At 64.5% G+C, this 56,719-nt stretch carries 51 protein-coding genes, 1 other RNA gene and 1 pseudogene (2 of these 53 only partly in view); 20 read left to right on the plus strand and 33 right to left on the minus strand.

Features of this window, described 5'->3' with window-relative positions:
- Nucleotides 1–78, plus strand: the end of a protein-coding gene (locus IVB01_RS25470) for an ABC transporter ATP-binding protein (protein ID WP_247278547.1). 705 nt of this gene lie to the left of the window's left edge; the window shows 78 of its 783 coding nt (coding positions 706–783); the start codon falls outside the window, past its left edge; it ends in the stop codon at nt 76–78.
- A complete protein-coding gene (locus tag IVB01_RS25475; RefSeq protein ID WP_247278546.1) occupies nt 75–1,634 on the plus strand; it encodes a glycine betaine ABC transporter substrate-binding protein in 1,560 nt (519 codons plus the stop codon). Before IVB01_RS25470 ends, IVB01_RS25475 begins: the two co-directional genes overlap by 4 nt.
- Nucleotides 1,635–1,749: 115 nt before the next feature.
- Here the strand turns inward: IVB01_RS25475 and IVB01_RS25480 are convergent, their stop codons facing one another.
- Together IVB01_RS25480 and IVB01_RS25485 are read right to left on the minus strand one after the other, a co-directional pair.
- On the minus strand, nt 1,750–3,462 hold the full coding sequence (locus IVB01_RS25480; RefSeq protein WP_247278545.1) for a sulfatase-like hydrolase/transferase: 1,713 nt from the start codon (nt 3,460–3,462) through the stop codon (nt 1,750–1,752).
- 212 nt (nt 3,463–3,674) lie between these two features.
- A complete protein-coding gene (locus IVB01_RS25485; RefSeq protein ID WP_247278544.1) occupies nt 3,675–4,325 on the minus strand; it encodes a TetR/AcrR family transcriptional regulator in 651 nt (216 codons plus the stop codon).
- Nucleotides 4,326–4,430: 105 nt separating this feature from the next.
- On the opposite strand from IVB01_RS25485, the gene IVB01_RS25490 reads away from it, so the two are divergent.
- The gene (locus tag IVB01_RS25490; protein ID WP_247278543.1) at nt 4,431–5,051 is read left to right on the plus strand and encodes a hypothetical protein; all 621 of its coding nucleotides are present in this window, start codon (nt 4,431–4,433) and stop codon (nt 5,049–5,051) included.
- Nucleotides 5,052–5,063: 12 nt separating this feature from the next.
- Here IVB01_RS25490 and IVB01_RS25495 read toward each other — a convergent pair whose 3' ends face one another.
- From IVB01_RS25495 to miaA, 8 genes are all read right to left on the minus strand, one after another.
- Nucleotides 5,064–5,912: an SDR family oxidoreductase gene (locus IVB01_RS25495; RefSeq protein WP_247278542.1), complete on the minus strand. Its 849-nt coding sequence runs from the start codon at nt 5,910–5,912 to the stop codon at nt 5,064–5,066.
- Nucleotides 5,913–6,451: 539 nt separating this feature from the next.
- Complete coding sequence (gene ilvC, locus IVB01_RS25500; RefSeq protein WP_035700280.1) at nt 6,452–7,471, minus strand: ketol-acid reductoisomerase; 1,020 nt, start codon at nt 7,469–7,471, stop codon at nt 6,452–6,454.
- A gap of 134 nt (nt 7,472–7,605) precedes the next feature.
- On the minus strand, nt 7,606–8,208 hold the full coding sequence (locus IVB01_RS25505; protein WP_247278541.1) for a LysE family translocator: 603 nt from the start codon (nt 8,206–8,208) through the stop codon (nt 7,606–7,608).
- Between the two features lie 7 nt (nt 8,209–8,215).
- The gene (locus IVB01_RS25510; protein ID WP_247278540.1) at nt 8,216–9,106 is read right to left on the minus strand and encodes an EamA family transporter; all 891 of its coding nucleotides are present in this window, start codon (nt 9,104–9,106) and stop codon (nt 8,216–8,218) included.
- A 49-nt stretch (nt 9,107–9,155) separates the two neighbouring features.
- Nucleotides 9,156–9,851, minus strand: a complete 696-nt coding sequence (locus IVB01_RS25515; RefSeq protein WP_247278539.1) for a class I SAM-dependent methyltransferase — start codon at nt 9,849–9,851, stop codon at nt 9,156–9,158.
- 3 nt (nt 9,852–9,854) lie between these two features.
- Nucleotides 9,855–10,397, minus strand: coding sequence for an acetolactate synthase small subunit (gene ilvN, locus IVB01_RS25520; RefSeq protein WP_247278538.1), 543 nt, complete (start codon nt 10,395–10,397; stop codon nt 9,855–9,857).
- A gap of 144 nt (nt 10,398–10,541) precedes the next feature.
- Nucleotides 10,542–12,317, minus strand: coding sequence for an acetolactate synthase 3 large subunit (locus tag IVB01_RS25525; protein ID WP_247278537.1), 1,776 nt, complete (start codon nt 12,315–12,317; stop codon nt 10,542–10,544).
- 328 nt (nt 12,318–12,645) lie between these two features.
- A complete protein-coding gene (miaA, locus tag IVB01_RS25530) occupies nt 12,646–13,602 on the minus strand; it encodes a tRNA (adenosine(37)-N6)-dimethylallyltransferase MiaA (RefSeq protein ID WP_247278536.1) in 957 nt (318 codons plus the stop codon).
- A gap of 11 nt (nt 13,603–13,613) precedes the next feature.
- Here miaA and serB point away from each other — a divergent pair, with 11 nt between their 5' ends.
- Entirely contained in the window at nt 13,614–14,519 is a 906-nt protein-coding gene (gene serB / locus IVB01_RS25535; RefSeq protein ID WP_247278535.1) for a phosphoserine phosphatase SerB, read from the plus strand.
- 76 nt (nt 14,520–14,595) lie between these two features.
- Here serB and IVB01_RS25540 read toward each other — a convergent pair whose 3' ends face one another.
- The 10 genes from IVB01_RS25540 to IVB01_RS25585 all read right to left on the minus strand — a co-directional run bounded on the left by IVB01_RS25540 (nt 14,596) and on the right by IVB01_RS25585 (nt 24,061).
- The gene (locus IVB01_RS25540; protein ID WP_247278534.1) at nt 14,596–16,101 is read right to left on the minus strand and encodes a Do family serine endopeptidase; all 1,506 of its coding nucleotides are present in this window, start codon (nt 16,099–16,101) and stop codon (nt 14,596–14,598) included.
- Between the two features lie 143 nt (nt 16,102–16,244).
- Nucleotides 16,245–16,451, minus strand: coding sequence for a DUF2065 domain-containing protein (locus IVB01_RS25545; RefSeq protein ID WP_027560516.1), 207 nt, complete (start codon nt 16,449–16,451; stop codon nt 16,245–16,247).
- Nucleotides 16,452–16,520: 69 nt separating this feature from the next.
- Entirely contained in the window at nt 16,521–17,417 is an 897-nt protein-coding gene (locus IVB01_RS25550; protein WP_247278533.1) for a protease modulator HflC, read from the minus strand.
- Nucleotides 17,414–18,556, minus strand: a complete 1,143-nt coding sequence (gene hflK, locus IVB01_RS25555; RefSeq protein WP_247278532.1) for an FtsH protease activity modulator HflK — start codon at nt 18,554–18,556, stop codon at nt 17,414–17,416. The genes IVB01_RS25550 and hflK overlap by 4 nt, the downstream gene beginning before the upstream one ends.
- 153 nt (nt 18,557–18,709) lie before the next feature.
- Entirely contained in the window at nt 18,710–19,219 is a 510-nt protein-coding gene (locus tag IVB01_RS25560) for a dihydrofolate reductase (RefSeq protein WP_247278531.1), read from the minus strand.
- Nucleotides 19,219–19,704: a GNAT family N-acetyltransferase gene (locus IVB01_RS25565; RefSeq protein ID WP_247278530.1), complete on the minus strand. Its 486-nt coding sequence runs from the start codon at nt 19,702–19,704 to the stop codon at nt 19,219–19,221. Before IVB01_RS25565 ends, IVB01_RS25560 begins: the two co-directional genes overlap by 1 nt.
- Before the next feature lie 5 nt (nt 19,705–19,709).
- On the minus strand, nt 19,710–20,504 hold the full coding sequence (locus IVB01_RS25570) for a thymidylate synthase (RefSeq protein WP_247278529.1): 795 nt from the start codon (nt 20,502–20,504) through the stop codon (nt 19,710–19,712).
- A gap of 170 nt (nt 20,505–20,674) precedes the next feature.
- Nucleotides 20,675–21,655: a tripartite tricarboxylate transporter substrate binding protein BugD gene (locus IVB01_RS25575; protein WP_247278528.1), complete on the minus strand. Its 981-nt coding sequence runs from the start codon at nt 21,653–21,655 to the stop codon at nt 20,675–20,677.
- A gap of 122 nt (nt 21,656–21,777) precedes the next feature.
- On the minus strand, nt 21,778–23,295 hold the full coding sequence (locus IVB01_RS25580; RefSeq protein WP_247278527.1) for a tripartite tricarboxylate transporter permease: 1,518 nt from the start codon (nt 23,293–23,295) through the stop codon (nt 21,778–21,780).
- A 4-nt stretch (nt 23,296–23,299) separates the two neighbouring features.
- Nucleotides 23,300–24,061 carry a tripartite tricarboxylate transporter TctB family protein gene (locus tag IVB01_RS25585; protein ID WP_247278526.1) on the minus strand — a complete coding sequence of 254 codons (762 nt, stop codon included), beginning with the start codon at nt 24,059–24,061 and terminating at the stop codon, nt 23,300–23,302.
- Nucleotides 24,062–24,349: 288 nt separating this feature from the next.
- Between IVB01_RS25585 and ssrA the strand changes: the two genes are divergently transcribed.
- From ssrA to IVB01_RS25645, 12 genes are all read left to right on the plus strand, one after another.
- Nucleotides 24,350–24,717, plus strand: a transfer-messenger RNA (tmRNA) gene (gene ssrA / locus IVB01_RS25590).
- Nucleotides 24,718–24,833: 116 nt separating this feature from the next.
- Nucleotides 24,834–25,352, plus strand: coding sequence for a ClpXP protease specificity-enhancing factor SspB (locus IVB01_RS25595; RefSeq protein WP_247278525.1), 519 nt, complete (start codon nt 24,834–24,836; stop codon nt 25,350–25,352).
- Between the two features lie 103 nt (nt 25,353–25,455).
- Nucleotides 25,456–26,919, plus strand: a complete 1,464-nt coding sequence (gene fumC, locus IVB01_RS25600; protein ID WP_247278524.1) for a class II fumarate hydratase — start codon at nt 25,456–25,458, stop codon at nt 26,917–26,919.
- Nucleotides 26,920–27,007: 88 nt separating this feature from the next.
- On the plus strand, nt 27,008–27,184 hold the full coding sequence (locus tag IVB01_RS25605) for a hypothetical protein (RefSeq protein ID WP_247278523.1): 177 nt from the start codon (nt 27,008–27,010) through the stop codon (nt 27,182–27,184).
- 12 nt (nt 27,185–27,196) lie between these two features.
- Complete coding sequence (locus tag IVB01_RS25610) at nt 27,197–27,385, plus strand: DUF4169 family protein (RefSeq protein WP_247278522.1); 189 nt, start codon at nt 27,197–27,199, stop codon at nt 27,383–27,385.
- Nucleotides 27,382–27,633 (plus strand): ribbon-helix-helix domain-containing protein, encoded by a 252-nt coding sequence (locus IVB01_RS25615; protein WP_247278521.1) that lies wholly within the window; start codon nt 27,382–27,384, stop codon nt 27,631–27,633. The genes IVB01_RS25610 and IVB01_RS25615 overlap by 4 nt, the downstream gene beginning before the upstream one ends.
- Before the next feature lie 110 nt (nt 27,634–27,743).
- Nucleotides 27,744–28,019, plus strand: coding sequence for a FeoA family protein (locus IVB01_RS25620; RefSeq protein ID WP_247278520.1), 276 nt, complete (start codon nt 27,744–27,746; stop codon nt 28,017–28,019).
- Between the two features lie 23 nt (nt 28,020–28,042).
- Nucleotides 28,043–29,914, plus strand: coding sequence for a ferrous iron transporter B (locus IVB01_RS25625; RefSeq protein ID WP_247278519.1), 1,872 nt, complete (start codon nt 28,043–28,045; stop codon nt 29,912–29,914).
- A 222-nt stretch (nt 29,915–30,136) separates the two neighbouring features.
- Nucleotides 30,137–30,634: a GNAT family N-acetyltransferase gene (locus IVB01_RS25630; RefSeq protein ID WP_247278518.1), complete on the plus strand. Its 498-nt coding sequence runs from the start codon at nt 30,137–30,139 to the stop codon at nt 30,632–30,634.
- Between the two features lie 92 nt (nt 30,635–30,726).
- Nucleotides 30,727–30,963 carry a hypothetical protein gene (locus IVB01_RS25635; RefSeq protein WP_247494978.1) on the plus strand — a complete coding sequence of 79 codons (237 nt, stop codon included), beginning with the start codon at nt 30,727–30,729 and terminating at the stop codon, nt 30,961–30,963.
- Nucleotides 30,964–31,158: 195 nt separating this feature from the next.
- A complete protein-coding gene (locus IVB01_RS25640) occupies nt 31,159–32,673 on the plus strand; it encodes an ATPase domain-containing protein (RefSeq protein WP_247278516.1) in 1,515 nt (504 codons plus the stop codon).
- Nucleotides 32,670–34,376 carry a response regulator gene (locus tag IVB01_RS25645; protein ID WP_247278515.1) on the plus strand — a complete coding sequence of 569 codons (1,707 nt, stop codon included), beginning with the start codon at nt 32,670–32,672 and terminating at the stop codon, nt 34,374–34,376. The genes IVB01_RS25640 and IVB01_RS25645 overlap by 4 nt, the downstream gene beginning before the upstream one ends.
- A gap of 27 nt (nt 34,377–34,403) precedes the next feature.
- Here IVB01_RS25645 and IVB01_RS25650 read toward each other — a convergent pair whose 3' ends face one another.
- The 6 genes from IVB01_RS25650 to IVB01_RS25675 form a co-directional block, all read right to left on the minus strand.
- A complete protein-coding gene (locus IVB01_RS25650; protein WP_247278514.1) occupies nt 34,404–35,132 on the minus strand; it encodes a Crp/Fnr family transcriptional regulator in 729 nt (242 codons plus the stop codon).
- A gap of 158 nt (nt 35,133–35,290) precedes the next feature.
- Nucleotides 35,291–35,539 carry a hypothetical protein gene (locus IVB01_RS25655; RefSeq protein ID WP_247278513.1) on the minus strand — a complete coding sequence of 83 codons (249 nt, stop codon included), beginning with the start codon at nt 35,537–35,539 and terminating at the stop codon, nt 35,291–35,293.
- Between the two features lie 54 nt (nt 35,540–35,593).
- On the minus strand, nt 35,594–35,830 hold the full coding sequence (locus IVB01_RS25660) for a hypothetical protein (protein ID WP_247278512.1): 237 nt from the start codon (nt 35,828–35,830) through the stop codon (nt 35,594–35,596).
- A 12-nt stretch (nt 35,831–35,842) separates the two neighbouring features.
- On the minus strand, nt 35,843–36,961 hold the full coding sequence (locus tag IVB01_RS25665; RefSeq protein ID WP_247420273.1) for a DUF2336 domain-containing protein: 1,119 nt from the start codon (nt 36,959–36,961) through the stop codon (nt 35,843–35,845).
- 268 nt (nt 36,962–37,229) lie between these two features.
- The gene (locus IVB01_RS25670; RefSeq protein WP_247278510.1) at nt 37,230–40,853 is read right to left on the minus strand and encodes an AsmA-like C-terminal region-containing protein; all 3,624 of its coding nucleotides are present in this window, start codon (nt 40,851–40,853) and stop codon (nt 37,230–37,232) included.
- Nucleotides 40,854–41,133: 280 nt separating this feature from the next.
- Nucleotides 41,134–42,378 carry a cytochrome P450 gene (locus IVB01_RS25675; protein WP_247494979.1) on the minus strand — a complete coding sequence of 415 codons (1,245 nt, stop codon included), beginning with the start codon at nt 42,376–42,378 and terminating at the stop codon, nt 41,134–41,136.
- A 131-nt stretch (nt 42,379–42,509) separates the two neighbouring features.
- Here IVB01_RS25675 and IVB01_RS25680 point away from each other — a divergent pair, with 131 nt between their 5' ends.
- Nucleotides 42,510–43,121, plus strand: a complete 612-nt coding sequence (locus tag IVB01_RS25680) for a TetR/AcrR family transcriptional regulator (RefSeq protein ID WP_247278508.1) — start codon at nt 42,510–42,512, stop codon at nt 43,119–43,121.
- A gap of 100 nt (nt 43,122–43,221) precedes the next feature.
- Here the strand turns inward: IVB01_RS25680 and IVB01_RS25685 are convergent.
- The 4 genes and pseudogenes from IVB01_RS25685 to IVB01_RS25700 form a co-directional block, all read right to left on the minus strand.
- Nucleotides 43,222–44,513 (minus strand): annotated as a pseudogene (locus IVB01_RS25685) (MFS transporter).
- A gap of 224 nt (nt 44,514–44,737) precedes the next feature.
- On the minus strand, nt 44,738–45,715 hold the full coding sequence (locus IVB01_RS25690) for an NAD(P)-dependent oxidoreductase (protein WP_247278506.1): 978 nt from the start codon (nt 45,713–45,715) through the stop codon (nt 44,738–44,740).
- 12 nt (nt 45,716–45,727) lie between these two features.
- Nucleotides 45,728–47,581 (minus strand): TRAP transporter large permease subunit, encoded by a 1,854-nt coding sequence (locus IVB01_RS25695; RefSeq protein WP_247278505.1) that lies wholly within the window; start codon nt 47,579–47,581, stop codon nt 45,728–45,730.
- Nucleotides 47,582–47,603: 22 nt separating this feature from the next.
- The gene (locus tag IVB01_RS25700; protein ID WP_247278504.1) at nt 47,604–48,635 is read right to left on the minus strand and encodes a TRAP transporter substrate-binding protein; all 1,032 of its coding nucleotides are present in this window, start codon (nt 48,633–48,635) and stop codon (nt 47,604–47,606) included.
- Nucleotides 48,636–49,053: 418 nt separating this feature from the next.
- Between IVB01_RS25700 and IVB01_RS25705 the strand changes: the two genes are divergently transcribed.
- Complete coding sequence (locus IVB01_RS25705) at nt 49,054–50,532, plus strand: caspase family protein (protein ID WP_247278503.1); 1,479 nt, start codon at nt 49,054–49,056, stop codon at nt 50,530–50,532.
- 97 nt (nt 50,533–50,629) lie between these two features.
- On the opposite strand, the gene IVB01_RS25710 is transcribed toward IVB01_RS25705, so the two are convergent.
- Together IVB01_RS25710 and IVB01_RS25715 are read right to left on the minus strand one after the other, a co-directional pair.
- Nucleotides 50,630–51,928, minus strand: coding sequence for a Spy/CpxP family protein refolding chaperone (locus IVB01_RS25710; RefSeq protein WP_247278502.1), 1,299 nt, complete (start codon nt 51,926–51,928; stop codon nt 50,630–50,632).
- A gap of 102 nt (nt 51,929–52,030) precedes the next feature.
- Nucleotides 52,031–53,455 (minus strand): FAD-linked oxidase C-terminal domain-containing protein, encoded by a 1,425-nt coding sequence (locus tag IVB01_RS25715; protein WP_247278501.1) that lies wholly within the window; start codon nt 53,453–53,455, stop codon nt 52,031–52,033.
- An 85-nt stretch (nt 53,456–53,540) separates the two neighbouring features.
- On the opposite strand from IVB01_RS25715, the gene IVB01_RS25720 reads away from it, so the two are divergent.
- Nucleotides 53,541–54,047: a thioesterase family protein gene (locus IVB01_RS25720; RefSeq protein WP_247278500.1), complete on the plus strand. Its 507-nt coding sequence runs from the start codon at nt 53,541–53,543 to the stop codon at nt 54,045–54,047.
- 3 nt (nt 54,048–54,050) lie between these two features.
- Here the strand turns inward: IVB01_RS25720 and IVB01_RS25725 are convergent, their stop codons facing one another.
- The gene (locus tag IVB01_RS25725; RefSeq protein ID WP_008556598.1) at nt 54,051–54,224 is read right to left on the minus strand and encodes a DUF1328 domain-containing protein; all 174 of its coding nucleotides are present in this window, start codon (nt 54,222–54,224) and stop codon (nt 54,051–54,053) included.
- A gap of 235 nt (nt 54,225–54,459) precedes the next feature.
- Here IVB01_RS25725 and IVB01_RS25730 point away from each other — a divergent pair, with 235 nt between their 5' ends.
- On the plus strand, nt 54,460–56,719 hold the 5' portion of the coding sequence (locus IVB01_RS25730; RefSeq protein WP_247278499.1) for a UvrD-helicase domain-containing protein. The gene runs 311 nt beyond the window's last position; only the first 2,260 of its 2,571 coding nucleotides appear in the window; it begins with the start codon at nt 54,460–54,462; the stop codon falls past the right edge of the window.

Consider the following 56,719-nt stretch of genomic DNA (forward strand, 5'->3'; position numbering starts at 1 on the left):
GTGCTGGAATTGTTGCGCACGCCGCGGCGCCAGGTCGAGCGATTGAATGCGCGGCTGCCAACGAGCGGTGCGGCATGAGCCTCTTCACCGATCCGCGCTGGGGCGAGGCGCTGTCGCATTTGCCCGACTATCTCGGCAACCATGTGCGGGTGAGTCTCGCCGCGCTTGCGCTGGGCCTGATTGCGAGCCTGCCGTTGGCACTCCTCACACGCAACCACCCGGCGCCCCGGGGCATCCTGCTTGCGCTTGCCAGCATCGTGCAGACAGTCCCTGGACTTGCGCTTCTTGCGCTGTTCTATCCGCTCCTGCTGCTGCTGGCCTCCGTTACGCTCGCCTGGTTCGGCTTTTCCTTTTCCGCTTTCGGCTTCCTGCCGGCCGTGCTGGCGCTCGCGCTCTATTCGATGCTGCCGGTGCTGCGCAACGGCATCACCGGCCTCAACGGCATCGATCCCGCGTTGATCGAAGCCGCCAAAGGTGTCGGCATGACCGCGCGACAATCGCTGGTGATGGTCGAGCTGCCGCTGGCGCTGCCGGTGATGATGGCGGGGATCCGCACCGCCGCGGTATGGGTGATCGGCACCGCGACGCTATCGACACCGATCGGCCAGACCAGCCTCGGTAACTACATCTTCGCAGGGCTTCAGACCCAGAACTGGGTGTTCGTGCTGTTCGGCTGCCTGGCCTCGGCCCTGCTCGCGCTTGCCGTCGACCAACTGCTCGGCCTGCTCGAGACCGGCCTGCGCCAGCGCAGCCGCATGCGCACCGGGCTCGGCGCGATCGGGATCGCGGCACTGGTCGCCGCAACGCTGGTGCCGACGATGGGGCGTTCGTCCCAGAGCTACGTCATCGGCGCCAAGACTTTCACCGAGCAATATGTGTTGTCGGCCCTGCTCAGGGACCGCCTCCAGGCGGCTGACCTGTCGGCGACGGCGCGATCCGGCCTCGGCTCCAGCGTGATCTTCGAGGCACTGAAGGCCGGCGACATTGATCTCTATGTCGATTATTCCGGTACACTCTGGGCCAATCAGTTGCATCGCACCGACATTAAGCCGCGCGCGGAATTGCTCGCAGAGCTGAAGACAGCCCTCGCGAAAGAGAACATCACCTTGCTCGGCGAGCTCGGCTTCGAGAATGCGTATGCGCTGGTGATGCCGCGCAAGCGCGCCGAGGCGCTTGGCATCCGCAGCATCGCCGATCTCGCCGCGCACGCATCGACCATGTCGATCGCCGGCGACTACGAGTTCTTCTCGCGCCCCGAATGGGCCGCGCTGCAAAAGGCCTATGGGCTTTCGTTCCGCACCCAACGCCAGATGCAGCCGGACTTCATGTACGCGGCGGTCGCGAGCGGCGAGGTCGACGTGATCGCCGGCTACACCAGCGACGGCCTGATCGCGAAATACGATCTCGTCGCGCTCGATGATCCCAGGCACGCCATCCCGCCTTACGATGCGATCCTGCTGCTCGCGCCCATGCGAGCCGGTGACGAGCGGTTGCAGGCTGCGCTGAGGCCGCTGCTCGGCAGGATCGACATCGCGACGATGCGCGAAGCCAATCTGCGCGCGAGCGGCAACGATGCGAATTCATCGCCCGACGCAGTGGCGAAGTGGCTGTGGGAGAAGGTGAGCAATAGGTAGGCTGGCGCGACTGGTTCAGCGTCGTCATGGCTTTCGCCCATGGGCCTTCGCCAGGACGACGTTGGAGGGGCATGTGTGCTCCACCGGCGCTCTCCTCGCAAAGAGCTGAAAGACACTACAGCCCCCGGATCATCCCCGCGTTGATCAGCAGCCGGTTCAGCCGCCGCGCCTCGGCGCCATCCCTGCAGCCATAGAAGATGCCCTTGCAGCGGAGCATGATCTCCTTCTGCTCGGCGAAGGACGGATCGAGCGGGATGCCGGCGGCTTCCTGGATCACTAGCGGCAGATAGGGACCGTCGATCGTGTCCATCACGGCATCGCTCTTCACCGGCTCGAAATTGACGGCGTCGATCGCATAATAGGTTGCGTAGAGACGCGGATCGTAAGCGTCGAGCTTCTTGCCGAGGGCGCCCTCGTCGAGGCCGGGCTCAAGCAGGTTCGGCGCGAATTCCGGCTGGTGATCGCCGTAGCGCACGATCAGGAAAGGCTCGCCGGGAAAGTTCTTCTTCAGACCGGCGACGAAAGCTTTGTACTGCTCGGCGCTCATCACCTGGCGGCGCAGATATTCGTCGATGGACGGCAAGTTGCCCGGCGCGCGCCAGTTCGGCAGCAGATCAGGACGGAAGCGCGTCTCCCAGGGGAAATGATTGGCGCCGAGATAGATGAAGGTGAACAGCGGCTTGTTCGGCGGTTGTTGCCCCATCAGCTGAAGCGCCTTGTCGTAGAAGAAGGAGTCCGGCTCGACGTCCTTGGCGCCCAGATCCTCCGAATCGAGGAAACGTTCGATGCCGGTCGTCATCTGGAAGCTGCGCGCGCCCATGAAGCCGCCATGGGCGGGGTAAAGCGACAGGGTGTCGTAGCCGCAACGGCGCAGTGCCAATGGCAGGCCGCGTTCGACGCGGTTCGAGGCGATGCGCGTCACGAAATAGGCGAAGCGGCCGAACGAACGCGACGAGAGCCCCGCAAGCACGTTGTATTCGGTGAACCAGCTCGGCCCGCCATTGCTCTCGGCCAGGAACGTGCGCTGCTTGCCGTCCCAAGACGTGAAATGGTCGCCGTAACGCGGCGGCACCTTGATGCCCTGCGCGGCGCGGATGTCGAAGCTCGATTCATCATGGATCATGATGATATTAGGGCGGCGGCCCGCAGGATGGCAGGCGTCCACCAGCGGCACGTTGAGCCGCTCGTTGGTTGAGGCTGCGGATTCCATGAAACCGTACTGCACGAAGTCGGCGACCGCGGTGACGCCGGAGCGGAAGAATTTCGAGAGATAGCCGTCGTCGTAATAGCCGCGCCAGGCCTGGTCAGGATGATAAAGCGAATAGCCGACCAATGCGGCAACGCAGGCGAGCTTGCAGGCGAGCGCCGGCAGCCGGCGGATCCGGAACGGATCAAGCCACCACAGCGCATACATCAGCGGCAACGTGACGAGGCCGGCCAGGATCACCGACCAGCGCAGATTCGGGAAGATCGTGAACAGGAACGCAACGCTGTCGCGGTCGATCATCATCAGATCGATGAAGTTGACCGTCATCTGCACGACTTCGTGCTTGAGGCGCGACAGCAGCACCAGCACGACGACCATGGTCAGGGACAGCGCGCCCGACAGCGCCGGGCGCCGCAGCAGCGTGATCCAGAAGAAGTTGAGGATGCCCCAGGCCAGGGCGAAGGAGAGGCGCGAGCCGAAATCGGTCTCGGTCTCGTACATCAGCGCCAGCGCTGCGAAATGTGGCGCCGTGACCGCGAGCAGCCGCCAGATGCCGAGCGCGGCGACGCTCGCAAGCACGGCGGTGGTGGCAGAAGGACCTGGATTGGGCGCGGACGCCATCGACGACACGCAACTTTTGGTCCGGCGCGGTGATGCCAAGCCGCTTGGCCGGCATCGAGACAGCTGGCGGCGCCCGGCGCAGCCGGAAGCCTGCGCCGTGTCATAAAACTGTAACGGAACGGTCAACGTCAGGCAACGCGTCCGGCGATCCGACATCGCTTATTGTTGGCGAAAGACGGGTTGGGCCGCAGCCGGCAGGCAGCTGCTCAACGTCAGGGTTGGGCGATCCCCGCGATGAACAGGTCGATCACCCCCTCCGCCATCCGCTCGATCTGGCCGTCCTCGATGCCCCAGCGCGGAAAGTGGCCATCGAGATTCATCCGGGCAAAACCGTAGACCAACGCGCGACTGGCGATCTGGATGCGCTTCAGATCCGCCGACCTCAGCAGGCCCTGCTCGGCCGCATCAGTCAGCATCCGTTCCGACAGCGCGATCAGCTCGGTATTGTCGCGGGTCAGGTCCGCCGAGCTGCCATGGGCGAAGTAGCGCCCGGTGGAGATGATCTCGAAATGAGCCGGATTGCGCATGGCCCAGCGCAAGTAAGCGAGTCCAAAGGCGCGAAAACGCTCCAGTGGACCCTTGGGCGGCTCCTCGCCCAGCGCCGCCTCGATCTCAGCGCGGAAACGCCGCTGCGCCTCCTCGGCCACCGCCGCCATCAAGGCATCGCGGTTCGGAAAGTGCCGGAACGGCGCGCCCGGCGACACCGCGGCCCGGCGCGCCGCCTCGCGGACGGAGACCTCCGCACCTTCGGCCGCCAATTGCAGCGCAGCGTCAATCAGCACACGGCGAAGGTCGCCGTGGTGATACGGCCGGGCTTCGGGTGTTCGGCGGGCACGCGGTTTGGACGTCTGACGGGCGGGCATAGCGTCTTCTAGCATCACCCGAACGTGAATGTAAGCAGCGATTACACTATTGACGATTTTGTTGCTCTATATGTAATCATTGATTACATCCTTGAGGAGATCGCCATGTCACAACGTCAAAGCTGGCTCGAAGGCTGGCGGCAGCTTGCCGTCCTAACGCTCAGTCTGATCGCCCTGAGCCTGTGGATCGCCTCGATGCGGCTGTTCGAGGTTGAGGGCGTTCGTATGGTGATCCGCTTCACGGCGCGAAGTTCGCTGCTGCTGTTCTGCCTCGCCTTCAGTGCCGCGGCGCTGGCGCGGCTCTCGCCCAATGCCTGGACGCGCTGGCAGCACCGTAACCGCCGCTATCTCGGCTTGAGCTTCGCGGCCTCCCACGCCATCCACGCGGCGGCGATCGTCGCGTTCGCCAGGATGGATCCGGCCGGCTTTGCCCAGGCGACCTCCGCCGCCTCCTACATCTTTGGCGGCATCGGCTATGGCTTCATCATCGCGATGAGTGCGACCTCGTTCGACCGCACCGCCGCGCTGCTCGGATTGCGCACCTGGCGCATACTGCACGTTGCGGGCGGCTACTATCTCTGGTTCCAGTTCATGGTGTCGTTCGGCAAGCGCGTGCCGGCCATGCCGCTCTACGCCGCATTCCTCGTTCCGCTGCTGATCGTGCTGACGTTGCGCATGATAGCGATGGCCCGCCACCCGCGCAGGCAAACCGTCGCCGCGGGCTGAAAACGCCCAAACTCACTGCGGCAGCAATCCGAGCCGCTTGGCGATGATGCGGTCGAGCGTCCGTTTCGGTAGCACGGCCGCAATCAGGTGGCGGAGCGGGTCCGGCGTGATCTGGTAGCGCACCTTCGGGCTTGGCGCCGTCAGCGCCTCGAACACGATCTCGGCGATCCGCTCGGCGGGCAGGCCCTTGGCGCCGATGTCCATCATGAACGCCATCACCTTGTTCAGCGCCGGCAGATAGGGCGAGTTCTGGTAGACGGAAAGGTCGATCTCTTCGGCCTTGCTCCAGATCGGCGTCTTCACCGCGCCGGGGGCGACGATGATGACGTCGATGCCGAACAGCATCAGCTCGCGGCGCAGGCTCTCCGACAGGCCCTCGATGGCGTGCTTGGAGGTGCTGTAAGGCGCCGACAGCGGATTGCCGCTCTTGCCAGCGACCGAGCTGATCATCACGATCCGGCCCTTCGGCCCCTTCAGCAAGGGGTCTGCGCCGAGCAGCGGCCCGAACGCCTGCGTCGCGATGACAGGGCCAATGACGTTGACGTCCATCTGGCGGCGGAAATCATCGGCCGACAATTCGAGCACGGGACCGGCAACCGCGATGCCGGCATTGTTGACGAGACCGGCCAGCGTCTCGCCGCCCAACGCTCCGCGAACTTTTCGCCCGGCGGCGAGGACTGCTGCCTCGTCGGTGACGTCGAACAGCAGCGGGGCAAAGTTCGCACCGAACTCGCCTTGCAGCCGGTCGGCGTCGGCCTGCTTGCGGACACTGCCGAACACGCGATAGCCGCGCCCGATCAGGAATTTCGCAACGGCCCAGCCGATGCCCGTAGACGCCCCGGTAACGACGACAGATCGCATGGTCTTTCCACCTCGGGTTGCCGTGATCATGCAGGAGGAAGGTGCCTGTGTGCAAATGGCGCCCAGCGCGCAAGTCCGCGCAGCAGGTGTCGGTTGTTAAGATGAAGCGGCGCGCGAACGTTGCGACATGAGGTCGAAGGCACCTTGAAAAGGCGGATGAAGAGCCGAATCTTTCACTCTGACGACGCAGCCCTTTTCACGATCAGGGAGTTCTAGAAATTTTTGAAAAGGGACGCGAGATCAAGAATGTGGTTTAAGCGTCAGTTCTTGGCGTTCAAGCAGCGCATCAACTCGCGAAGAATTTGAATGAAGCAACTATGCTTCGCGCGAGAAGGAAGAGAAAGATCGCGTTTGCGATCTCGCTCGAACATAGTCGCGAAGGCTTAAAGATTTGTTTGGCGAGCGAAGCTTTCGCTCGCGTGTCCCGGACAAGGCGCAGCGCATAAGCAATGCGTCGCGGAGCCGGGATCCAGAGGCCGCTTGGCCCCGGATCAGCAGGGCATCACCAAGGTGCTGCGCTGCGTCCGGGGCACAACGGCTTAGTTCTTGCTCTTGTCGACCAGCGCACCCTTCTTGATCCAGGGCATCATGTCGCGCAGTTTCGCGCCGACCTCTTCGATCGGGTGTGCGGCGAGCTTGGCGCGGGTCGCCTTGAAGGAGGTCTGGTTGACCTTGTTCTCGAGCATCCAGTCGCGCGCGAACTTGCCGCCCTGGATGTCGGCGAGAACCTTCCGCATCTCCTTCTTGGTCTCGTCGGTAATGATGCGCGGACCGGTGACATACTCCCCGTACTCGGCGGTGTTGGAGATCGAGTAGTTCATGTTGGCGATGCCGCCTTCATAGATCAGGTCGACGATCAGCTTCACTTCGTGCAGGCACTCGAAATAGGCCATCTCCGGGGCGTAGCCGGCTTCGACCAGGGTCTCGTAGCCGCCCTTGATCAACTCGACCAGGCCGCCGCAGAGCACCACCTGCTCGCCGAACAGGTCGGTCTCGCACTCTTCCTTGAAGGTGGTCTCGATGATGCCGGCGCGGCCGCCGCCGATCGCGGAGGCATAGGACAGGCCGAGGTCATGGGCGTTGCCCGAGACGTCCTTGGCGATCGCAATCAGGCAGGGCACGCCGCCGCCGCGCTGGTACTCCGAGCGCACGGTGTGGCCGGGGCCCTTCGGCGCGATCATCAGCACGTCGAGGTCGGCGCGCGGATCGAGCAAATTGAAGTGGACGTTGAGGCCGTGCGCGAACACGAGGGCGGCGCCCTTCTTCATGTTGTCGTGCAGGTGCTCGCGATAGATGTCGCCCTGAAGCTCGTCCGGGGTCAGCATCATGACGAGGTCGGCCCATTTGGCGGCTTCGGCGACTTCCATCACCTTGAAGCCGGCGTTCTCCGCCTTCTTGGCCGAGGCCGACCCTTTGCGCAGCGCAATCGCTACCTCCTTGACGCCGGAGTCCTTCAGGTTCAGCGCATGGGCGTGGCCCTGGCTGCCATAGCCGACGATGGCGACCTTCTTGCCCTTGATCAGGTTCAGGTCGGCGTCGCGATCGTAATAAACACGCATAGTTCGTTTCCTCGTTCGGGGCCGGAAATCGGCCGATGGTCAGATATTTCGAAGGTGAATTGACGGATTTCGGGGGCTGTCTAGAGCATTTTAGGGCCGCTGGGAAACCCGTTTCTGCATGGAAATCTGCGGCATCATGCATCCATGAAGACGGGGTAGAGGGAAGCGAGCAGCAGGACGGCCATCAGCACATTGAAGGCACGGACCAGCCGCTCTGAGGTCAGGACCGGCCGCAATGCGGAGCCGAACAGAGCCCAGACCACGGTCGAGACCGTGCCTACGAGCAGGCTGATCAGGGTCTGGATTGCGATGTTGAGCGGGAATTGGGCGATCGCCGCGTAGGCGGTAATGGTGCCGATCACGATCACCCAGCCTTTGGCGTTGATCCATTGGAACATCGCCGCGCCCCAGAAGGTCATCGGGCCGCGGGCGGCGCCGTCGCCCGGCTTGGTCGGCCCGGACATGGCGATCGCGGCGGCGAGATAGATCAGGTAGGCGGCACCGGCATATTTCAAGATGGTCTGAAGGACCGGATAGGCCAGGAACACGGAGCCGAGCCCGAGGCCGACCGCGGCGACCATGAAGGCGAAGCCGATGACGATCCCGACGATGTGGGGGATGGTGCGCCGGAAGCCGTAGGTCAGGCCCGAGGACAGCAGCATGATGTTGTTCGGCCCAGGCGTGAAGTACATCACGACCATGAAGGTGAGGAAGGCATAGAACAGCGACTGGGACATGTTCGCCTCACGCGACTTTCGGCAGCGGCTCTTTGGGCGATGCCTTGGGCCGCTGCGCCAGCACCATCACCGCGATACCGCCGATCACGGTCAGCATGCCGGCGAGGCGCAGGGGTCCGAACCGCTCGCCGAACACGATGCTGGAGGCGGCCGATCCCACGAACGGCACCAGCAGCGCGAACGGCACCACCTGCGCCGCCGGATAATCGCGCAGCAATCGTCCCCACAGCCAGTAGGCGATGCTGGTGGAGACGGCGCCGATCACCAGCAGGCAGATCAGGCCTGTCAGAGACATGTGGATCAGCGACTGCCAGGTCGGCGTTGGCCCGTTGACGACCAGCGCGAGCGCGAACAGCGGCACCGCGGCAGTAAGGCACAGCCAGGCGAACAGGTCGAACATCGGCGCACCACGGGCGCCCCGCAGCAGCAGATTGCCGACCGCAAAGCAGACCGGCGCGATCATCAGCACCCCGAAGGCGCCGACGCTGAAATCGTAGCCGACGGTCCCGCAGATCATCAAAAGGCCGGCTGCTGCGATGACGATGCCGAGCGTCTGCATCGGCGTCGGGCGTTCGCCGAATGCGACAGCGGCGAAGCCGATCGTGAACAGCGCCTGGCTCTGCACGACCACGCTGGCCAGGCCGACCGGCACGCCGTGGGCGATGCCATAGGCCTGGCTCAGGAACTGGCCGAGGAACAGCGTGACGCTGATCGCGATCAGGAGCGGCCAGGCGACCTTCGGCTTGGGAATGAAAAGGCACGGTACTGCAGCAATGGTGAAGCGCATTGCCGTCATCAGCTCCGGCGAGAACTCGTCGAGCGCGATCCGGCTCGCCACGAAGGCAAGCCCCCAGATGATCGCCACCAGGACGGCGATGAGGATGTCGGCCGGCTTCATTGTTGTTCCCGGTCCTGCCCTGTCGTGCAGTCCCTGTTATTGTTCTGATCTAGCCTTGCTCGCCGGCTTTCGGTTTCCGCAGCAGATAGGTGCCGTGCATCGGGGCGTGATAGTCGGCCGAGACCAGCCTGAAGCCGACGTCGGTCAGCATCCGTTCCATCACCCAGCCGAAGGTGGAATATTCGTCGCGCATGTGCGCGACGACACCTTCACGCGAAAAGTCGTGGTTCTTGATCTGGAAGTCGGCCCATTGCTCGACGTCGCGCTCAATGGCGTCCGGCATTGAAGTGTAGACGATGTCGCGCAGGTAGAAGCTCGCGCCCGGCTTCAGCGCGCGATAGATCCGCGACATCGCCACCGCCTTCCAGAAGTCCGGCAGATGGTGCAGCGTGAACTCGCTGACGATCAAATCGTAGGATTCCGGATGGTAGGAGAAGCTCAGCAGGCCGGCCGATTGGGTGCGGACCGGCGCCTTGCGGTCACGTGCATAGATCTCGGCGAGCGCCAGCATCGCGGGCGAGATGTCGATAGCATCGACCTCGGCGCCCATTAGCGCCGCTTCGGTGGCCAGCACGCCGTTACCGCAGCCGATATCGGCGATGCGCCAGCCGCGCTGGACCCCGAGCATTTTCAGCGCGGCGCGCGCCCGCAGGTCGGCATCGTCATGGCTGTCATAGATCGACGCCACTGCGGGCTCGATCCCCATCCGGTTCCGCTCATTATAGTACCAGTCGCGCGCCAGCATGGTTCACATCCCTTCAGGCCCGCGACCAATCGCGGCAACGCCGGTGCGCGACACCTCGACGAGGCCGAGCGGGCGCATCAGGTCGATATACTGATTGATCTTGTCCGTATTGCCTGTGATCTCGAACACGAAGCTCTCGGTGGTGGCGTCGATCACGCGGGCGCGGAACGCATCCGCAAGCCTCAGCGCCTCGACCCGGTGCTCGCCCTGCCCGCGCACCTTCACCATCGCGAGCTCCCGCTCGATCGAGCGCTTGGTCTGCGTCATGTCGACGACGCGATAGACCGGAATCATGCGATCGAGCTGGTGCTTGATCTGCTCGATCACCATTGGCGTGCCCGTCGTGACGATGGTGATGCGCGAGAGGTGCTTCTGGCTCTCGGTCTCCGAGACCGTGAGGCTCTCGATGTTGTAGCCGCGGCCCGAGAACAGACCGATGACGCGCGCAAGCACGCCGGGCTCGTTCTGCACGAGCACGGCGAGCGTGTGCGTCTCGTTGGGATCGTGACGGTCCTCGATGAAGTAGGCGGATGCCGGCTGGTTCATTGTCGTCCCCTCAAATCCTTTTCGTCATGTCCGCGAAGGCGGGCCGCCAGTAATTGCCACGGCCTGAGATCCCTACACAGGGAGCGGCGTACTGGATCGGCCGCTCGAGCCGGGCGATGGCAGCGGAGCTTGTGACCATTGCGCTCACACCAGCGCCTTGCCGCCGGCGAATGCCTTTGCGGTGGCCGCGTCGTTGGCCTGCTCCGGCAACAGCATTTCGTTGTGCGCCTTGCCGGAGGGGATCATCGGGAAGCAGTTTTCGAGCGCAGCGACGCGGCAGTCGAACAGCACCGGGCGCTTGACCGCGATCATCTCGTTGATGGCGCCCTCGAGATCGCCAGGCTTGTGCACCTGGAGGCCAATGCCGCCATAGGCTTCGGCGAGCTTGACGAAATCCGGCAGCGCCTCCGAGTAGGAATGCGACAGGCGGTTGCCATGCAGCAGCTGCTGCCACTGCCGCACCATGCCCATGTACTGGTTGTTCAGGATGAAGATCTTGATCGGCAGCTCGTACTGCACGGCCGTCGACATCTCCTGCATCGTCATCTGCACCGAGGCATCGCCCGCGATGTCGATGACGAGGCTGTCCGGGTGGGCAACCTGCACGCCGATCGCGGCCGGCAGGCCGTAGCCCATGGTGCCGAGGCCGCCCGACGTCATCCAGCGATGCGGCTCCTCGAAGCCGTAGAACTGGGCGGCCCACATCTGGTGCTGGCCGACCTCGGTCGTGATGTAGGTATCCTTGCCGCGCGTCGCTTCGAACAGGCTCTGGATCGCATGCTGCGGCAGGATGACGTCGTTGCTCTTCTTGTAATACAGCGAATTACGGGCACGCCACTGCGCGATCTGCTGCCACCACGATTTGATGTCGGGCTTCTTCGCCTCTGCCTTGAACACCTGGAGGATGTCGCCGAGGATGTTGCCGCAATCGCCGATGATCGGCACGTCAACCCGGATGTTCTTGTTGATCGAGGATGGGTCGATGTCGATATGGATCTTCTTCGAGCCCGGCGAGAACGCATCGACGCGACCGGTGATGCGGTCGTCGAAGCGCGCGCCGACGCACAGCATGACGTCGCAATCATGCATGGTCATGTTAGCTTCATAAGTGCCGTGCATGCCGAGCATGCCGAGCCAGTTCTTGCCCGAAGCTGGATAGGCGCCGAGGCCCATCAGCGTGGAGGTGATCGGGAAACCAGTGACCTCGACCAGCTCGCGCAAGAGCTTGGTCGCCTCGGGACCGGAATTGATGACGCCACCGCCGCTGTAGATCACCGGACGCTTGGCGTTGGCGAGCAGCGCCACCGCCTTGCGGATCTGCGTGGCATCGCCCTTCACGCGCGGCGCATAGGAGCGGTGCACGTCGGACTTGCGCGGCGGATGATAGGTACCGGTCGCGAACTGCACGTCCTTGGGAACGTCGACCAGCACCGGACCCGGACGGCCGGAGGTCGCGACGTAGAAAGCCTCGTGCAGCACCTTGGCGAGATCGTTGACGTCGCGCACCAGCCAGTTGTGCTTGGTGCAGGGGCGCGTGATGCCGACGGTGTCGCATTCCTGGAAGGCGTCGTTGCCAATCAGATGCGTCGGCACCTGGCCGGAGATGCACACCAGCGGGATCGAATCCATCAGCGCGTCGGTCAGCGGCGTCACCATGTTCGTGGCGCCGGGACCGGAGGTCACCAGCGCGACGCCCGGCTTGCCGGTCGAGCGCGCATAGCCCTCGGCGGCATGGCCGGCGCCCTGCTCGTGGCGGACCAGGATGTGCTGGACCTCGCTCTGCTGGAAGATCTCGTCATAGATGGGAAGCACCGCGCCGCCGGGATAGCCAAAAATGTCGGTCACGCCATGATCGATGAGCGCGCGGACGATCATCGCGGCGCCGGTCATCTGGTTCGGATCGTGGCTCTTCTCGCTCATTGGCTTGCTCCGGATGCGCTGTTGTCAGCGGCTTCGTTCGTGTCGGGTTCGGGAAATAAAAAAGGCCCCGAAGAGGGCCCACGCACACCGCCTGTCTTGTGGATGGCAGCTAGCCACCCCCGGCGGTGTGCCTGGGTACGACGGCGATAAGGAGTTTGGTAATAATGTTACGCATGGCAGGCGCTCGGCTTCCCAAAGGTTGCGCGAAACATAGCGGCCAAAGCCCGGATGTCAAGGCAATGTGGCCGTTCCCGCGCGATTTTGGCAGTGTAGCGGTGTTCCCCGGGTTCGGCGAGCGGTAAATTCGGGAACCGGGTACAAAAGCTCGTCAGTTCGCATCCCGTGTCGCGTCCACGATCGCGGCGAGCCATCCCCTCGCCTCCTCCGGCTTCACCCATTCGAACTCAGGCAATTGATGCCGGAACCAGGTGAACTGGCGCTTGGCGTAGTGGCGGGTGTCGGCGCGGCCGATTGTGGCAGCTTCTTCCAGGCTGAGCTCGCCGCGCAGATGCCGGATCAGCGCCGGCACGCCGTGGGCCTTCGTGGCCGGCAACAGCGGATCGAGGTGTCTGGCGGCAAGCCGCTCGACCTCCCTGAGCGCGCCGGCGCTCAACATGGCATCGAAGCGCGCATCGATGCGGGCATAGAGTTCGTCGCGCGCGGGGGCGAGAAACACCGCGCGAAAATTGTCCTTCGGCAGCAACGGCGGCTGGCCTTCGCCGTGCCAGTCGAGCAGCGAACGGCCGGTCGCTTCGACTACTTCCAGCGCGCGCGCGATCCGGGTGCGGTCGCGCAGATTCAATCGTTCGGCCGCACGCGGATCGCGGTGCGCGAGTTCCGCGTGTAGCGCTTCGACGCCGTTCTGCTGCAGCCGCGCGCGCACATCCTCGCGCACCTCGGCAGGAATTGGCGGCACTACGGAGAGGCCCGCCGTCAGTGCCTTGAAATAGAGCCCGGTGCCGCCGACGAAGATCGGCAGGCGGCGTTCGGCCATCGCCGCTTCGAGCGCCTTCGCCGCGTCGCTCACCCAGGCACCGGCCGAGAAATTCACGGCCGCATCGACATGGCCATAGAGACGATGCGGCACGAGCGCCTCATCAGCCCCTGTCGGCCGTGCCGTGATGATGCGCAGATCGCGGTAAACCTGCATGGAATCGGCGTTGATGATGATGCCGCCGGTGGCGAGCGCAAGCTCGAGCGCCAGCGCCGACTTGCCGCTGGCGGTCGGGCCTGCGATAAGCACGGCCTTGCCAACACGCCTTCCGCTGACTTGCCCCTCGCTCACGAAAACCTCAAATGTCCCTCGTCGCCACGCTGATCTGCAATCCCGACAATCCTGCGCTCGACTCTACCATCGTCGACGGCGCCCGCGCTGTGCTGCCACAAGCAGCTCCCGCGCACTGGTTGTTCGAAGGGGTTGCGGTCGACATTCCCTTCGGCGCCGAAAGTAACCTCGAAGGCGACCGCCACGCCATCGAACAGCGGCTCCGCGAGCTTCGCGGCGACCTGCCCATCGACATCGTCGTGCAGCCAGTCGGCTTCCGGCGCAAGAAGCTTTTTCTCGCCGACATGGATTCCACCATGATCGGCCAGGAATGCATCGACGAACTCGCCGACTTGGTCGGGGTGAAGGCGCATGTGGCCGCCATCACCGAACGCGCGATGCGCGGCGAGATCGAGTTCGAGCCGGCGCTGCGCGAGCGCGTTGCGCTGCTCAAGGATCTGCCCGCCAGCGCGGTCGACGAAGTACTGGCCAAACGCATCACGCTGACCCCCGGCGGCCGTGAGCTGGTCGCGACCATGCGCGCGCACGGCGCCTACACCTGCCTCGTCTCGGGCGGCTTCACGCTGTTCACGAACGCGGTCGCCGCCAAGATCGGCTTCCAGGAAAACCGCGCCAACGAACTCGTCGTGCGCGACGGCAAGTTCACCGGCGAGGTGAAGGAACCGATCCTGGGCCGCGCCGCGAAACTCGCGACACTGTTGGATCTGATGGAATCGTTTGATCTCGACGACCTCGAGTCGATCGTGGTCGGTGACGGCGCCAATGACCTTGGGATGATCCAGGCGGCGGGGCTCGGTGTGGCGTATCACGCCAAGCCGGCGGTGGCCGCGGCCGCGGCAGCGCGGATTGATCACGGCGATCTCACCGCGCTGCTGTATGCGCAAGGGTATCGGCGCGAGGAGTTCGTGGAGGGGTAACGTTCTCTGCGTCATTCCGGGTGATGCGAAGCATCGAACCCGGAATGACAATGAATGGTAGGACGACCAGCCCTTCCTATTGCACGCTCAACGCCACGAAGCGCAGCTCGCCGTCGGCATTGGAGACGAGCAGCAGCACCGACTTCTTGCCGTCCTTCTTGAGCTGATCGACCCGCTTCTGGATGTCGGCGCCGCTCGACACCGCCTCCTGCGCCACCTCGACGATGACGTCACCGGCGGAGAGCCGCTTCTCGGCGGCGTCGGAATTGGCCTCGACATTGGTGACGACCACGCCCTTGACGGTGTCCTTGATCTTGTAGCGCGTGCGTAGATCCTTGCTCAGCGTTGCCAGATCGAGACCGAGCGCCTTCTGCGTCACCGGCTTCTCGGGTGCGGGCTCGTCGGTTTTCACCGCGGCCTGCACCTTCTCGGGATCCTGGAGCCGGCCGAGCGTGACCTTCTTGGCCTGTTCCTGGCCTTTGCGGATGATGATCACGTCGACCTCCTTGCCAACCGCCGTGTCGGCGACGACGCGGGACAGGTCCTTCGGATCCTTGACGTCCTTGCCATCGAATTTGACGACGACGTCACCAGGCTCGATGCCGGCGGGCTTCGCCGGACCCTTGTCGTCCACGCCGGCGACCAGCGCGCCGCGCGCCGGCTTGATGTTGAGGCTCTCGGCGATCTCGTCGGTGACGCTCTGGATGCGCACCCCTAACCAGCCGCGGCGCAGCTCGCCGAACTGCCGGAGCTGGTCGACGACGCCAACGACCGTCTTCGACGGCACGGCGAAGCCGATGCCAATGGAGCCGCCGGAGGGCGAGATGATCAGCGTGTTGACGCCGATGACGTCGCCGTCGAGGTTGAACAGCGGGCCGCCGGAATTGCCGCGGTTGATGGAGGCGTCGGTCTGGATATAGCTGTCATATGGCCCTGAGGAGATGTCGCGGTTCTTGGCCGAGACGATACCGGCCGTGACCGTGCCACCGAGACTGAAGGGGTTGCCGATCGCGACCACCCAGTCGCCGAGCCGGAGCTTGTCGGAGTCGCCGAACTTCACCGCGACCAGCGGCTTCGGAGGCTTGATCTTGAGCACGGCGAGGTCGGTCTTCTTGTCGACGCCGACCAGCTCGGCCTTGATCTTGGTGCCGTCGTTGAGGATGACATGGATCTCGTCGGCATCGGCAATGACATGGTTGTTGGTAACGACCACGCCTGCTGTGTCGATGATGAAGCCGGAGCCGAGCGAGTTGGTCTTGCGCGGCGGGTTGTTGTCGCCGCCCTTGCTGCCACCGCCGGGACCCCTGCGGTTCTTGAAGAAGTCGTCGAAGAACTCCTCGAACGGCGAACCTGGCGGCAGTTGCGGCATGGTATTGCTGCCGCCGCCCTTGGCCTCGACGGTCTGCGACGTAGAGATGTTGACGACCGCGTCGATCACCTTCTCGGCGACGTCGGCGATGCCGTCCGCTCCACGCGCATGGGCCGGCGTGCCGAACGCGCCGAAAGCACCGATGGCGAGCGCGGCCAGCCCAGTTCGCACCCAATGGCGCAAGCGGGACGGGGCAATGGTGGCAGCGGTCATTGTGATCTCCAGAGAATAGGGTTCGGCGCCAGCCTGCGCTCGAACGGGGGGACGGCGCAAGCGCAGAGCTTAACGGGTCTCAACACCCCGATAATACGGCGAAAAACCGGTCGATTGCCTTCACTTTGGCGTTGGCATGATGCTTAAACCGGGCGCCGCATCACCCAGATCAGGATCAGGCCGGCCACGGCCGAACCGATTCCGACAGCCCGCAGGATGTTGTCCGGCGTGGCGATAGCACTCTTCATGGCCTTGCGCATCCAGTTGGGACTGGCCGCGAACATCAAGCCTTCCAGCACGAACAGGATGCCTAGGCCGATGAGGAAGTCGGCAAACGCAATGGACCTCATCGGAATGGAACCTCCCGTTATGCTGTTCTTGTCTGGGCAAGGGCGGCCAAGCCGGCCGCCCTGTCTAGCTTACGGCTTCGCCGGCGTCTCGGTTGCCATCTTGCCGGACGGGTTACTGAAGTACCGGAAGAAATCCGAGTCTGGCCGCAGCAGGAAACGGGTATCGTTCGAACGCAGCCCGTTCTCATAGGCCGTCATCGACCGGTAGAAGGCGAAGAAATCGGCGTCCTTGCTGTAGGCTTCCGCAAACAGGCGGTTGCGCTCGGCATCGCCTGCACCGCGGGTCTGCTCAGCCTGCGAATTGGCCTCCGCGACGATGATGGTCGCCTCGCGATCGGCCTTGGACTTGATCTCCTGGGCCTTCTGGCCACCCTGTGCACGGAACTCAGCGGCCTCCCGCTCGCGCTCGGTCTTCATGCGCTGGTAGACCGCTTGGCTGTTCTGCTCCGGCAGGTCGGCACGGCGGATCCGGACGTCGACGACCTGAATGCCGTAGCCATCGGCCTCGCGGTCGAGCTGGTCGCGGATGCGCTGCATCAGCTTCTCGCGATCGTCGCGAACCACGTTGATGAAGGTGACCTCGCCGAGCACGCGGCGCAGCGCCGCGTTGAGGAGCGTGGTCAGCTGAATGTTGGCGGCCTGGATCGAGCCGACGCTCTGATAGAAGCGCAACGCATCCTTGATGCGGTAACGCGCGAAAGCGTCGACCACCAGCCGCTTCTGGTCGGAGGCGATCGCTTCCTGCGACGGGTTCTCCAGGTCGAGGATCCGCTTGTCGATGTTGATCACCGAATTCCACGGCGCCTTGAAATGCAGGCCGGGTGCGGTGACGACGTCGACGGGCTTGCCGAACTGGAGCACGATGGTCTGCTCGGTCTGCTGCACCGTGAACAGCGACATGTAGCCGACGATCACGACCAGCAGGAGTCCGAGCAGCGAGACGAAACCTGTAACCGGAGACCTCATCGGTTGCCTCCGCTCGACTGCGGACCGGTCGTAGGCTGCCGCTTGGGCGTCAACTCGGGAAGCGGCAGATAGGGCACGACACCCTGACCCGCAGGGCCGCCGTCATAGACCAGCTTCTCGGCGCCGCCGAGCACGCGCTCCATCGTCTCCAGATAAATCCGTTCACGCGTCACGTCGGGCGCCTTCTTGTATTCGTCGTACACTTTCAGGAAGCGCGCGCTCTGGCCCTTGGCCTCGGCGACCGCCTGCTCCTTGTAGCCTTCGGCGGCCTGCAGGATCTGCGCTGCACGTCCGCGCGCCTGCGGCACCACTTGGTTGGCGTAGGTCTGCGCTTCGTTTTGCAGCTGCTCCAGATTGGCGCGCGCCGCTTGCACGTCACGGAAGGCGTCGATCACCTGCGCCGGCGGATCGACCTTCTGCATCTGCACCTGGGTGATGAGAATGCCTGCGCCATAGCTGTCGAGAGTCTTCTGGATCAGTTCCTGCACCCCCTGCTCGATCGTATTGCGGGCACCGGTCAGGATCGGCTGGATCTGCGAACGGCCAATGACCTCACGCATCGCGCTCTCGGCGACCGCTTTCACGGTGCCTTCGGGGTTCTGGATGTTGAACAGAAAATCGCCCACGCCGCCGGCGTCGGGCTTGATGCGCCAGAGCACGGTGAAGTCGACGTCGACGATGTTCTCGTCACCGGTCAGCATCAGGCTCTCTTCCGGCACGTCGCGAATGGAGCGGCCGCGCCGCGCCGGATCCTCGATCACCGTCATGCCGATGGAAGTCGTGGAGACGCGCAGCGCCTTCGGCAGCAGCACGGTCTCGATCGGATAGGGCAGGTGGTAATTCAGGCCCGGATCGACGGTGCGGACATGCTTGCCGAAGCGCAGCACGACGCCGCGCTCTTCGGACTGCACGCGGAAGAAGCCCGACAGCAGCCAGAACGCGACGATGAGCAGGATGATCAGCGTGATGCCGACGCCGGAAAAATAGCCGCCCGGCATGATCTGCTGGAGGCGGTCCTGGCCGCGCCGCAGGAGGTCTTCCAGATCCGGCGGCCTCGGCCCGACCGGTTGCGGGCCGGAGCCCCATGGTCCCTTTGGACCCGAGCCCCATGGGCCACCGCCCTGATTCTTCCACGGCATTCGACGCTCTCCTCGGCAGGGTGGCATTGCCCCCGCCCGCTTTGTCCGGTCCGGCTTTATAGGGGACAGGCAGGTCCCTTACAACGCAGCCCTGACCGTCCTCCGAGCTATGCTCGGGCGCGAAAAAGTCAATGTAAACATTGGCGAATGCGGTTAATGGCCCGCCCGCCGACGATATGTCACATAGGAGAAGTCGGCGCTGTCGTCGGGGCCGGCAGGATGACGGATGCGCGCCACCTCGTCCCACTCGGCCTTGTCGATGTCGAAATACGTGTCGCCTTGGGGCCGCGCATGCACTTCGGTGATTTCGAGCCGATCGGCGCGATCGATCCATTGCCGAAAGATCTCGGCGCCGCCGATCACCGCGATCTCAGTGACCGAACGCCGCAGGGCGTCGCCCCGCGCAACCGCGTCCGCATCAGCCGCCGATGTCGTGACGATGGCTCCGATGGCGCGATAACCCGCATCGCGCGTGATCACGATGTTGGTGCGGTTCGGCAGCGGCCGGGGCAGGGATTCGAAGGTCTTGCGGCCCATGATCACGGGCTTGCCGATCGTGAGCGCCTTGAAGCGCGCCATGTCGGATTTCAGTCGCCACGGCATGGTGTTGCCCGCGCCGATGATTCCGTTCTCGGCGATCGCGACGACGAAGACGATCTCCATCAGGTCGCGCTCCCGGCAAGCCGTGTCAACGCTGGCCCGGTGACGCGACACAGCGTCCAGTCGTCCATCATGACGGCACCGAGCGATTTGTAGAACGCGATCGACGGCGCATTCCAGTCGAGCACCGCCCATTGCAGGCGCGACCAGCCGTTGTCGACGCATTCCTTCGCGAGATAGACCAGCAGCGCCTTGCCGAGGCCCCTGCCCCGATGCGACGGCCGCACATAGAGGTCTTCGAGATAGATGCCGTGGCGGCCGCTGAAAGTGGAGAAATTCGCAAACCACACCGCAAAACCGGCCGCCTCGCCGTTCCATTCGGCGATCGCGCAATGGAGCTGCGGCCGCTCGCCGAACAGCGCGTCCGCAATCATCGCCTCTGTTGCCTCGACCTCGTGCGAGAGCTTTTCGTATTCGGCGAGTTCGCGGATGAAAGCAAGAACGAGCCCGGCTTCGCCCGGGCGCACGCGGCGGATGTTGAGCGACATAGGCGCTAAACCGCGACTTCCGCCTTGATGTGCGGATGCGGATCGTAGCCGACGAGCTCGAAATCCTCGAAGCGGAACGAGAAGATGTCCTTCACGTCGGGGTTGATCCGCATCACCGGCAGCGCGCGGGGCGCGCGGGTGAGCTGGAGCTTCGCTTGCTCCAGATGGTTGGAATAGAGATGGGTATCGCCGAACGAATGCACGAAGTCGCCGGGCTTGAGGCCGGTGACCTGCGCGACCATCATCGTCAGCAGCGAATAGGAGGCAATGTTGAAGGGCACGCCGAGGAACACGTCGGCAGAGCGCTGATAGAGCTGGCAAGACAATTTGCCGTTGGCGACGTAGAACTGGAACAGGCAGTGGCACGGCGGCAGCGCCATCTTGTCGACCTCGGCCGGATTCCAGGCCGAGACGATCAGGCGGCGCGAGTCCGGATTGCGCTTGATCATGTCGACCACGTTCGCGATCTGGTCGATGCTGCGGCCATCAGGCGCGGGCCAGGAGCGCCACTGATGCCCGTAAACCGGGCCGAGATCGCCATTGGCATCGGCCCATTCGTCCCAGATGGTGACGCCGTTGTCGCGCAGATATTTGATGTTGGTATCGCCCTTCAGGAACCAGAGCAGCTCATGCACAATCGCCTTCAGCGGCAGCCGCTTGGTGGTCAGCATCGGGAAACCGGCGGACAGATTGAAGCGCATCTGGTGGCCGAACACCGACAGCGTACCGGTACCGGTCCGGTCGGTCTTCTCGGCGCCGTCTGAAAGAATCCGCTCGAGCAGGTCCTGATACTGGTGCATGTGTCGTGCGCCTTTGGGGAGGCTGGAAACTTAGCGGCCGCCTCCGCGCTGCGACAGCGGCGATTCGCTGTTCGCGCCGATTATACCCGGAAAAGTGAGCGTTCCCGGCGCAAACGACAAGCGGCGGAACCCAGCGTCCCGCCCCTCACCTATCAGCCTGATCCCGCTGGCTAAGTTGCCGGCTTGAGCACCGGGCTCCATTTCGCGATCTCGTTCTTGACGAGGGTCGCCAGCGCCTCCGGCGTACGGTCCTTGGGGCCGGGAATGACGCTGCCGAGCTCGAGCAGGCGCTTCCGGACGGTCTCGTCGTCGAGCGCCTTGATGGCCGCGGCGTTCAGGCTCGCAACGATTGCCGGCGAGGTTCCCTTCGGTGCGAACATCGCATTCCAGGCCTGGGCCTGGAATGCGGGTAGGCCGGCTTCCGCCGTCGTCGGCACGTTCGGCAGCGACGGATTGCGCTCCGCCGTCGCGATCGCATAGGCCTTGATGGTGCCGGCATTGATCTGCGGCACGGCGTTGACGATCTGGTCACACATGTAGTCGACCTGGCCGGCCACCAGCGCGTTCATCGCGGGGCCCGTGCCATTGAAGGGCACACCGACCGGCTTGATGTCGAGGATGGAGTGCAGAAGCTCGCACGAGACGTGCGAGACCGAGCCGACGCCGGCATGCGCGGCATTCACCTTCTCGGCGTTGGCCTTCACGTAGGCGACGAACTCCTTGAGGTCCTTCGGCGGAAAATCCTTGCGCGCCAGAATCAGGATCGGCGTGCCCGCGAGCAGCGCGACCGGCTCGAAGTCCTTTTCGGGATGATAGGCAAGCTTTGGATAAAGCGGCACGGAGGCGGCATGCGTGCCCATATGCCCGGTGATGAGCGTATAGCCGTCGTTGGCCGCACGCGCGGCGCGCGTTGTGGCGGTGGTGCCGCCGGCGCCCACTACATTCTCGATGATGATGCTCTGCCCCAGCGTCTGCGCCATGTGCGCGGTGACGATGCGCGCGACGACGTCGGTCGGTCCGCCGGCCGCGAACGGCACGATCATGGTGATGCTGCGCGTCGGATAGGTCTGTGCCTCAGCGGGTGCGGCAAGGACGCACAATGATGCGAACGCCGCGGCACATGCGCCCGCAAGCGCGCGAATGACAGTCATCTCGATCTCCCGGGAGACAAACAAAAATGCCGGCCACAAGGGCCGGCATTTTCATTCCACGAAGCCGTCATACAAGTCGATTCGACTTCCGAATGCGGCGCGCCGACGCAGGGCGCAACCTCTCAGTTCTCAGACTCGGTGAAAACCTCGTCGCGCTTGGCGCGCAACACCGGTAGCACCGTAAGAACGAGGAGGCCCGCCGCGACCGCCAGCAGCACCGCCGACAACGGACGCGTCAGGAACACGCTCCAGTCGCCGCGCGAGATCAGCAGCGCACGGCGCAGGTTCTCTTCCATCAGCGGCCCCAGCACCATGCCGAGCAGCAACGGCGCGGGCTCGAAATCGTGCTTGATCAGCCAGTAACCGACGAGGCCGAACACGCCTGCGAGGATGACGTCGACCGGTGCGTTGTTCACCGAATAGATGCCGATCGCACAGAAGATCACGATCGAGGGGAACATCAGCCGGTACGGCACGCGCAGCAGCCGCACCCAGATGCCGACCAGCGGGAGGTTGATGATGATCAGCATCAGATTGCCGATCCACATCGAGGCGATCATGCCCCAGACGAGATCCGGCTGCTTCTGCATCACCTGCGGGCCCGGCACGATGCCGTGGATGGTCATCGCGCCCACCATCAGTGCCATCACCGCGTTGGGCGGGATGCCGAGCGTCAGCAGCGGGATGAACGAGGTCTGCGCGGCGGCATTGTTGGCGCTCTCCGGCCCCGCCACGCCCTCGATCGCACCGCGGCCAAAGCGCGACGGATTCTTGGCAAGCTTCTTCTCGAGCGTATAGGCGCCAAACGACGCGATCGTCGCACCACCGCCGGGCAGGATACCGAGGATCGAGCCGAGCACGGTGCCGCGAAGGATGGCAGGCGTCGAGTCGATCAGATCCTTTCTGGTCGGCATCAGGCCGGTGATCTTCTGCTGCACGAGATCGCGGCTCATCTCGGCGCCGGCGTCGAGATTGCGGATGATCTCGGCAAAGCCGAATACGCCCATCGCCACCGTCGCAAAGCCGAGACCGTCGGCGAGCTCCGGGATGTTGAAGGCCATGCGCGAGGCGCCGGTCTCGATGTCCGAGCCGACCATCGAGAGCAACAGGCCGAACACGATCATCGCGATCGCCTTCAGCACCGAGCCCTTGGCCAGGACCACCGCGAAGATCAGGCCAAGCACCATTAGCGAGAAATATTCGGCCGGGCCGAACGCCAGCGCGAGCTTCGTAAGCGGCGCGCCGAGGACGGCAATCAAGACGGTCGCGACGCAGCCGGCGAAGAACGAGCCGATCGCGGCGATCGCCAACGCGGGGCCAGCGCGGCCCTGCTTGGCCATCTGATGGCCATCGATGGCGGTAACGACCGATGTCGCCTCACCGGGTATGTTGACCAGGATTGACGTGGTCGAGCCGCCGTACTGGGCGCCGTAATAAATGCCGGCGAGCATGATCAGCGCGCCGACCGGCGGCAGTCCGAAGGTGATCGGTAGCAGCATCGCGACGGTCGCGATGGTGCCGATGCCCGGGAGCACGCCCACCAGCGTCCCGACCAGAGCGCCGATCAGGCACATCAGAAGGTTGATCGGAGAGAGCGCGACGGCGAAGCCGTGAGCGAGGTTGGCAAAGATATCCATCACGCCCTCACTGGATCAGGAAACGCGGAAACATCGGCATCGGCAGCCCGAGCACGTACGGAAACAGGATTGCGCAACCGAACGTCAGGCAGGCGCCGACGATCGCAGCTTCGAGCCAGCGCGTCTCGTGCGAGCCCGTCGCCGCAATCATGAAGCTTACGAAGGCTGTGACCACGAGGCCGAGAGGCCGGATCGCCAGTGCGAAAAAGACGATCGCCGCCACCACGAACAGCGGCCCGCGCCAGGCGTAATGGGCGAGCGGGGCTCCCTCCGTCAGGAGCCCGGTCAGGGCGATACCGGCGGACAAGGCGACCAGCAGGCCGCCGAACATGCGCGGCGCGGTCCCTGCGCCGAAGGAGAAGCCCCGCATGCCCTGCAAATCACTCGATGCCCACAACGCGAACAGGGCCAGCGCCATCAGGACAACGCCGCCGACATAGTCCTGCGCCGATCGGATCGTCATGAACAGCGTGAGAATCGCCACCACGAACAGCGGATAGGAATAGATGAGCGCCAGCAGCACCTCGGACGAGGCCTTCTTGGCACCGCCACCGAACGATCCGAGGATGGCGCTGGGCGCGCCGGCAAGTAGCGCGGTCGCGTGGTTGGTGACGACCGTCGCCGGGCCGCGCCCGGCGCCCCAGCCGAAGATCGTCCCGATCGACCAGATCAATTCGAAAATCTGCGGCGCAAGCGCCAGCAGGCAAAAACCGAGCGCCACCTTTGTGTTTCGGGTGGCGGTCGCTGAGTGGCCCATCGTGTCGGCCATGGCTGTCTCCTCCGCGACCCGTAAGTCACGAGCACTGTTGTTCTAAATCGGCTGGAACTGGATCCCCCGCCCGGATCACTGCCTAGCGATTTTCATCACACAATGCCAGCAAAACCCAACAGGCTCCGGCGAGCAGGAGCCAGAGTGGATTGATGCGCGAACGGAGGTGAGCACCGCAACCGTCGCGCTGTTGGAGCGGCAGCGGGATACTTCAATGGCGATGAAAAGATTGCAAACCGACGACCATCCGGAACCCGCGGATGGAAACCGCTGGATCGCCGCTTGAAACCCCTGTTTTTCGAAACGTTTGCCCCCTATATTGGGGATGCCGGTTCGCCGGCTATGGAAATAAACGGTCGTCGCAATAAACCATTCGGACCCGGGGGCGGTACCCGGCGCCTCCACCAAAGCCCACCGACGGGCTGGCCCAAGAAGTGGGCTTTGGCGGGGGCGAAATAGGATCGACGAGGGCGTAAAGGGCGTACTTTTTCCCGGTATTGTTCCGCCGTTATCGGGCTACTGCAATAGTTGCCAACGACAACTTTGCTCCGGTTGCTCAGGCTGCGTAACGCAGTTTGAAAGACCACTCTAAAGTCCTAGCGGGTTAAGCTCCGCTAGGCGGGGTTCGGAGGCACCTGGCAACAGAAGCCTCCACTTTACTCTTTGATTTCTTCCCCGGCGGGGACTCCTGCTGACCCGTCAGGCGCGGTACTATTGCGGCTTGGCGAGTCGGGCCGGCAGGGCCCGGCTTCGGGGATGCAACAGGACCACCATGGCGACCGATCATATCCGATACGATGTGCTGGCCCGCGACGCGCTGCGCGGCGTGCTGCGCAAGGTGCTGACCGATGCGGCGACCCATGGCCTGCCGGGCGAGCACCATTTCTTCATCACCTTCGTGTCGAAGGCCGAGGGCGTGAAGCTGTCGCCGCGGTTGCTCGCGCAATATCCGGAAGAGATGACGATCATCCTCCAGCACCAGTTCTGGGACCTGACCGTGCTCGAGGACCGTTTCGAGGTTGGCCTGTCGTTCGGCGGCATTCCGGAGCGGCTGGTGGTGCCGTTCAGCGCCATCAAGAGCTTCCTCGATCCGTCCGTGAAATTCGGCCTCCAGTTCGACACCTCCGACCTCGCCGAGGTGGTGCCCGAGAGTTTGCCGGCAGCACCCGCACCGTCGGCCGTCGCGGTACCCGCGCCCGCCGCTGAGCCGAAGGAAAGCACGGACGCGCCGGCGGCCCCGAACCAGGGCGGCGCCGAAGTCGTACGGCTCGATCGTTTCCGCAAGAAATGATCTAGATTGGGCTCGCCCCGTCTCGCGCGGCCGGACTCCCTATATATCCGACTCCCTATATAGAAGGCATATCAAGGGGCCGCGCGGCATTCCGCACGGCGAAATGGATGTGCTCATGGCCAAGACTGCCCACTCAGAGACTGCCCGCTCAGAAACTGCTCGCTCGAAGACCGACCGCCCCGCCACCCGCACCGAGACCGATAGTTTTGGCCCCATCGAGGTCGCCGCCGACCGCTATTGGGGGGCGCAGACCGAACGCTCGCGCCAGAATTTTCGCATCGGCACGGATCGCATGCCGATCTCGCTGGTGCATGCGCTCGGCATCGTCAAGCTCGCCGCGGCACAGTCCAATCGCGAACTTGGCCTGCTCGACCAGCGCCGCGCCAACGCCATCATCCGCGCCGCGCGCGAGGTGATCGAGGGCAAGCTCGACGATCATTTCCCGCTGGTGGTGTGGCAGACCGGCTCCGGCACGCAGACCAATATGAACCTCAACGAGGTCATCGCAAACCGTGCCAACGAGCTGCTCGGCGGCGAGCTCGGTGCCAAGAAGCCGGTGCATCCCAACGACCACGTCAACATGAGTCAGTCGTCGAACGACTCTTTTCCCACCGCGATGCACATTGCCGCCGCAAGCCGCATCAATGCCGATCTCGTCCCTGCGCTCGATGAGCTGCTCCGCGCGCTGCGCAAGAAGGAGGAGGAGTTTTCCAAGATCGTGAAGATCGGCCGAACCCACACCCAGGATGCGACGCCGCTGACGCTCGGCCAGGAGTTTTCGGGCTATGCCGCGCAGGTCGAGAGCGGCATCGCCCGGCTCAAGATCGCGGTGAAGGAGCTCTATCCGCTGGCGCAGGGCGGCACCGCCGTCGGCACCGGCCTCAACTCCAAGCCGCGCTTTGCAAAGCTGTTCGCAAAGCACGTTGCCGGGATCACGAAGCTGCCCTTCACCAGCGCCGCCAACAAATTCGAGGCGCTGGCCTCGAACGATGCCTATGTGCTGGCGCACGGCGCCATCAATTCGGTGGCGACGGGCCTGTTCAAGATCGCCAACGACATCCGCCTGCTCGGATCCGGCCCGCGCTCGGGCCTGGGTGAGCTGATCCTGCCGGAGAACGAGCCGGGCTCCTCGATCATGCCGGGCAAGGTCAATCCGACGCAGTGCGAGGCGATGACCATGGTGTGCTGCCAGGTGTTCGGCAATCACACCGCGATCACGGTCGCCGGCAGCCAGGGCCATTTCGAGCTCAACGTCTACAAGCCGGTGTTGGCCTACAACATGCTGCACTCGATCCGCTTACTGGCGGACGCCGCGCGCTCCTTCACCGAACATTGCGTCAGCGGCATCCGCGCCGACGAGACGCGCATCAAGGAGCTGATGCAGCGCTCGCTGATGCTGGTGACGGCGCTCGCGCCGAAAATCGGCTACGACAATGCGGCCAAGGTGGCCAAGACCGCGCATGCCAACGGCACCACGCTGAAGGAAGAGGCGCTGCGGCTCGGCTTCGTTTCGGCCGATGAATTCGACCGCCTGGTCCGCCCTGAGAAGATGACCAGCCCGGGATAAATTCCGAATTCCGCTAGCCATCCGTAGTGATACGGACGCCAGACCCGCAGAAATATGCGGCTTTGGGGACGGGATTTGATTACCGTCAATGGCGCTGCGGGGCGGCGTGCTGCGCAGCCCTTCTGCCCTCGACGGGGGCGAAATTCATCGTTTGATGGCCGAGTGGCCGATTGACGAGGACGAGCGAATGGCAATCAAGTCTTTGGGGGCGCAATGCAGCGCCCGGTTTCTGAACGTTTCAACCTGCCTGAAGAGGATCGGGTGATGGAGACGCGGCATGGGGAACGTCATCAACCTGAATCGTTTCAGGAAGCGCGCCGAGCGGGAAGCCTCGGCGAAGCAGGCGGACGCCAACCGGGCGAAGTTCGGCCGCACGAAAGCGGAGCGGTCGGCGGAGGAGAAGCGGGCGGACCGGGCGAAGGAGCATCTGGATCAGCACCAGATCGATCGCGAGGAGCAGCCATGAAGTCGCCCGTCGTGAAACGGTCGATCGTCGTCGCCGGCCACAAGACCAGCGTCAGCCTGGAAGAGGCGTTCTGGAACGGCATGAAGGAGATCTCGGGCCTGCGCAACATGACGCTGTCCGAGTTGGTCGGCGAGATCGACAGTAACCGCCAGCAGGGTAATCTGTCGTCGGCGATCCGCCTGTTCGTCCTGGACTACTTCAAGAGCCGCGCCATGACCGTCCAGCCGGAAAAGGTCTCGGCCCAGTAGCTGCGGGGACTTTCCCGGGCGACCTGCTCTGCACTTTAAAATCACTCTAAGGTGCAGCTTCGGCGAGCAAGCGCGCTTGACCTCAATGCCCTGGGTTGAAAATACAGGGCATGACCGACACCAACGATACGCGTTCGCAGATGCCGCTGGGCCTGGCGCAGCGCGGCTATACCGGCGTCATCCAGCATCTGTCTGCCCGCGAGGCGGGCTCGGCGCTGTCGGACATCGAGCTCGAGAGCCGGCTGATCGAACTCGGCTTCGTCGAGGGCGCCCGGGTCGAGGTCCTGCATGAGGGGCTGGTCGGACGCGACCCGATCGCCGTGCGGGTCGACAATATCACCATCGCGGTCCGTCGTCGCGAAGCCATGGCCATCATCGTCGCTTAGATAGCGGCCGGATATTTGCTCCCATGGAATTACCCCTGCTGCATCTCGCCTTGGTCGGCACACCAAACAGCGGCAAGACCTCGCTGTTCAATGCCCTGACCGGCAGCCGGCAGAAGGTGGCGAACTATCCGGGCGTCACGGTCGAGCGCAAGGAAGGCTTTTTCGTCACGCCGCTCGGTCGCCAGGTCTCCGTGGTCGACCTGCCCGGCACCTACTCGCTGCGCGGCCGCAGCCCGGACGAGGAGATCACCCGCGACTTCGTGCTCGGCAAGGCCTCCGGCGAGACGATGCCCGATCTGGTGCTGTGCGTGGCCGACGCGACCAATCTGCGCCTGACCATCCGCCTGCTGCTCGAGCTCAAGCGCACGGGACGGCCGATGATCCTCGTGCTCAACATGTTCGACATCGCCACGCGCCGCGGCATCAATGTCGACGTGGAACGGCTCGCCAAGGAGCTCGACGTGCCCGTGGTCACCTCGATCGCGGTGCGCAAGGGCGGCACGGCCGATCTGTTGCAGCTGACCGACGAGATCTCGTCCAAGCTCGCCGCCGAGCTGCGCGAGAACAGCTGGCGCGCGCTCAGCGTCTCCGAGCTGCGCGCAACCCAGCGCGAGGCCGACCGCATCATCGCCGATTGCGTCAGCCTGCCTGCTAGTCCCGACACCTTGACCGCCCGGATCGACGCGATCGTGCTGCATCCCGTCGGCGGCCTCATCGTGCTCGCGCTGATCCTGTTCGTGATGTTCCAGGCGGTGTTCGCCTGGGCGCAGCCGCTGATGGAGCTGCTCAACTCCGGCTTCGATGCGCTGGGCGAGCTGGTCCACAACACCCTCCCCGCCGGCCTGCTCCAGAGCTTCCTTCAGAACGGTGTGATCTCGGGCGTCGGCAGCGTCATCGTGTTCCTGCCGCAGATCATCATCATATTCTTATTCATCCTGCTCCTGGAAGATTTCGGCTACATGGCGCGCGCCGCGTTCCTGATGGACCGCATCATGGGCGGCGCCGGCTTGCACGGCCGCGCCTTCATTCCGCTGTTGTCGAGCTTTGCCTGCGCCATTCCAGGCATCATGGCAACGCGCGTCATCGACAACAAGCGCGACCGGCTGACCACGATCCTGATCGCGCCGCTGATGACCTGCTCGGCGCGCATTCCGGTCTACACGCTGATCATCTCCGCCTTCATTCCGGCCAGGGACGTCTGGGGCTTCATCAACTTGCAAGGCCTCGTGATGTTCGGCCTCTATGCCACCGGCATCGCCAGCGCGCTGCTGGTCTCGTTCGTGATCAAGTTCTTCATGCTGCGCGACTATGCCCCGGCGCCGTTCATGCTGGAGCTGCCGGACTACAAAGTGCCGCAGCTAAAATCGATCGCGATCGGCATCTACACCCGAGCGAAGATGTTTTTGCAGCGCGCCGGCACCACGATCTTCTCGATGATGGTGCTGATCTGGTTCCTGGCTTCGTTCCCGCAGCCGCCTGCGGGCGCCACGGAGCCGGCGATCGATTTCAGCCTGGCTGCGATCATCGGCAAGGCGCTCGAGCCGCTGCTCGCGCCGGTCGGCTTCAACTGGCAGATCGCGGTCGCCCTGATCCCCGGCATGGCGGCGCGCGAGGTCGCGGTCGCAGCCCTCGGCACCGTCTATGCGATCGAGGGCGGCAAGGAGGCGGCCGAGCAGATCGGTCAGGTGCTGGCGACGAAATGGTCGCTCGCGACCGCCCTGTCGATGCTGGCCTGGTACATCTTCGCCCCGCAATGCGCCTCCACGCTGGCGGTGATCCGGCGCGAGACCGGAAGCTGGGCCTGGATGGCCGTGACCTTCACCTACATGCTGCTGCTGGCCTATGCGGCGAGCCTCGTCACCTACAATGTCGCGGTCGCGCTAGGGGCGGGCTAAAGCCCCTCCCAAGACAAAAGCTGCGAAAACAACCCCATGCACAGTAGACAGGGGTCATGAAATCAATGGCTTACGCGTGTGCGAAAGTCATCCGACCATAGACGGGATAACCGGCCGAAATTCGGAAAATCAGTTGACCCGTCGGGCAAAACACCGGCATGATGGCATCGTCACCTTCAACGCCATCAAGATCGCGGCCAGTCCGAAATCGCCATCGGCTTCATGGATCACTTCAGCACCGACAGACTGACCGCCGAGAGGTTGCACGAAAACCACCTCGCCGACCTCGTCGCACTCCATCTCGATCCCGATGTCTCGCGCTATATCGGCGGCGTACGCTCGGCCGAGACGACGACGAATTATCTCGCCACCAACATGGCGCATTGGGACGAGCATGGCTTCGGGCTGTGGACGCTGCGATCGAAAGACGGGGCGTTCGCCGGGCGGGCGGGAATCCGGCACATCCTCGTCGACGACGTCGCCGAGATCGAGATTGCCTACGCGTTCAAGCGCGATCTCTGGGGCCAGGGACTTGCGAGCGAGATCGCGAGCGCGCTGACGGACATTGGGCTGTCGCAGCTCGCGCTGCCATCCCTCATCGGCATCGTCTATGTCGCGAATGGCGCATCGCGCCGCGTGCTGGAGAAGTCGCACTATCTGCTCGAGCGGCGCACGAACCGTCACGGCGAGGACGTCGCGATCTACCGCAAACGGCGGTGAGAGACTGATCCGGGACGTCTCGCCATCTGCCGGTAGACTAGTCGGCTCGCGCAGCTGCGGAACGTATCGGGCTACCTCAGCATTCTCCCGCCATGCCCAGGTACTTCTTCCACGTCCACGACGTCGAACCGAGCTCCGATCGGCACGGCGAGGACCTGCCAGATGACGAAGCCGCCTGGCGCGAAGCCACGAGCTTTGCCGGGCAGCTCTTCAAGGACATCGACGGCAGGTTTCGGCCCGGCCAAGCATGGAGCCTGGAAGTGACCGATGAAGCCGGTAAGCCAATTTATCGGATCCAAATAACCTCAAAGGGCCAGATAAGCTCATAGGGGAACGGCGGCCTCAGGCCGACACGCGGCGGGCCCCCGATCACCTTCCGCTAAGAGCGCGGGCCGTCAGGCCCGGTGGAACCCGGCGGCGGCGCGAGAGTTCCTTACCGATCTTACAGTGCAAATGCGGCTGCTCGCCTCGGGGCCCTTGGGGCAAGCAGCTGCGCTCTAGTAAACAAGTGCAACGGGGGTTCAATGACCGGTACGTCGAGGCCTGTGTCGGACAGTCATCTCAAAGATCTGCCGAGAGTTTCGACGGGCAGCGACGGCTTGGATGACATCCTGGGCGGCGGCTTGGACGCCAACCGGATGTATCTTTATGAGGGACGGCCCGGCACCGGCAAGACCACCATCGCCCTCCAATTCCTTCTCAGGGGCGTGCGCGATGGCGAACGCGTGCTTTATATCTCGCTATCTGAAACGAGGCGGGAGCTGGAGCTTGTCGCGCATCGGCACGGCTGGTCTTTGCAAGGCGTGGACATCTTTGAACTGGTCCCGCCGGAGACAACGCTCGATCCCGAACGCGAGCTCACGGTGTTCCATCCCGCAGAGATGGAGCTGAGCGAAACCACCAATTTGATTTTCAAGGAGGTCGAACGCGTTGATCCCACTCGCGTGGTGCTCGACAGCCTGTCCGAACTGCGCCTGCTGGCTCAAAACCCGCTGCGATACAGACGCCAGGTTTTGGCTCTGAAGCATTATTTCACCAATCGAAATTGCACGGTGGTCCTCCTCGACGATCTCTCATCGTCCCAGGACGACCTGCAGCTTCATTCCATCGCACACGGCGTCGTTATGCTCGAACAGCTGGCAATCGAGTACGGGGCCGAGCGGCGACGGCTTCGCGTGATCAAGATGCGCGGCATAAAGTTTCGCGGCGGCTACCACGATTTCACGATCTCGGAGGGCGGCTTGCGGATATTCCCCAGGCTGGTCGCGGCCGAACATCACAAGCCCTTTTCCGGCGAGTTCACGCCCAGCGGCAGCGCCGAGCTCGACCAATTGCTGGGAGGCGGCCTCGAGCGCGGCACCAACGCACTTCTCATTGGCGCTGCCGGGGTCGGCAAATCGTCGCTAGCGCTGACCTATGCGATAGCGGCGGCGGAACGTGGCGAGCACGCCGTGTTCTTCGCCTTCGATGAAGGCCGGGGCACCGTGGAGGCGCGAGCCCGCACGCTCGGCCTGCCTCTCCAGGAGCACATTGACTCGGGGCGAATTCGGTTTCAGCAGATAGATCCCGCCGAATTGTCGCCCGGCGAGTTCACGGCGAGCCTGCGCCGGAGCGTCGAGGTCGACAATGCGCGCGTGGTGATCATCGACAGTCTGAACGGTTACTTGAATGCGATGCCGGATGAGCGGTTTCTCATCCTGCAGATGCATGAACTCCTGAGCTACCTGGCACAGCAGGGCGTGTTGACCATCCTTATCCTCGCTCAGCATGGACTGGTCGGCCCGATGGATACGCCGCTCGACATCAGCTATTTGAGCGATTCGGTCTTGATGCTGCGCTATTTCGAGTTCGGCGGACGAGTGCGGCGCGCCTTGTCTGTCGTCAAGAAGCGCAGCGGCAATCACGAGCATAGTATCCGCGAGTTTCGGCTCGGCAGCACCGGGATCAAACTGGGCCCACCCCTCAATGAATTCAGCGGCATCTTTTCCGGCAATCCGCGTTATACCGGCTCGGAACTCCCGGAAGGACTGGCGGAATGAGCGCCCGCCGGGACAACCGTGTTCTCGTATATGCGCCCATCGGCCGGGACGGACCGGCATCGGCCGAGCTTTTCCGCGGCGCGGATCTGGACGCGGTCAACTGCCGAAGCCTGCTCCAACTCGTCAGCGAGATGGCCGCTGGCGTGGGCACCGTGTTTCTGGCGGAGGAGGGATTGTTCGGGAAAGACACGGCGCCGCTGGCACAATGGATCGCGAACCAACCGCCATGGTCCGACCTCCCATTTGTCGTTCTCACCAGCCATCGAGAGCAGCCGGCGGTCGTCGCCTGGCGCCGCAGCATCGTCGAGCTTTTGCGTAACGTTTCGCTGCTCGAGCGGCCGGTGCAGCCGATTACGCTGACCAGCGCGGTGCAATCCGCGATGCGGGCACGGCGGCGTCAATACGAGATCCGGGCTCTGCTTGAGGCGCGCGAGCAGACGGCGCAGGAGCTCGAGAAGCTGGTGATCGAGCGGACGCGAGAGCTGAAGGAGGCCAACGAGCAGCTTCGCCTCGAAATGAACGAGCGCGCTCGCGTGGAGGAAACGTTACGCCAGGCCCAGAAAATCGAAGCCATCGGCCAGCTCACCGGCGGCGTGGCTCACGACTTCAACAATCTGCTGATGGTGATTTCCGGCGGGCTCGACATGCTCGACCGCCAGACAGATCCAAACCGGCGCCGGCGTCTGATGGACGGGATGATCCAGGCGGCGCAGCGCGGCGCCAGCCTGACGAAGCAGCTTCTGGCGTTTTCCCGCCGGCAGACGCTTCGGCCGGAGCCCGTCGACGTCGCCGCTCAGATTGGCGGCATGCGCGAACTGCTCGATCGCAGCCTGAGGGGCGATGTTCATGTCGAGTTCGATTTTCCGGATTCGCTGTGGCCGGTAGAGGTCGATCCCGGTGAGCTCGAGCTGGTCATTCTCAATCTGGCCGTCAACGCACGCGACGCCATGCCCAACGGCGGCACGATCGTCGTGCGCGGGGAAAATCTACCCGACCTGAAGGACCAAGAGATCTCCGGCGATTATGTGCGTCTCTCAGTTATCGACACCGGTATTGGGATGGCTCCGGGCGTCTTGTCCCGCGTCTTCGAGCCGTTCTTCACGACCAAGGACGTCGGAAAGGGCTCGGGCCTTGGGCTGGCGCAGGTTCATGGATTTGCGACGCAGTCGCGGGGCACGGTGCGCATCCAATCGGAGGTCGGCCGCGGCACCAGCATCGAGCTGTACCTGCCGAGATCGTTGGACGTTCCTTCCAGGGAGCGACACCTCATCGACCTCACCAGGGTGCGGCCGAAGAAGAAGAACCACGGTCGGATCCTGCTGGTCGAAGACGATGACGAGGTGGCTGCATTGGTCAGCGAGATGCTCGGCCAACTCGGCTATGACGTCACGCACGCCTCCAGCGCGGCGGCGGCGCTTGGCGCCTTGGCCGACGGGCGCTCCATCGATCTGATCTTTTCCGACATCATGATGCCGGGCGGTATGAACGGGGTCGAGCTCGCGCGAGAGATCAAGAAAAGACGCAGTGACGTACCCGTCTTGCTGACCAGTGGATACGCCGAAGCGGCCGTCCATGAAGCCGAAGCCGAGGACGTTCAGATCCTGGCAAAGCCCTATCATATCGACGAACTGGCCGCCGCCCTTCACGCGGTCAAGTCAAAGCTTCGGCTCGACACGGACTCAAGGCGCTCGAATTGCCGCTGAGCTGGGCGGAGGCACGCGAAAGCGAAATCAGACCGATGGGCGCTGATGCAGGTAGATCTTTTCGAACTGCCCTACCTCCTCCACCTTGGCCTTGTCGAGCAAGTGGAAGGTTCTGCGCTCGGTTGCGACGAGACCATCGTGACGAAGCTGCTGCAGGATCCGGTTGACGTGAACGACCGATAATCCAAGGCAGTCCGCCAGTTCGATTTGAGTAATTGGGAGCTCAAAGGACCCCTTTGTCGTGCGCCCGATCAGTTCAAGCCGCTCGTAAAGCTCTACCAACAAGTGCGCCATTCGAACACGCGCCGGCCTGCGTCCGACATTGACGATCCATTCCCTGAAAATTGCGGAGTCGATCAGCGTTTCGCGCCAGAGCGCAGCCGCTACGTTAGGTCGCCTTTGATTTAGCTCACGCAAGGTGTCGTGCTTGATGAAACCGAGGGTACATTCTGTGAGCGTCGTCAGGTCATGATCCATGACGTGCAAGTGCAGGCTCTGGAGGTCCGGGATTTCTCCCGGCATATGGAGCGAGAGAATTTGCCTCTGTCCATCCGGCGTAAGCTTGGAGCGGAATGCAAACCCATCAACGATCAGGCAGGATTCCGAGGGGCGGTCACCGTCACGCACGAAACGGTGCTGGGCCGCGACGCGCTTGCTATGGATAGAAAGTTGTTCAAGTGCCAGGACATCGTCCTGGTCGAGCCGATTGGCCTTACTGAGCTTTTGAACGAGCGCAGCCGTTAACGTTCCGGGCATCGCGCACCTCTCCGCGCTTGAGGACGTTTGAGCCGGAGAGGAACTCGCCGCTCCGGCCTATAAGGCGGGAGCACAAAACTCTCAGCCACCAGCGCCCAAGAGTCGCGGCCGGTGATCGGGGACAATCACAGGTTAAGGGGAAGGTTCCAACCGAGGGCCTAAGTTAGTTTCTGGGCTGATACCCGCTCGATCTCGAAGCGCAACGAAACCAGCAAAACCGGGCCGAAATCATCGCGAACTTCGATTGCCAGCGCCCGAAACGCCGAACCGGGCAGCACGTCCTTGGCGAAATCGGCCATCGCAGCCGAGACCATAGTTCTCACCTCCTCCAAGGAGGCGATATCGACGCCGATCTCGTCGGCGATGAAGGTCTCATTGTCCCGGGTGTCGAAGTAATAGCGTGGCATGCACGCAAACCGACTGCCAACGCGTCCGTTCCTCGGTCCCAGCCGTTTGTGCGCTCACCGGAAATACCCCAGCACCAGATCGATGTCCGAGCTGCCGGCCAGCGTGCCGTTCAGCTCGGCGTCGATGACGCGGCGGCAGGCTTCGATCGCGGCGTGGTCACCGAGGTCGTTGGCGGCTTCCAGCACGAGCCAGGCGGCCTCAACCGACGCCTTGTCCGGCGCACCGCCGAGATCGGCGGCCGGTGTCTTGTTGATCTTCTTGCGAACTGCGGTGCCGAATTGAGGCAACATTGCTGATACTCCTCAGTGTACCTGGAGCTCGGGCTGACGGCCCGCGTCGGCACCCGCGCTGTTCTTGCGCGACTGGTAGAACTTCAGGATGCTGCGCGAGGTCTCGATCTTGAGCCGGCCGTACTCGTGCTCATTGTCGTGGAGTTCGCGCGCCGTGATCAGATGATCCTTGGCGCCGAGGAACAGCAGCGACATGGTCGTGTCCCAGGAGAAGTCGAGTGCCTTGCACAGCACCAGGATCATCTCCCGATTGCGGTCCATCAGCGCACGCTCGATCACGTCGACCGGCAGCGCCGACAGCAGCGACAAGCCGATCTGCACTTCGTCGAAGCGGTGCTGGCGCGCATAGTTCGAGATCGAGTCCTGGTTGAGATTGCCCTGGCGGTATTGCGTCGTTACCACGCGCTTGGCGACGAAATAGCTGCGCGAGGACGGACCGAACTTGGACTGAAGATCGCCGGTGACCTCGGTCACCGAGCTCTGGATCTGCGTCATCATTTCGGGTCGTTCAGTCTCGAGCCGGCGGCGGACGTCTTCCGAGGCCTTGGAGATCAGCTGCTGGAAGATGTGGCGCGGCACGTCCTTGCGCAGGCCAAGCTGTTCGGCAAGGATCGAATCTCCCTCGGCGCGGCGCACCATGTGCAGCAGGCCTGAGCCGGAGAAGCGTGCGCCCTCGTTCTTCGCAACGGACGTCACCACCTCCTGGTTGCCGCGCTTGACCAGCACGTCGGTCACGGCCTCGCCGATCGACTTGCGCTGGGCGATCGCCAGCAGATGCGACTGGCTCTTGGTCATGGCGCTCTCGACCAGCATCTTCTCGTCGATACGATTGGACTCGCGCAGCACGGGACCTGCGACGTCGATCTCGTCGTCGAGCGCGAGCTTCTCGATGACATTGAAGGGAGCATGGTCGCACGCCGACATCACCTCCGAGAGCTGCACCCGCGCCGCGACTTCGATCTCGTCGGCAAGCCGCCCGATGACCTCGCCGAACATGCTGATCTCGTCGTCGCTGTAGCGGCCGGTGATCAGGATGTCGGTCGCATGCCACAATGCCTTCGCACGGCTTTCGTCGGTGCCGCGTGCGATCGCGTCGTCCAGATCCTGTAGAAGCGTTTTCGCCCCGTTCATCTCGATAACCCCCAGTTCTTGGCGAGCAGTTCTTGCCGAGCAGTTCTTGACGAGCAGCTTGGCGAGCTGTCCCGCCGCTCGTGGCAGGACACCGGATTCCTCAGGAACCGACGCTAGAGATCAAACGCGAGAATTCAGTAAAACCGGCAAATCAGTTTTGCCGACCAAAATTCATTCAAATGCGTGGGAATGGGTTTACCGGCGCGGAAGGTCTCGCTTCACCTCTTCGGAAGGGAAGGTGAAGACCGGACCTGCGGCTAGCACCGCCTCACGGATTCTGTGGCGTCAGCACCAGCGGCGGCTTCGGCTTGGGCTTGGCGGGCGGCGGGCCCGGAGCGGGCTTCACGTCGATCGGCGGCGGCAAAGGGGCAAGTTGCTGGCTTGCCAGCGGTGGGCTCGGCACAGCGGGGGCCGCGTGCGGAGCTTTCGGCGTCGGGGCAACCTTCGCCTTTACCGGTGCGCGCCGCGGATCCTGGCCAGGCAGGGGCACATTCGCAGGCGCCTGCTCCGGCGCGCCATCGGGAGAGACCAGGGTCGGCAGAGCGGCCGTGGCGGGCGGCGGCTCGCCGCGCTCGATCGCATCGAGCCGGCGCGTCTCGCGGTCGATGGTGCGCACCGCGAGCCAGGAAGACAGCGGCGCGAGATCGACGGTGCGATTGAGCTTGTCCGGAGGGCCTGCCGCGAACAGCTGGATCTCCGGCGGGGCGCCGGAGAGGCCGGTCATGATCGGCGTCAGGCTGGCGCGGATGTCGGCCTGGTCGGCGGGAATGTCGTAGCCGCCGGAGACGATGGCGCGGGCGTTCTTCGCTTCCAGCGGCGTCGCGCCGACGCGCAGGCGCCCATCGCGGATCGTGAACGGGATCTGCGCCGAAGCGACCGCGATCGGGCCTGCCGACAGCGCGGGCTCGACCAGCTGGCGCAGCCGGTTGTCGTCACTGACCTGGCCGCCGTCGCTGGCGCGGATTGCGATCTCGAAGGCGCGCGGATTGAGGCCGGCAATCTCGGCGGAGTCGAGCGTCACCGTGCCGTTGCCGGCGAGCGCGCCGGTGAGGGCCGCGACGCTGCGGCCCTGGCTGGTCAGCGCCATCTGCACCGAGGCGCGTCCCTTGGGCAGCGCGAGATTGCGGTAGCGCAGCGCCGCCGCATCGACATTGCCGAGTTCGATACGCGCGTTCAGGGCCAAGCCATTTGCGCTATTGCGCGCGTCGAGACTTGCCGACATCTCGCCGCCGCCGATGCCGCCCTTGAGCGCATCGAGCGCGAGCGACTGGCCGTCGCCGCGGATCGTGCCGGCGAAGGGGCGCAGCTCGATGCCACCGGGCAATGTGCCGCGCAATGCCTGGAAGGCGATGCGGCCGCGCCAGCCACCGATGAGCCCCGCACTCAACGGTTCGCCGGACTCATGTCCGGCGGCGCCGATTGCCATCGCGAGCGCCGGCGCAAGATCGAGCGTATCGAGGCCCACCTCGCCATCGACACTCTTGTCCTGATCGAGCGTCACCGTCAGATGGCCGCGCAGGTGCGAGCCGGCTGCGGTGCTGTCGAGATCATCGAAGGTCAGGCGATTGCCGGACAGGCTGACGCGCGAGGACAGGCTGACTTTCTGCGCTGGCTTGTCGGTCGCGCTGGTCCCGAACAGCGGCGCCAGATTGGCGTTGCGCACGCGCAGGCTCGCGCTGCCCTTTGATGCCGGCCAGTCAAAATTGCCTTGCGCATCCGCATCCAGCGCGCCCGAGAGCTTTGCGTTCACTTGCAGCGGCCGGCTCCAGGCGCCGGTCACCTTGCCTTCGAACTGCGAAGCGCCCTCGCCTGCGGCCACCACGCGATCGAGGCCGAGCAGCGCCAGCAGCGCGCCGGCCTGCGGCGCCGTTAGTTTCGTATCGAGTGTGAAGTCGCTGTTGCGCAGGCGCTCGATGTCGAAGCCGCTGACGGCGGCCACCGGCGTCTGCGCGGCCAGCGTCGCGGTCGCCTTGAGCTGCGGCGCGTCGAGATCGAACACAGCGCGGACGTTGCTGCGATCGGCATGCTCGGCATTCTTGTCGAGGCTGAGGTCGAGCTTCAGGCGCGTCGCGCCGGCCAATGCCGGCATGGCATCGAAGCGCGCCCGCACCGCGGGCGCAAACGGCTCGATCAGCGCCGTGAGCTCGTGCAGCGAATTGCCGGAGGATTTCAGCGCGAGCCTGCCGGTGACCTGGGTGCGATCGAAGCTGCCGCTCGCTTCGGTGGTCACGCCGCCAGCCTGTCCGAACCGCAAGTGCTCCAGCGATAGCGCCGCCGGGCCGTAGCCGAGCTTTGCCGCAAACGGCCGCAGCTCCTGTCCTGCGGAGATGGCGCGGCCGATATCGAGCGAGAGCTTTGCCTCCTCCGGCCATTCGCCCTGCGGCCCGGCAAGCGCGCGCACAAAACTTGCCGCGGCATCGAGGTCGAGACGATCGGCCTTGAGCTCGGCATCAATCCGGGAGCCCTTGCTGGCGCCGGTCTGGACGAAGGCGATGCGGCCCTCCACCGCACCGCCCTCGATCTCGGCCTTCAGCCTGTCGATGGCGAGATGGTTGGCGGCAATCGTCACGTCACCGGCAAGGCGCAGCGGCCGCGTGCTGCGCCGGTTGATCTCGCTGCGGCCCTGCAGCCAAGCCAGCAGCGTATCGGGATCGGACGATTCGACGCTGAGGCGGCCGCTGAAGCTGTCGGCGCCGGGAGTCGCGCCATTGAGCGAGAGCTGCGTCATGCCGGGAGCGCGCAGCTCGAGCCGCTGGAAGGTCCAGGATCGTCCGTCGGTCTGAAGCTCGGCCGTGATGTTCTGGAGCGGACGGCCGCCGAGCATGATCTGGTCGGAGTTGAATTCGATCTGCGCCGGGATCGGCGCCTGCGGGATCGCGGCCAGCCCTGCGCGCAGCGCCGGCAGGACACGCTGCGGATCGGCATCGTCCTTGGCAGCATCCTTGGCCGCCAGCTTGTCGGCATCGACCTGCCGCGCCGAGAGCACCGCGCGCAGCAGCGGCGAGGCGCCGAACTTGAGGTCGCCGACGCCGCCGAGCTTCAGTGCGGCGTCCTCAGTACCGAAGCTGACGTCGATCTGGTCGAACTTTGCGCCGGCCGGATCGGCCTTCAGCTTCGTCGTGAGCTTCCAGGGCGTCGGCCCTACCTCGCCCGCCTTCTTCGTCGCGGGCACGGCGAGCGTCAGTGCGCCGTCGAATTTCGGCAGGCGGTTGTCGAAGGCGAGCACGCCTTCGAGATCGGCGAGGATGGCGCGCTCGCCCGGATCGATGTTGAGGTGGAGGCGGGTGGCGTTGCCGTCGGCGCTTGGGCCGGAGGAGATGCGAAACGGATAGCGCACGCCGTTGGCGGAGAAACGGCCGTCGCCGCGCAGGGAGCCGGCGAGCGAGCGCACGTCACCGGAAAAGGCGATGTCGCTCAGCTCCAGCGTCGAGCGGCTGGCGGCATCGTGCAGGGCGATGCGGCCGGTGAGATTGAGCCGCTCGATAGCGAGCGACGCGAGATTGAAGGCACCGCTCGCAGTAGACGGCAAATCGACCCGCCCGCGCGCGTCCAGGCCGAGGTCGACCGCCATGCCGCCGACCGAAAGCTCGGTGGCGCGCCATTCGCCGCGCATGAGGGAGCCAAGACTGAACTCGACGTCGAGCTTGTCGGCGCGCAGGCGGCCGAGATCGTTGTTGCCGCCGAAGGTGACCGCGCGCAGCCGCAGCGTCGGCGCCGGCAACAGCCGCGCGTCGAGCTCGCCCGCCACCCGCACCGGCACGCCGATGATTCGGCTCGCCTCCGCCTCGAACTGGGGCCGAAACTGGTTCCAGTCGACGAAGTGAGGCCCGATCAGCGCGGCCAGCAGCGCAATGATGAAGGCAATCGCCAATCCGAGCAGCGTCGTCTGCACGGGTCTCCCCTCGGCCAAAACGGCGCCCGGACCAGACTTTGCCCTCGGAAGGCTTCAGGCGGGCCGGAACAGCCCCTTATATAGGGGGAAGTATGGCGAAGTCACAGCGACCGTTGCGCGCGGAGGTTAACGCCGGCGAGAGGCCCTCATGGCGAGGAGGCGCAAAGCGCCGTCCCGAACCATAGAGGTCCCGCTTCCGCCGGCGGCCATCCTTCGAGACGCCCGCTTCGCGGGCTCCTCGGGATGAGGACCTGCGCTCGCAGAACCAGGGCTGACGCCTTTACCAGCTTGCCGGCAACCGCTTCAGGCCGCGCAGCACGAAGGTCGGCCGCCATTCCGGGGTTTCGACATCGTCGATGCGCAAATCGGGCAGCCGCCGGAGCAGCGTCGCGATGGCGATCTCGGCCTCGATGCGCGCCAATTGGGCCCCCAGGCAGAAATGGATGCCGCCGCCGAATGACAGCGGCTTCACGTTCTGGCGGGTGACGTCCAACCGGTCGGGCCGGTCGGAATAGACCGCCGGATCGCGGTTGGCCGAGCCGAGCAGGCAGAGCACGGTCTCGCCCTTGGGGATCTTCACCCCGCCGAGATCGTCGATGTCCTCCAGCGCGACGCGCCCGGTCATCTGCACCGAGGAATCGTAGCGCAGGAATTCCTCGATCGCGCCCACCATCAGCTCGGGCCGCGCCTTCAAAAGCGCGAGCTGGTCCGGATTGCGGTGGAGCGCCAGCAGGCCGTTGCCGATCAGATTGACGGTGGTCTCGTGACCGGCGCCGAACAAGAGGATGATGTTGGCGGTCAATTCCTCGTTGGTGAGCTTGTTGCCGTCCTCCTCGGCCTGCACGAGCTGGGTGATGAGATCGTCGCCGGGACTGCGGCGGCGCAGCTCGAACAGCTGCTGGAAGTACATCTGGGCCATCAGGTTGCCGGCGTTGCCCTGCTTGATCTCTTCCGGCGACAGCGGCACCGGGTCGAGCAGCCGCCCGCCGTCGCGCGAGCTCTTGTAGAAGACCTCGCGGTGCTCCTCGGGGATACCGAGCATGTCGCAGATGATGGTGACAGGCAGGCGGAAGGCGAAATCCTCGATCAGGTCCATGTGGCCGCCGTCGATCACCGCATCGATGGTCTGGTCGACAATCTCCTGGATGCGCGGGCGCATGTCCTCGACGCGGCGGGCGGTGAAGGCCTTCACGACCAGGCCGCGCAGGCGGGTGTGGTCGGGCGGATCGGCTTGCAGCATCCAGTGGCTCATGCTGCGGAACACCGGCTCGTCCATGATCTTTTCGCTATAGCGGCGCTTGGTGCGCTCGACGAAATCCTTGCCGAAGCGCTTGTCGCGCAGCACCAGGCTGACATCGGCGTGTCGGCTGGTGACGAATTGGCCGAACGGCGTCACATGGATCGGATCGATCGTGCGCAGCCGATCATAATGCGGATAGGGATCGCGGATGAAGTCCGGCGACAGCGGGTTGAACAGCTGATCGCTGTTCGGGCCTTGATTCGCGCCTTGCACTTGCTCGTTCATGGTGACCTCAGATCGGTTGCCGCATGACACGAATACGCAAAGCTGTCCCACAGCCCGGCGTAACCATCCCTTTCGAATTATCAACTCGATACATTGTTGTATCGAATTGCATTCTGCCCTAAGCTGCCGGGATGTCAAGAGTGAGAACCAGGCCGACCAGGGACGATACGCGCGACAGATTGTTCGAGGCGGCCGCGCGCGTGTTCGAGCAAGACGGCATTGGCGGCGCCAGCATCGAGGCGATCGCGGCCGCGGCGGGTTTTACCCGCGGCGCGTTCTATTCCAACTTCAAGAGCAAGGACGAGCTGATCATCGCCATGCTCGAGGACCATGTCGAGCAGTCGATCCGGCGCAACATGGACATCCTCGCGCAGCACGACAATCTCGACGATTTCATCGCGGCGCTGAAGACGATGGACCGCAGCAAGCAGGATCCACTCGGCCGCTCGCCGCTGCTGCACATGGAGATGATCCTGTTCGTCGCGCGCGCCGAGAAGCGCCGCCCGGAACTTGCAAAACGCCTGCGCGCGCGGCGCAAGCTGGTCGCCGACATCGTCGAGGCGACGTTGAAGAGCAACGGGCGGAATGACAGTCTGAACCCGCCCTGGATGGCCTCCGTCGTGCTCGCACTGGAAGACGGCTTCCGCCTGCACCGGCTGATCGACCCCGAGACGACGCCGGCCGACAGCTTTTTGCGCGCGATCACGGATCTGCGGCGGAGGACCGGGTTGGCGTCGGAATAGGATGTCGCTTCGCAGGACCGTCGCGTTTCCACGTCCCACTAAGAGGCGGCATGCTTAACGTGCCGCCAGGGCGACGGCGGCAACGCGGTGCATGCGGAACCTACTGTGCAGCTTCGCTCTGGACCGCGTGCAGCCGGCCGGCCACCACCCGCACCTTGCGCGGCGCGGCCCGCCAGATCGACAGCGCCGACAATGCGCTCACGATCACGGCAATGCCGAAGGCGAGCGTGTAATCGCCGGCGCGATCGTAGAGAAAGCCGGTCACCCAGGGACCGGCGGCACCGCCCGCCAGCGCGGCCAGCATGATCGTGCCGAAGATGCTGCCCTGGTGCCGGCCCTGGAAGATCTCGAACACCACAGCGCCCATGATCGAGGTGAGGCCGTAGCCGAGCGCGCCTTGCGTGAACACCATGAGATAGACCAGCCACAATGATGGCTGGAACTTCAGCGCTATCAGCGCCGCGAAGCAGACGGCAAAACCCGCGCAGCTGATCGCCCACACCCATTCCCGCCCGATCCGGTCGGAGACATGGCCGAGCAGGATCTGGCCGGGAATGCCGAGCAGGCTGACGATGCCGAGCCCGCGACACCAGGGCTGAAGCCGATGTCGAGCAGGAATTTGGTCTGGTGCACCTGCACCGCGTACCAGATGTACAGGCCGCAGAAATAACCGAACGCGATCCACCAAAATCGTGCAGTTGCGACGGCACGCTTCAGCGTCCATTCGGTGCCGGCCCAGACCGGATCGACGACATTGGAGACGGGCTTTGCCGCTCCCGCGAGCCGGGCGGCATCGCCGTCCGGCTCAAGGCCGATGTCCTCGGGGCGCTTGCGCAGCAGCAGATTGATGGGCGCCAGAACGATCAGGACCAGCAGCCCCATCGCGGTGCAGGCGGTGCGCCAGCCGGTCTGTTCGATCATGTGCTGCACCCATGGCAGCAGCGTCACCGAGCCGATGCCGACGCCGGCGAACGCGATACCGATGGCGAAGCCGCGCTTGCGGATGAACCAGTTCGGCAGGAACAGCGACTGGCCGGAATAGCCGAGACAGACCGAGCCGGCGCCGACCATGACGCCGATGGTGACGTAGAGATGCCAGGGCGCGCTGGTGAGCGGCGCGAGCAGCAGGCCGCCGCCCATCAGCACGACGCCGAGCTCCATCACGGCGCGCGGGCCGGCGCGGTCCATGAGGCGGCCGATCAGCGGGCTGACCACGCCCGACACCACGAAGCCGAAGGAGAACGCCCCCGCGGTGACGCCACGCTCCCAGCCGAACTCGGAGATGATGGGAGGAAAGAACAATGAAAAGGCGGTGCGCGCGTTGACGCCAATGGCCATGGTGACGAAGGTCACGGCGACTACGACCCAGCCGTAGAAGAACGGAAACCGCATGTTTGTGTTTCATCCCTGGACGATCCTTCCGACCATCCGGAGATGCCCGGGTCAAGCGCTTTTCGTGCATGCCTCTTGAGCGGCAGCGCAATCGCATATGAGAGCGGCCCTGCGGCGATCGTCCATGATCTCGATCTCCAGCCGCTGCGGCGGCAGGCCCGAATCTGCGCGCACCGCCAAGATCATCTCGGCCGAAGGAGGGACGCTCAAGCGGTGGATCGTCTTTAAGGCCGCCGCGTCCAGTGGTCGGCATTGACGGCGCCTTGCGGGATCGCTCCCTTCACGATCGCTTCGACCTGACGCACCGTTTCCAGGGACTGATATTCGATTGCCTGCGGGGTCAGGCCGCCGACATGCGGCGTGGCGATCACGTTCGGCAGTTTCGCCAGCTCGGGCGTCGGCATCTGATCGGGCGCGCGGCCGACATCCATGGCCGCGCCGGCGATGCGATGCTCGATCAATGCCCGCGCCAGCGCCGCCTCGTCGACGAGATTGCCGCGCGAGAGATTGATGAAGACGGCATGCTTCTGCATGCGCGCCAGTGCCGCTTCCCCAATCAGGTTCTCGGTCTGCTCGTTGGCCACCGCGAGGCAGACGACGTAGTCCGACGCGGCGAGCAGCTCATCAAGACCGACCTGCCGGATCGCAGCATCACTGACGGTCGCGAAGGGATCGGCGACCAGCACCTCCATGCGCAGCACTTTTGCCACCTCGGCGAGATAGCGCCCGATGCTGCCATAGCCGATGATGCCGATCCGGCTGCCCGCGAGCTGGCGGCCCATCCGTGCTTCCGCCTTGCGGCCGGCCTGGTAGTCGGCGGTGGTTCGCGAGACGCCGCGGGAGAGATCGACCATGAAGCCGAGCGCGAGCTCGGCCACCGCCTGCACGAAGCCCGGGCCGGCACGGGTCACGAGCACGCCCGCCCTCGATGCCGCGTCGACATTGACGTTGCGGATGTCGACGGCGCAGCGGACGAATGCACACAGGCGCGGCAGCTGCGCAAAGATCTCGCCGCGCCCCTCCGTCATGCGATCGGCAACGATGATGTCAACGTCCTTGGCCGCACGCACGAGCCCGGCAGCGTCGAGCGGCTCGTCGCCATCGTGCAGCATCACCTCGGCGGTCGCGCGCAGGCCGTCCAGGCTGCGATCGCCGTAATAGTTCCGGCGCATCTCCGGCGTGTGAGCGAGCAGGACTTTCACGACGAGACTCCTTCAATAGCCGAACGCGCGCGGCAGCGCCGTCGAGAGCCACGGCACGAAGGCGATGACGAGCAGGCAGAGGAACAAGAGGCCGAGGTAGCCCATGATCGGCTTCACCGTCTGCTCGATCGGGACGTTACCGATCAGGCAGGCGCCATAGAGCCCGAGCCCGAGCGGCGGCGCGAACAGGCCGATCCCCATGGCGATGACAAGCACGACCCCGAAATGCAGGGGATCAATTCCGAGCTGCACGGCGACCGGCAGCAGCAGCGGTCCGAAGATGATGAGGGCGGCCGCGCCTTCCAGCACCGAGCCCATCACGATCAGCACGGCAATCGCCAAGAGGATGAACAACCAGACGCCTGAGGTCTTGGACAGGCCGAGCATGAAGTCGCCGACCGCATGCGGCACCTGCTGCAAGGTCAGCGTGAAGGCCAGCGATTGCGCGGCGGCGACGATGAACAGCACGAGACCCGCGCGCGTCGCCGCCTGCACGAAGCTGTGCGCGGCGGACTTGAAGCCGAGCTCGCGGAACACCACGCTGCCGACGACCAGCGCATAGGCGACGGCGAAAGCCGAGATCTCGGTCGCGGTGGCAAAGCCGGTCTTGAAGCCGAAGAAGATCATGAAGATCAGGCCGAACGAGGCGATCGCGCCGCTCCACAGGCCTGACACCGGCATCTGCGGCTCGACCTCCTCTATCTTGTCCGGCCGCTTGCCGAAGATGATGGACACCGCGATCAGCACCAGCGCCATCAGCGCCGACGGCAGGAGGCCTGCGACGAACAGGCCGCCGATCGACAGGTTCGCGACGAAGCCGAGGATGATCAAATTGATGCAGGGCGGAATGGTCTCAGCCATCACCGCGGACGCTGCAAGCAGCGCCACCGCGCCGCCCGGATTCTGCTTCGAGCGGCGCGCCGCCGGGATCAAGACGGAGCCGACCGCGGCGACGTCCGCCATCTTCGAGCCGGAGATGCCGGAGAACAGCACCATCGAGGCCACCATCACGACGTTCAATCCGCCGCGCATCCGCCCCACCGCGCGCTGCAACAGCTCGATCAGGCGCACCGACATGCCGTTGGCTTCCATGAGATAGCCGACGAGGATGAAGAAGGGGATCGCGAGCAACACGAAATTGTCGATGCCCCGCGCCATCTGCTGGGCGAAGATGACGCCGGGCAGCGCGCCCTCGACCCAGATGAAGATCAGCGCGGCGAGTGCCAGCGCAAACCCGATCGGCAATCCGCCGAACAGGGTGGCGAAGAAGCCGATCAGCATCAAGATGCCCGCCGACGGCACCGATGACGGCGAGAGATAATCCCAGGCAAGATAAAGGCCGGTGACGACCAGGATCGCAACGAGGCCCCTGACGATTTCAGGGAGCGGCCGCATGCAGAGATGGTTGATCGCGAACACCGTCATGAACAGCGCGCCGACACCCATCGGATAGAAGGTCAGCTCCAGTGGCAGGCCGGATCCGGTGGTCTGTCCCGCCGTCAGCGCACCCAGCTTGATGGCGTTGTAGGCGACATAGCCGGAGATCAGCACGACCAGGAGCGCGCTGGCGGCATCGACAAGCACCTGCAATCGCTGTGACAGCAGATCCCGGAAGAACGACACGCCGACATTCTCGCCGCGCGCGAGCGCGCTCGCCGCGCCGAAGAAGGCCGAGCCGACCATCAGTCCGCGCGCGACGTCGTCGGACCATTCGACCGGCGCGTTGAAGAAGAAGCGCAGCAGCACGGAGGCGCAGACCACCACGAGATCGACGGCCAAGAGAATGGCTGCGATCGCGTCGCTGAGGCGAAGCAGCATGGTGATGCTCCCGTGGCGTCCGCCCGAGAGAGGCACGGCGGCTGTCATCGCCAGCTCAGATTTGGCCATCTCAGGCTTGCGTCGCGCGGATGATATCGATGACGGCCTTGGATTCCGGCCGCGCCTTGATGAAGTTATCGGTCTGCGGCGCCACGCGTTTCCTGAACGCTTCGCGGTCGCATTCGGCCACCGTCACGCCCTTCTCCGTCAACGCCGCCAGCGCCTCCTTCTCGACCGCAAGCCCATGGGTGCGCGTGTCGGCCGCGGCCTTCTTCGCGGCATCGAGGAAGCCCTCGCGCAGCTTCGGATCCATGCGGTTGTAGGTCATGTCGCTGAAATAGATCGCGAGCGGCGAGAAATTGTGCTGCGTCAGCGCATAGAACTTCGCCGTTTCGAAGAACTTGCTGGCCAGGATGGTCGGCGGATCATGCTCCAGCCCATCCAGCACGCCGGCTTGCAACGCCGTGTAGATTTCGCCGAATGCCAGCGGCGTCGCCGCGGCACCCATCAGGCGCAGGCATTCGGTGATGACCGGGTTGGGCAGCGTTCTGATCTTCAGCCCCGCGAGATCTTCGGGCGTCTTGACCGGCTTCCTCGCCAGTACGCTGCGCGAGCCGAAATTATAGGCCCAGGCGATGATGCGGATGTTGCCACCCTTGAGCAGCGCATCCTCGATCGGCTTGGCGGCGCCGGCGTCGAACGCCTTGGTCTGCTGCGGAAAACTCGAGAAGAGAAAGCCGAGGTCGAAGGTGCCGACCAGCGGCACGAGATTGGCCGAGATCGACGAGCCCGACACCATGAGGTCGATGACGCCGAGCTTCACCGAATTGATGACGTCGATCTCCTGGCCGAGCTGGTTGTCTGGAAAGAAGGCGACCTCGATCTGCTCACCGAGGCCGTTCGCCTTCAGGCTCTTGACCAGATTGTCGTAATAGACGCGGCCGTTGGCGTATTTGGGATCGTTCGGCAGCGAGGACGAACATTTCAGTTTCAGCGTGGCAGCTTCGGCGCGGCCGACGATCGCGGGAGAGAGCACGAGGCCGGCGGTGACCGCCGCCGATGACTTGATGAACGCGCGACGGTTCACGGGCACGATGGTCATGGTGCGGCTTCTCCCCGATTATTCTTGTTCGCCGCGGTCGTTGCCGCAGCCTGTTACGCAGACTGTATGGCCAAAGCGACGAAGCAGGCAAGGCTAGCGCCAGTCGCGGCAGGGCGGCGCGCGATGACTGGCGGCAGCATGGGCGGATCGTGAAAACGCCGAGGTTATCCGGGATTATCGATGAGGATCGGCTTGCGGCCGATGTGTGAGGACGAGGGTTTCGCGGGGTGCCACGGATTGATCTAATTGGCGCATGGATCAATGCGCAATTCACATGGATTGCGCTCGAACGATGCTCCCCTCCCGGCAGGTCCCCTGCCCCATTTTGCCGCGGCCCGCTGCGTGATCCAGCGCACAGACGGCGTGATGGCGCAAACGTACAAAAGGTGACATCGTCGCGCCGATGGAGGTGACGCCCATGCGCCGTCCAGTCTTTTCCAATTTGCTTCTAGCATCCGGTTTTTTTGCGCTCGCACAGTTGATGATGCCGACCGGCGCCGCCGCCGAGGCACGGCTCGCGCTGGTGATCGGCCAATCCGCCTATCGCACCGTGCCGGAACTGCCCAACGCCGCCAACGACGCCAAGGGCATGACGGAGCTGCTCGGCAATGCCGGCTTCACCGTCACCACGGCGGCCAATCTGGCGCAGAGCGAGATGCGTGCGGCGATCTCGGATTTCGCCGGCAAGGTCAGCGCCAGCGGCGCCGACACCGTGGCTCTGGTGTTCTATGCCGGCCATGGCCTGCAAATCGACGGCGAGAACTATCTGGTGCCGGTCGATCTCGACCCCAAGCGCGAGGCCGACATTCCGCTCCAGGGCGTGCGGCTGAACGACCTGCTCAACACGCTCGGCGCGCTGCCGACGCGGGCGCGCATCTTCATGCTCGACGCCTGCCGCAACAATCCGTTCCCCGCGCTCAGCGGCGCCGGTCATGGGCTTGCGATCGTCGACACCAAGGCCGGCGCGCCCGGCTCCTTCATCTCCTATTCGACCTCGCCCGGCGCCGAAGCCGAGGACGGCAACGGCATCGACAGCCCCTATACCACCGCCGCACTGACCATCGCCAAGCAGCCCAATCTGCCGATCGAAGAGGTGTTCAAGCGCATCCGCGTCGCCGTGGCGCAATCGACCGCAGGGCGGCAGATCCCCTGGGAAAGCTCGTCGTTGACCACTGATTTCAAGTTCTTCGGCGAGAGCAGCGACCAGCCGCCTTCCCTTCCGGGCGCAAATTCGATGGCGCTCGCCAGCGCCACGCGCAGCGTCGAGGACTGGCGCAAGGATTTGCAGGGCAAGCCCGCCAAGGTCGCCTATGAGCTCGTGATCAGTGAGGATACGGTGCCGGCCTATCAGGCCTATATCGAGCTGTACGCACAGGACGCTCAGACGCCGCGCCTGCGCACGGTGCTGGAGCGGCGGCGGCAGATGCTGGCCTGGGAGCGCGCGGTCTCGATCAATACCCGCGCCTCGTTCGAAGCTTATCTTGCGAACTGGGACAACAGCGACTTAGCTGCGACCGCGCGCAGGCTGCTGCTTCGCGTCCAGAACCGCAATTATGGCCAGGCCGCTGCCGCCGCTGCGGCGCCGGCCCCGATCGCCGTCGCAATGGCGCCGACCTGCCCGTGCTCGACGCCGTCGCCGCCTGCAACGCCGGTCAATCCGAGCGTCGCGCCCATCATCAAGAAGCGCGTCGACGACACGCCGCCGAAGCGCAAGGTGGTCGAGACGCCGCCGAAGCGCCGGCCGCCGCCCGAAGAGGTCGTCTACGAGCGTGCGCCGCCCCCGGGGCCGCCGCCCGGCGCCGTGATGCAGGGCATCGGCATCGGTATCGGGATCGGCATGGGAATGGGCGGCGGCCGCGGCGGAGATCATTATCGCGGCGATTACCGCAGATACTGAGCCGGCCCGGCACAAACAGAGATCCGGCTCGCGCCGATAGCGCAAGCCGGATCTACTGCAACAGTACCGGACGATGCGGCGCACGGCGTCGTCGCGTTCAGGACATGCGGCGCGGGCCGATGGCCTCGAACTGCGCCTTCTGCTCGTCATTGAGCGTGGCGTAGAAATCATCGAGCGCTGCGCGCACCGACTTGATCCCATCCAGCATCACGCCGAGGCGCTGGCGGATTGCGGACATGCGTGCCGGCGGTGTCATCACGTCATTGGGCTCGCAGGCTGCCTTGAGCGATGCACTGATCTTGGCGCTGGTATCCTGGAGCACCTGGAGGGCCGCGCGCTGGGTATCGTTCGGACGAATCCTCTCCTCGATCGTGGCGCCAGGCCAATCGAACGCGGCGGACGCGCTGCAATTCTGCACCGACGATCCACTCGCATCGTTCGATGCGGTCGCGCGCCGCTGGTCGCCAGCCAGCGCATTGAAGCGCGCCTTCTGCTCGTCAGTCAGCGAACCATAGAACTTGTCGAGCGCAGGCTGGACCAGATCGACGGCCTTCTGCATGGCTTCGACACGCTGCTGCATCGCCGCGAGCCGGCCGGGCGCCGTCGCTGCGGCCTGCGTCGGACAGGATGTGCGGATCAGCGCTGCAGCGTCCATCGAGGCATTGCCGAGCGCATCGAGATCGGCGCCTTGCGCATCGCTCGGCTGCACCGCCGCCGCAATCTGGTCGATCGGCAGACCGACGATGGCACGCCGGTCGCTGCCGCAGAGCTGATCGAGCGGCGCGCTGCGCGCCCGCCGTCGTCCCTGCGGCTGCTGCGGCAGATAGGCCGACAACCGATCATAACCGTAGGGGCCGAAAATGCCGGCATAGATGTCCGGATAACCGTAGCCCCAGAAGCCGAGACCGTCGCCCCAGATTGTGTAGTCGTAGAGATCATTGTAGGCGAACGGCCAGAACAGCGGTCCGACCCAGCCATAGCCGCCACCCGCATGTTGCCACCATCCGCTGCTTGCGCCGCTCCAGCCGGCCAGTGCGGCCGCGGTCGCGATCTGCGCACGCGCCACTGGATTGCTGATCAGCCGGCCGTTCCGAAATGTGCTTGAGTTGAGCGCATTGCGGAAGTTCGCGGGCCGTATCGCCGCGTTGCGGATATGACCGAAATTGGGGCTGCCGCGCCGGGCGCCTGTTGCGAACCGCATCCCGCGATGATGCCCGCCGCCGTGCGCGTGCCCGCCGCCGTGGCCGCGGAAATGGCCGCCACCATGATGACCACCGCCGTGCCCGCCTCCGTGCCCGCCACCATGGCCACCGCCATGTCCGCCCTTCGCCAGCGCCGCGCCTGCCAGCATGCAGGCAAACGCCACCGCGGCAATTCCAATGACCGGTCGCATCATCACGCCCTCCCGCGCAAAGCCCTGCCGTTGAGGCATCGGAACTTGGCGGGAATGGAACCGGCAACGTTGCCAAAAGTTCCCGGTTCTTGGCTGCGCAGGGCCCTAGGCCTCCGGCACGATCTTGCCGGGATTGAAAATATTGAGCGGATCGAGCGCCTTTTTCAGCGCCCGCATCGCATCTAGCGCTTCGGGACCGAGCTCGGCCTTGAGATATTTCTGCTTGCCTTGGCCGATGCCGTGCTCGCCGGTGCAGGTGCCGTCCATCGCCTGCGCGCGCTCGACCAGGCGATGCATGAACTCCTCGCCGCGCGCCATCTCGTCGGGATCGTTGACGTCGCAGACCAGTGAGCAATGGAAGTTGCCGTCGCCGACATGGCCGACGATCGGCGACAGCAGGTTGAGCCGCTTGAGATCCTCCTCGGTCTCGCTGACGCAGTCGGCGAGGCGCGAGATCGGCACGCAGACGTCGGTCGCGACGACGCCGATGCTGTCGCCGGGCCGCAGCGCCTTCACCGACCAATAGGCATCGTGCCGCGCCTGCCACAGTTTGGTGCGGTCCTCCGGCTTTGTGGTCCAGGAGAACTCGCCGCCGCCGCACTCCTTCGCAATCTCGCCGAAGGCCTTGGACTGCTCGGCGACCTCGATTTCGCTGCCGTGGAATTCCATCAGCAAGAGCGGCGTCTCCGGCAGCGTCAGCTTCGAATAGGCATTGCAGGCCTTGACCTGCGCGGCATTGAGCAACTCGATGCGCGCCACGGGAATGCCGGTCTGGATCGCCAGGATCACGGCCTGACAGGCGCCGTGCACGGTTTCGAATGACACCGCACCCGCCGCGATCGTCTCGGGGATACCGCGCAGGCGAATGGTCAATTCCGAGATGATGCCGAGCGTGCCTTCGGCGCCGACAAACAGATGGGTGAGGTCGTAGCCGGCGGATGATTTCTTGGCGCGCGTGCCGGTCGTGATGATCTCGCCGTCGCCGCGCACCACCTTCAAGGCCAGCACGCTGTCGCGCATGGTGCCGTAGCGCACCGCATTGGTGCCTGAAGCGCGCGTCGAGGCCATGCCGCCGAGCGAAGCATCCGCGCCGGGGTCGATCGGGAAGAACAGGCCCTGGTCGCGCAGATGCTCGTTGAGCGCCTTGCGGGTGACGCCCGGCTGGATCACGCAGTCGAGGTCCTCGGCATGCACCGCGAGCACCTTGTTCATGTCGCGCAGGTCGATCGAGATGCCGCCGGCCGGTGCGTTGACCTGGCCCTCGAGCGAGGTGCCGGTGCCAAAGGGAATGACAGGGACGCGATTTTTGGCGCAGATCCGCACCACGTCCTGGATGTCGGCGGTCTCCTGCGCCATCACCACGCCGTCAGGCGGCTGGTTGGGAATCCACGTCGTGGTATGGCCGTGCTGTTCGCGAACGGCCTGCGAGGTGATGAGGCGGTTGCCGAAGCGTGCGGCAAGCTGTTCCAGCGCGCTTGTGAGGGCTTTCGGCTCCGGCCGCGGCGGATTATTGGTGATGGTCGTGCCCACGGAATTCCTCCCGACAGAAGGACCGTGGCAAAGGACATAAAATCGGTCAAGTCAAGGGACCGGACACATGGCTAGGGAAGGACATATGCCGGAGACTGCCGCCTCAGCGCCACAAGCCGAGCCGTTCCGCGCCTCGATCATGCAGATCGAGCCGCAATGGATCGACTACAACGGCCATCTCAACATGGCCTATTACAATGTGATGTTCGACCGCGCGATCGACCAGCTCTGGCTCGAGCTCGGGATCGGGCCAGCCTACATGAAGGAGCGAGGTGGCTCGACTTTCACCGCCGAATGCCATGTACGGTATCTGCGCGAGATCCACCTCGGCGATCCCGTGCAGATCTTCGTCTGGCTGCTGGAGGCCGACGACAAGCGGCTGCACACTTTTGAGGAGATGCGTCATGCTAGCGAAGGCTGGCTGTCGGCAACTTCCGAGAACATGTCGCTGCACATGGACATGAAGGCGCGGCGCGTTGCGCCATTTCCGCCCGATATCCAGGCGCGCATCGCCGCGGTCACAAAGGCGCACAGCACCCTGCCCCGCCCCGTGGGCATCGGCCGCAGCGTGGCGATGCCCTCGAAGCGGTAGCCGCTATATCCTGTTGCGGCCGCGCGCCAAGCCGACCACGGCCGAGACCAGGAACAGGACGACCGCGATGAAGAAGATGATCTTGGCGATCTCGATCGAGGCGCCGGCGATGCCGCCGAAGCCCAGGATACCCGCGATCAGTGCGATAACCAGAAACGTCACAACCCAGCCAAGCATGGTCAAACCCTCGTCTTGATGTCCGTCTTGCGTCCGGCGCTGACCGCGCCGCCTGCCCAGACAATCTCGACGCGAGAATGATGGTTCCGGCCGACGCAGGAGCGAAATTCGCTGCCTTCGCAGGAACAAATCGGCCCGCCGCGCACGTGGAAAACCCTGTCCATCGCCCCATATAGGGACTAATCCCTGTTAAGAAGGCTCCCTTCCACCACCCCGCGGTGCGATCGTGGGGCCAATGATTCGCATGACCGAGCCGAGCAAGATCACCAACGTTCCCGACCACCAGCCCGCAGCCGGCGGCATTGCCGCGCGTGCGCGGGCCTCCGTGGGTCCGAAATATCTGTCCGGGCTCAATCCGGAGCAGCGCGAGGCGGTCGAAACCCTGGACGGCCCGGTTCTGGTGCTGGCCGGTGCCGGCACCGGCAAGACGCGCGTCCTGACCACGCGCATCGCCCACATCCTGAGCCAGGGCCGCGCCCGCCCCGCCGAGATCCTGTCGGTGACCTTCACCAACAAGGCCGCGCGCGAGATGAAGCACCGGCTCGGCCAAATGCTGGGCCACGCGGTCGAGGGCATGCCGTGGCTCGGCACCTTCCACTCGATCGGCGGCCGCATCCTGCGCGTCCATGCCGAGCTGGCGCAGCTCAAGTCGAACTTCACCGTGCTCGACGTCGACGACCAGGTCCGGCTGCTCAAGCAGCTCCTGCAAGCCGAGAACATCGACGACAAGCGCTGGCCGGCGCGCATGCTCGCCGGGCTGATCGACGGTTGGAAGAACCGTGGCCTGATGCCGTCGCAGGTGCCCTCGGGCGAGGCCGCTGTCTTTGCCAACGGCAAAGGCGGCAAGCTCTATGCGAGCTACCAGGAGCGGCTGAAGATATTGAACGCCGCCGATTTCGGCGACCTGCTCTTGGAAAACATCCGCATCTTCCGCGAGCATCCGGACATCCTGCGGCAGTACCAGCAGCGCTTCAAATTCATCCTGGTCGACGAGTACCAAGACACCAACGTCGCGCAATATCTGTGGCTGCGGCTGCTGTCGCAGGCGCCGGCATCAACCAAAGCCGTCATTCCGGGGCGCGTCGAAGACGCGAACCCGGAATCTGGAGATGAGTCCTCAGCTCGAGATTCCGGGTCTGCGCCTTCGGCGCATCCCGGAATGACGGTGGCGGCTGCAGGCCCCACCAAAAACATCTGCTGCGTCGGCGACGACGACCAGTCGATCTATGGCTGGCGCGGCGCCGAGGTCGACAACATCCTGCGCTTCGAGCACGATTTTCCGGGCGCCAAGGTGATCCGCCTCGAGCGCAACTACCGCTCGACCGGCCACATCCTCGCCGCCGCCTCGCATTTGATCGCGCATAACGAAGGCCGACTCGGCAAGACGCTGCGCACCGAGGATCAGGACGGCGAAAAAGTCACGGTGACGGGCTCGTGGGATTCCGAAGAGGAAGCGCGCGGCATCGGCGAGGAGATCGAGCAGCTCCAGCGCCAGGGCGAGAAGCTGAACGAGATCGCAATCCTGGTGCGCGCCTCATACCAGATGCGCGAGTTCGAAGACCGCTTCGTCACGCTCGGCCTGCCCTATCGCGTCATCGGCGGGCCGCGCTTCTACGAGCGCGCCGAAATCCGCGACGCGCTGGCTTACTTGCGCGTCATCAATTCGCCGGCCGACGATCTCGCCTTCGAGCGCATCGTCAATACGCCCAAGCGCGGCCTTGGCGATGCCACCGTGCAGATGCTGCACGATCACGCCCGCAAGCGCCGCATCCCGCTGTTCGAAGCGGCCCGCGCGGTGGTCGAGACCGACGAGCTGAAGCCGAAGGCGCGCGGCTCGCTTCGTGATCTCATCACGCAGTTCGACCGCTGGCGCACCCAGCGCGAGGTCACCGCGCATACGGATCTTGCCCAGATCGTGCTCGACGAGAGCGGCTACACCGAGATGTGGCAGAAGGACCGTTCGGCCGATGCCGCGGGCCGGCTGGAGAACCTGAAAGAGCTGGTGCGCTCGATGGAGGAGTTCGAGAACCTGCAAGGATTCCTCGAGCATATCTCGCTGGTGATGGACCGCGACGGCGGCGCCGAGGACGACGCCGTGTCGCTGATGACGCTGCATTCGGCCAAAGGGCTCGAATTTGACAACGTCTTCCTGCCGGGCTGGGAGGAAGGCCTGTTCCCGAGCCAGCGCACGCTGGACGAACAGGGCCGCGCCGGCCTCGAGGAAGAACGCCGGCTCGGCCATGTCGGCCTGACCCGCGCCCGCCGCCGTGCCATGATCTATTTTGCAACCAACCGGCGCATCCATGGCACCTGGTCGACCACGATCCCGTCGCGCTTCCTCGACGAACTGCCGGCGGCCAATGTCGAGATTACAGAATCCAAGGGCGGCTCGGCCTGGGGCGGCACCGGCGGCTATGGCGCCTCGCGCTTCGACGACATGGAGGCGTTCGGCTCCAGCTATTCGACGCCGGGCTGGCAGCGGGCGCAGGCCAACC

It is taken from the genome of Bradyrhizobium sp. 164 (assembly GCF_023073715.1).
Classification (GTDB): Bacteria; Pseudomonadota; Alphaproteobacteria; order Rhizobiales; family Xanthobacteraceae; genus Bradyrhizobium.

Bases quoted from the DNA above. Each gene is read 5' to 3' on its own strand.
- IVB01_RS25475 (WP_247278546.1), top strand. From the start codon at position 75: ATGAGCCTCTTCACCGATCCGCGCTGGGGCGAGGCGCTGTCGCATTTG.
- IVB01_RS25480 (WP_247278545.1), bottom strand. From the start codon at position 3,462: ATGGCGTCCGCGCCCAATCCAGGTCCTTCTGCCACCACCGCCGTGCTT.
- IVB01_RS25485 (WP_247278544.1), bottom strand. From the start codon at position 4,325: ATGCCCGCCCGTCAGACGTCCAAACCGCGTGCCCGCCGAACACCCGAA.
- IVB01_RS25490 (WP_247278543.1), top strand. From the start codon at position 4,431: ATGTCACAACGTCAAAGCTGGCTCGAAGGCTGGCGGCAGCTTGCCGTC.
- IVB01_RS25495 (WP_247278542.1), bottom strand. From the start codon at position 5,912: ATGCGATCTGTCGTCGTTACCGGGGCGTCTACGGGCATCGGCTGGGCC.
- ilvC (WP_035700280.1), bottom strand. From the start codon at position 7,471: ATGCGTGTTTATTACGATCGCGACGCCGACCTGAACCTGATCAAGGGC.
- IVB01_RS25505 (WP_247278541.1), bottom strand. From the start codon at position 8,208: ATGTCCCAGTCGCTGTTCTATGCCTTCCTCACCTTCATGGTCGTGATG.
- IVB01_RS25510 (WP_247278540.1), bottom strand. From the start codon at position 9,106: ATGAAGCCGGCCGACATCCTCATCGCCGTCCTGGTGGCGATCATCTGG.
- IVB01_RS25515 (WP_247278539.1), bottom strand. From the start codon at position 9,851: ATGCTGGCGCGCGACTGGTACTATAATGAGCGGAACCGGATGGGGATC.
- ilvN (WP_247278538.1), bottom strand. From the start codon at position 10,397: ATGAACCAGCCGGCATCCGCCTACTTCATCGAGGACCGTCACGATCCC.
- IVB01_RS25525 (WP_247278537.1), bottom strand. From the start codon at position 12,317: ATGAGCGAGAAGAGCCACGATCCGAACCAGATGACCGGCGCCGCGATG.
- serB (WP_247278535.1), top strand. From the start codon at position 13,614: ATGTCCCTCGTCGCCACGCTGATCTGCAATCCCGACAATCCTGCGCTC.
- IVB01_RS25540 (WP_247278534.1), bottom strand. From the start codon at position 16,101: ATGACCGCTGCCACCATTGCCCCGTCCCGCTTGCGCCATTGGGTGCGA.
- IVB01_RS25545 (WP_027560516.1), bottom strand. From the start codon at position 16,451: ATGAGGTCCATTGCGTTTGCCGACTTCCTCATCGGCCTAGGCATCCTG.
- IVB01_RS25550 (WP_247278533.1), bottom strand. From the start codon at position 17,417: ATGAGGTCTCCGGTTACAGGTTTCGTCTCGCTGCTCGGACTCCTGCTG.
- hflK (WP_247278532.1), bottom strand. From the start codon at position 18,556: ATGCCGTGGAAGAATCAGGGCGGTGGCCCATGGGGCTCGGGTCCAAAG.
- IVB01_RS25560 (WP_247278531.1), bottom strand. From the start codon at position 19,219: ATGGAGATCGTCTTCGTCGTCGCGATCGCCGAGAACGGAATCATCGGC.
- IVB01_RS25565 (WP_247278530.1), bottom strand. From the start codon at position 19,704: ATGTCGCTCAACATCCGCCGCGTGCGCCCGGGCGAAGCCGGGCTCGTT.
- IVB01_RS25570 (WP_247278529.1), bottom strand. From the start codon at position 20,504: ATGCACCAGTATCAGGACCTGCTCGAGCGGATTCTTTCAGACGGCGCC.
- IVB01_RS25575 (WP_247278528.1), bottom strand. From the start codon at position 21,655: ATGACTGTCATTCGCGCGCTTGCGGGCGCATGTGCCGCGGCGTTCGCA.
- IVB01_RS25585 (WP_247278526.1), bottom strand. From the start codon at position 24,061: ATGGCCGACACGATGGGCCACTCAGCGACCGCCACCCGAAACACAAAG.
- IVB01_RS25595 (WP_247278525.1), top strand. From the start codon at position 24,834: ATGGCGACCGATCATATCCGATACGATGTGCTGGCCCGCGACGCGCTG.
- fumC (WP_247278524.1), top strand. From the start codon at position 25,456: ATGGATGTGCTCATGGCCAAGACTGCCCACTCAGAGACTGCCCGCTCA.
- IVB01_RS25605 (WP_247278523.1), top strand. From the start codon at position 27,008: ATGGCGCTGCGGGGCGGCGTGCTGCGCAGCCCTTCTGCCCTCGACGGG.
- IVB01_RS25610 (WP_247278522.1), top strand. From the start codon at position 27,197: ATGGGGAACGTCATCAACCTGAATCGTTTCAGGAAGCGCGCCGAGCGG.
- IVB01_RS25615 (WP_247278521.1), top strand. From the start codon at position 27,382: ATGAAGTCGCCCGTCGTGAAACGGTCGATCGTCGTCGCCGGCCACAAG.
- IVB01_RS25620 (WP_247278520.1), top strand. From the start codon at position 27,744: ATGACCGACACCAACGATACGCGTTCGCAGATGCCGCTGGGCCTGGCG.
- IVB01_RS25625 (WP_247278519.1), top strand. From the start codon at position 28,043: ATGGAATTACCCCTGCTGCATCTCGCCTTGGTCGGCACACCAAACAGC.
- IVB01_RS25630 (WP_247278518.1), top strand. From the start codon at position 30,137: ATGGATCACTTCAGCACCGACAGACTGACCGCCGAGAGGTTGCACGAA.
- IVB01_RS25635 (WP_247494978.1), top strand. From the start codon at position 30,727: ATGCCCAGGTACTTCTTCCACGTCCACGACGTCGAACCGAGCTCCGAT.
- IVB01_RS25640 (WP_247278516.1), top strand. From the start codon at position 31,159: ATGACCGGTACGTCGAGGCCTGTGTCGGACAGTCATCTCAAAGATCTG.
- IVB01_RS25645 (WP_247278515.1), top strand. From the start codon at position 32,670: ATGAGCGCCCGCCGGGACAACCGTGTTCTCGTATATGCGCCCATCGGC.
- IVB01_RS25650 (WP_247278514.1), bottom strand. From the start codon at position 35,132: ATGCCCGGAACGTTAACGGCTGCGCTCGTTCAAAAGCTCAGTAAGGCC.
- IVB01_RS25655 (WP_247278513.1), bottom strand. From the start codon at position 35,539: ATGCCACGCTATTACTTCGACACCCGGGACAATGAGACCTTCATCGCC.
- IVB01_RS25660 (WP_247278512.1), bottom strand. From the start codon at position 35,830: ATGTTGCCTCAATTCGGCACCGCAGTTCGCAAGAAGATCAACAAGACA.
- IVB01_RS25665 (WP_247420273.1), bottom strand. From the start codon at position 36,961: ATGAACGGGGCGAAAACGCTTCTACAGGATCTGGACGACGCGATCGCA.
- IVB01_RS25675 (WP_247494979.1), bottom strand. From the start codon at position 42,378: ATGAACGAGCAAGTGCAAGGCGCGAATCAAGGCCCGAACAGCGATCAG.
- IVB01_RS25680 (WP_247278508.1), top strand. From the start codon at position 42,510: ATGTCAAGAGTGAGAACCAGGCCGACCAGGGACGATACGCGCGACAGA.
- IVB01_RS25695 (WP_247278505.1), bottom strand. From the start codon at position 47,581: ATGACAGCCGCCGTGCCTCTCTCGGGCGGACGCCACGGGAGCATCACC.
- IVB01_RS25700 (WP_247278504.1), bottom strand. From the start codon at position 48,635: ATGACCATCGTGCCCGTGAACCGTCGCGCGTTCATCAAGTCATCGGCG.
- IVB01_RS25705 (WP_247278503.1), top strand. From the start codon at position 49,054: ATGCGCCGTCCAGTCTTTTCCAATTTGCTTCTAGCATCCGGTTTTTTT.
- IVB01_RS25710 (WP_247278502.1), bottom strand. From the start codon at position 51,928: ATGATGCGACCGGTCATTGGAATTGCCGCGGTGGCGTTTGCCTGCATG.
- IVB01_RS25720 (WP_247278500.1), top strand. From the start codon at position 53,541: ATGCCGGAGACTGCCGCCTCAGCGCCACAAGCCGAGCCGTTCCGCGCC.
- IVB01_RS25725 (WP_008556598.1), bottom strand. From the start codon at position 54,224: ATGCTTGGCTGGGTTGTGACGTTTCTGGTTATCGCACTGATCGCGGGT.